53 protein-coding genes (1 of these 53 only partly in view) are annotated in these 56,979 nt (G+C 61.5%); 28 read left to right on the top strand and 25 right to left on the bottom strand.

Annotated elements, in window-relative coordinates:
* Both MLD24_RS08475 and MLD24_RS08470 read right to left on the bottom strand, forming a co-directional pair.
* Positions 1–312, bottom strand: partial view of a PAS domain-containing protein gene (locus tag MLD24_RS08475; protein ID WP_248166138.1) — the start only. 900 nt of this gene lie to the left of the window's left edge; 312 of the gene's 1,212 nt are visible here — the first part of the coding sequence; its start codon is at positions 310–312; the stop codon falls past the left edge of the window.
* Positions 313–653: 341 nt separating this feature from the next.
* Positions 654–848, bottom strand: a complete 195-nt coding sequence (locus MLD24_RS08470) for a hypothetical protein (protein WP_248166136.1) — start codon at positions 846–848, stop codon at positions 654–656.
* 204 nt (positions 849–1,052) lie between these two features.
* Here MLD24_RS08470 and MLD24_RS08465 point away from each other — a divergent pair, with 204 nt between their 5' ends.
* Positions 1,053–2,000 (top strand): LysR family transcriptional regulator, encoded by a 948-nt coding sequence (locus MLD24_RS08465; RefSeq protein WP_248166134.1) that lies wholly within the window; start codon positions 1,053–1,055, stop codon positions 1,998–2,000.
* Between the two features lie 8 nt (positions 2,001–2,008).
* On the opposite strand, the gene MLD24_RS08460 is transcribed toward MLD24_RS08465, so the two are convergent.
* Positions 2,009–2,656 (bottom strand): TetR/AcrR family transcriptional regulator, encoded by a 648-nt coding sequence (locus MLD24_RS08460; protein WP_248166132.1) that lies wholly within the window; start codon positions 2,654–2,656, stop codon positions 2,009–2,011.
* A 7-nt stretch (positions 2,657–2,663) separates the two neighbouring features.
* Positions 2,664–3,425, bottom strand: a complete 762-nt coding sequence (locus MLD24_RS08455; protein WP_227173899.1) for an SDR family NAD(P)-dependent oxidoreductase — start codon at positions 3,423–3,425, stop codon at positions 2,664–2,666.
* A gap of 173 nt (positions 3,426–3,598) precedes the next feature.
* Between MLD24_RS08455 and MLD24_RS08450 the strand changes: the two genes are divergently transcribed.
* From MLD24_RS08450 to MLD24_RS08420, 7 genes are all read left to right on the top strand, one after another.
* Positions 3,599–4,261, top strand: a complete 663-nt coding sequence (locus MLD24_RS08450) for an SDR family oxidoreductase (RefSeq protein WP_248166130.1) — start codon at positions 3,599–3,601, stop codon at positions 4,259–4,261.
* Between the two features lie 209 nt (positions 4,262–4,470).
* On the top strand, positions 4,471–4,839 hold the full coding sequence (locus MLD24_RS08445; RefSeq protein WP_248166128.1) for a VOC family protein: 369 nt from the start codon (positions 4,471–4,473) through the stop codon (positions 4,837–4,839).
* A gap of 45 nt (positions 4,840–4,884) precedes the next feature.
* The gene (locus MLD24_RS08440; RefSeq protein ID WP_248166126.1) at positions 4,885–6,132 is read left to right on the top strand and encodes an RNA polymerase sigma factor; all 1,248 of its coding nucleotides are present in this window, start codon (positions 4,885–4,887) and stop codon (positions 6,130–6,132) included.
* Positions 6,133–6,160: 28 nt separating this feature from the next.
* Positions 6,161–6,571, top strand: coding sequence for a YciI family protein (locus MLD24_RS08435; protein ID WP_227173903.1), 411 nt, complete (start codon positions 6,161–6,163; stop codon positions 6,569–6,571).
* Positions 6,568–7,005: a VOC family protein gene (locus tag MLD24_RS08430; protein ID WP_248166124.1), complete on the top strand. Its 438-nt coding sequence runs from the start codon at positions 6,568–6,570 to the stop codon at positions 7,003–7,005. The genes MLD24_RS08435 and MLD24_RS08430 overlap by 4 nt, the downstream gene beginning before the upstream one ends.
* Positions 7,002–8,069: a beta-N-acetylglucosaminidase domain-containing protein gene (locus MLD24_RS08425; protein WP_248166122.1), complete on the top strand. Its 1,068-nt coding sequence runs from the start codon at positions 7,002–7,004 to the stop codon at positions 8,067–8,069. Before MLD24_RS08430 ends, MLD24_RS08425 begins: the two co-directional genes overlap by 4 nt.
* A 53-nt stretch (positions 8,070–8,122) precedes the next feature.
* Positions 8,123–12,490: a CHASE domain-containing protein gene (locus tag MLD24_RS08420; protein WP_248166120.1), complete on the top strand. Its 4,368-nt coding sequence runs from the start codon at positions 8,123–8,125 to the stop codon at positions 12,488–12,490.
* A gap of 118 nt (positions 12,491–12,608) precedes the next feature.
* Here MLD24_RS08420 and MLD24_RS08415 read toward each other — a convergent pair whose 3' ends face one another.
* Positions 12,609–13,319 carry an SIMPL domain-containing protein gene (locus MLD24_RS08415; RefSeq protein WP_227173907.1) on the bottom strand — a complete coding sequence of 237 codons (711 nt, stop codon included), beginning with the start codon at positions 13,317–13,319 and terminating at the stop codon, positions 12,609–12,611.
* 214 nt (positions 13,320–13,533) lie between these two features.
* Between MLD24_RS08415 and MLD24_RS08410 the strand changes: the two genes are divergently transcribed.
* Together MLD24_RS08410 and MLD24_RS08405 are read left to right on the top strand one after the other, a co-directional pair.
* Positions 13,534–14,085, top strand: coding sequence for a macro domain-containing protein (locus MLD24_RS08410; protein ID WP_248166118.1), 552 nt, complete (start codon positions 13,534–13,536; stop codon positions 14,083–14,085).
* 77 nt (positions 14,086–14,162) lie between these two features.
* A complete protein-coding gene (locus MLD24_RS08405; protein ID WP_248166102.1) occupies positions 14,163–15,023 on the top strand; it encodes a DMT family transporter in 861 nt (286 codons plus the stop codon).
* 6 nt (positions 15,024–15,029) lie between these two features.
* On the opposite strand, the gene MLD24_RS08400 is transcribed toward MLD24_RS08405, so the two are convergent.
* The 3 genes from MLD24_RS08400 to MLD24_RS08390 all read right to left on the bottom strand — a co-directional run bounded on the left by MLD24_RS08400 (position 15,030) and on the right by MLD24_RS08390 (position 18,499).
* Positions 15,030–16,556 carry a flavin-containing monooxygenase gene (locus MLD24_RS08400; RefSeq protein WP_248166100.1) on the bottom strand — a complete coding sequence of 509 codons (1,527 nt, stop codon included), beginning with the start codon at positions 16,554–16,556 and terminating at the stop codon, positions 15,030–15,032.
* 163 nt (positions 16,557–16,719) lie between these two features.
* On the bottom strand, positions 16,720–17,514 hold the full coding sequence (locus tag MLD24_RS21655) for a PaaX family transcriptional regulator C-terminal domain-containing protein (protein WP_248166098.1): 795 nt from the start codon (positions 17,512–17,514) through the stop codon (positions 16,720–16,722).
* Positions 17,504–18,499, bottom strand: a complete 996-nt coding sequence (locus MLD24_RS08390; RefSeq protein ID WP_248166096.1) for a ChaN family lipoprotein — start codon at positions 18,497–18,499, stop codon at positions 17,504–17,506. Before MLD24_RS08390 ends, MLD24_RS21655 begins: the two co-directional genes overlap by 11 nt.
* 156 nt (positions 18,500–18,655) lie before the next feature.
* On the opposite strand from MLD24_RS08390, the gene MLD24_RS08385 reads away from it, so the two are divergent.
* From MLD24_RS08385 to MLD24_RS08370, 4 genes are all read left to right on the top strand, one after another.
* Positions 18,656–19,570, top strand: coding sequence for an LpxL/LpxP family acyltransferase (locus MLD24_RS08385; RefSeq protein WP_248166093.1), 915 nt, complete (start codon positions 18,656–18,658; stop codon positions 19,568–19,570).
* Positions 19,571–19,681: 111 nt separating this feature from the next.
* The gene (locus tag MLD24_RS08380; protein ID WP_248166091.1) at positions 19,682–21,646 is read left to right on the top strand and encodes a CASTOR/POLLUX-related putative ion channel; all 1,965 of its coding nucleotides are present in this window, start codon (positions 19,682–19,684) and stop codon (positions 21,644–21,646) included.
* A gap of 191 nt (positions 21,647–21,837) precedes the next feature.
* Positions 21,838–23,433, top strand: coding sequence for an isocitrate lyase (locus MLD24_RS08375; RefSeq protein ID WP_248166089.1), 1,596 nt, complete (start codon positions 21,838–21,840; stop codon positions 23,431–23,433).
* Between the two features lie 224 nt (positions 23,434–23,657).
* Positions 23,658–24,176 (top strand): DUF7691 family protein, encoded by a 519-nt coding sequence (locus MLD24_RS08370; RefSeq protein ID WP_248166087.1) that lies wholly within the window; start codon positions 23,658–23,660, stop codon positions 24,174–24,176.
* A 359-nt stretch (positions 24,177–24,535) separates the two neighbouring features.
* Here the strand turns inward: MLD24_RS08370 and MLD24_RS08365 are convergent, their stop codons facing one another.
* The 15 genes from MLD24_RS08365 to aroQ all read right to left on the bottom strand — a co-directional run bounded on the left by MLD24_RS08365 (position 24,536) and on the right by aroQ (position 40,333).
* The gene (locus MLD24_RS08365; protein ID WP_248166085.1) at positions 24,536–25,099 is read right to left on the bottom strand and encodes a hypothetical protein; all 564 of its coding nucleotides are present in this window, start codon (positions 25,097–25,099) and stop codon (positions 24,536–24,538) included.
* Between the two features lie 85 nt (positions 25,100–25,184).
* Complete coding sequence (locus MLD24_RS08360; protein WP_248166083.1) at positions 25,185–26,045, bottom strand: immunity 49 family protein; 861 nt, start codon at positions 26,043–26,045, stop codon at positions 25,185–25,187.
* Between the two features lie 196 nt (positions 26,046–26,241).
* Complete coding sequence (locus MLD24_RS08355) at positions 26,242–26,739, bottom strand: acyl-CoA thioesterase (protein WP_248166080.1); 498 nt, start codon at positions 26,737–26,739, stop codon at positions 26,242–26,244.
* Positions 26,740–26,861: 122 nt separating this feature from the next.
* Complete coding sequence (locus MLD24_RS08350) at positions 26,862–28,169, bottom strand: sigma-54 dependent transcriptional regulator (RefSeq protein WP_248166078.1); 1,308 nt, start codon at positions 28,167–28,169, stop codon at positions 26,862–26,864.
* 162 nt (positions 28,170–28,331) lie between these two features.
* Positions 28,332–29,903, bottom strand: a complete 1,572-nt coding sequence (locus MLD24_RS08345; protein ID WP_248166077.1) for a cation:proton antiporter family protein — start codon at positions 29,901–29,903, stop codon at positions 28,332–28,334.
* 28 nt (positions 29,904–29,931) lie between these two features.
* Positions 29,932–30,894, bottom strand: coding sequence for an alpha/beta fold hydrolase (locus tag MLD24_RS08340; RefSeq protein ID WP_248166075.1), 963 nt, complete (start codon positions 30,892–30,894; stop codon positions 29,932–29,934).
* A 116-nt stretch (positions 30,895–31,010) separates the two neighbouring features.
* On the bottom strand, positions 31,011–32,294 hold the full coding sequence (gene purD, locus MLD24_RS08335) for a phosphoribosylamine--glycine ligase (protein ID WP_248166073.1): 1,284 nt from the start codon (positions 32,292–32,294) through the stop codon (positions 31,011–31,013).
* A gap of 18 nt (positions 32,295–32,312) precedes the next feature.
* On the bottom strand, positions 32,313–33,893 hold the full coding sequence (gene purH / locus MLD24_RS08330) for a bifunctional phosphoribosylaminoimidazolecarboxamide formyltransferase/IMP cyclohydrolase (protein ID WP_248166071.1): 1,581 nt from the start codon (positions 33,891–33,893) through the stop codon (positions 32,313–32,315).
* An 83-nt stretch (positions 33,894–33,976) separates the two neighbouring features.
* Positions 33,977–34,294, bottom strand: coding sequence for a DNA-binding transcriptional regulator Fis (gene fis / locus MLD24_RS08325; RefSeq protein WP_227173926.1), 318 nt, complete (start codon positions 34,292–34,294; stop codon positions 33,977–33,979).
* Entirely contained in the window at positions 34,291–35,289 is a 999-nt protein-coding gene (dusB, locus tag MLD24_RS08320) for a tRNA dihydrouridine synthase DusB (protein WP_248166069.1), read from the bottom strand. The genes fis and dusB overlap by 4 nt, the downstream gene beginning before the upstream one ends.
* A gap of 225 nt (positions 35,290–35,514) precedes the next feature.
* Positions 35,515–36,747 (bottom strand): DUF3426 domain-containing protein, encoded by a 1,233-nt coding sequence (locus tag MLD24_RS08315; protein ID WP_248166067.1) that lies wholly within the window; start codon positions 36,745–36,747, stop codon positions 35,515–35,517.
* 63 nt (positions 36,748–36,810) lie between these two features.
* The gene (gene prmA / locus MLD24_RS08310; protein WP_248166065.1) at positions 36,811–37,707 is read right to left on the bottom strand and encodes a 50S ribosomal protein L11 methyltransferase; all 897 of its coding nucleotides are present in this window, start codon (positions 37,705–37,707) and stop codon (positions 36,811–36,813) included.
* Positions 37,708–38,022: 315 nt separating this feature from the next.
* Positions 38,023–39,369, bottom strand: coding sequence for an acetyl-CoA carboxylase biotin carboxylase subunit (accC, locus tag MLD24_RS08305; protein ID WP_248166063.1), 1,347 nt, complete (start codon positions 39,367–39,369; stop codon positions 38,023–38,025).
* Positions 39,370–39,388: 19 nt separating this feature from the next.
* Positions 39,389–39,841 (bottom strand): acetyl-CoA carboxylase biotin carboxyl carrier protein, encoded by a 453-nt coding sequence (accB, locus tag MLD24_RS08300; RefSeq protein WP_248166061.1) that lies wholly within the window; start codon positions 39,839–39,841, stop codon positions 39,389–39,391.
* A gap of 45 nt (positions 39,842–39,886) precedes the next feature.
* A complete protein-coding gene (gene aroQ, locus MLD24_RS08295; RefSeq protein WP_227173932.1) occupies positions 39,887–40,333 on the bottom strand; it encodes a type II 3-dehydroquinate dehydratase in 447 nt (148 codons plus the stop codon).
* A gap of 451 nt (positions 40,334–40,784) precedes the next feature.
* On the opposite strand from aroQ, the gene MLD24_RS08290 reads away from it, so the two are divergent.
* Together MLD24_RS08290 and MLD24_RS08285 are read left to right on the top strand one after the other, a co-directional pair.
* Positions 40,785–41,504, top strand: coding sequence for a hypothetical protein (locus tag MLD24_RS08290; protein ID WP_248166059.1), 720 nt, complete (start codon positions 40,785–40,787; stop codon positions 41,502–41,504).
* On the top strand, positions 41,501–42,484 hold the full coding sequence (locus MLD24_RS08285) for a DUF6976 family protein (RefSeq protein WP_248166057.1): 984 nt from the start codon (positions 41,501–41,503) through the stop codon (positions 42,482–42,484). The genes MLD24_RS08290 and MLD24_RS08285 overlap by 4 nt, the downstream gene beginning before the upstream one ends.
* A 66-nt stretch (positions 42,485–42,550) precedes the next feature.
* On the opposite strand, the gene MLD24_RS08280 is transcribed toward MLD24_RS08285, so the two are convergent.
* Positions 42,551–44,164: a diguanylate cyclase gene (locus tag MLD24_RS08280; protein WP_248166055.1), complete on the bottom strand. Its 1,614-nt coding sequence runs from the start codon at positions 44,162–44,164 to the stop codon at positions 42,551–42,553.
* A gap of 257 nt (positions 44,165–44,421) precedes the next feature.
* On the opposite strand from MLD24_RS08280, the gene MLD24_RS08275 reads away from it, so the two are divergent.
* The 8 genes from MLD24_RS08275 to MLD24_RS08240 all read left to right on the top strand — a co-directional run bounded on the left by MLD24_RS08275 (position 44,422) and on the right by MLD24_RS08240 (position 52,611).
* Positions 44,422–46,359, top strand: coding sequence for a bifunctional diguanylate cyclase/phosphodiesterase (locus tag MLD24_RS08275; RefSeq protein WP_248166053.1), 1,938 nt, complete (start codon positions 44,422–44,424; stop codon positions 46,357–46,359).
* A gap of 177 nt (positions 46,360–46,536) precedes the next feature.
* Positions 46,537–47,580, top strand: coding sequence for a DUF2333 family protein (locus MLD24_RS08270; RefSeq protein ID WP_227173937.1), 1,044 nt, complete (start codon positions 46,537–46,539; stop codon positions 47,578–47,580).
* A 268-nt stretch (positions 47,581–47,848) separates the two neighbouring features.
* A complete protein-coding gene (locus MLD24_RS08265) occupies positions 47,849–48,175 on the top strand; it encodes a hypothetical protein (protein ID WP_227173938.1) in 327 nt (108 codons plus the stop codon).
* Positions 48,176–48,424: 249 nt separating this feature from the next.
* Complete coding sequence (locus MLD24_RS08260) at positions 48,425–49,096, top strand: 2OG-Fe(II) oxygenase (RefSeq protein ID WP_248166051.1); 672 nt, start codon at positions 48,425–48,427, stop codon at positions 49,094–49,096.
* Between the two features lie 74 nt (positions 49,097–49,170).
* Complete coding sequence (locus MLD24_RS08255) at positions 49,171–49,863, top strand: Frag1/DRAM/Sfk1 family protein (RefSeq protein WP_248166049.1); 693 nt, start codon at positions 49,171–49,173, stop codon at positions 49,861–49,863.
* 96 nt (positions 49,864–49,959) lie between these two features.
* Positions 49,960–50,484, top strand: coding sequence for a MarR family winged helix-turn-helix transcriptional regulator (locus MLD24_RS08250; RefSeq protein WP_248166048.1), 525 nt, complete (start codon positions 49,960–49,962; stop codon positions 50,482–50,484).
* Positions 50,474–51,538, top strand: coding sequence for an HlyD family secretion protein (locus tag MLD24_RS08245; RefSeq protein ID WP_248166046.1), 1,065 nt, complete (start codon positions 50,474–50,476; stop codon positions 51,536–51,538). The genes MLD24_RS08250 and MLD24_RS08245 overlap by 11 nt, the downstream gene beginning before the upstream one ends.
* Before the next feature lie 8 nt (positions 51,539–51,546).
* A complete protein-coding gene (locus tag MLD24_RS08240; protein WP_248166044.1) occupies positions 51,547–52,611 on the top strand; it encodes a DUF2955 domain-containing protein in 1,065 nt (354 codons plus the stop codon).
* Positions 52,612–52,623: 12 nt separating this feature from the next.
* On the opposite strand, the gene MLD24_RS08235 is transcribed toward MLD24_RS08240, so the two are convergent.
* A complete protein-coding gene (locus MLD24_RS08235; RefSeq protein ID WP_248166042.1) occupies positions 52,624–53,571 on the bottom strand; it encodes an endonuclease in 948 nt (315 codons plus the stop codon).
* Positions 53,572–54,052: 481 nt separating this feature from the next.
* Here MLD24_RS08235 and MLD24_RS08230 point away from each other — a divergent pair, with 481 nt between their 5' ends.
* From MLD24_RS08230 to MLD24_RS08215, 4 genes are all read left to right on the top strand, one after another.
* On the top strand, positions 54,053–54,367 hold the full coding sequence (locus MLD24_RS08230) for a hypothetical protein (RefSeq protein ID WP_248166040.1): 315 nt from the start codon (positions 54,053–54,055) through the stop codon (positions 54,365–54,367).
* 80 nt (positions 54,368–54,447) lie between these two features.
* A complete protein-coding gene (locus MLD24_RS08225) occupies positions 54,448–54,822 on the top strand; it encodes a DUF4124 domain-containing protein (protein WP_248166038.1) in 375 nt (124 codons plus the stop codon).
* Between the two features lie 770 nt (positions 54,823–55,592).
* Positions 55,593–56,348: a DUF3427 domain-containing protein gene (locus MLD24_RS08220; RefSeq protein ID WP_248166036.1), complete on the top strand. Its 756-nt coding sequence runs from the start codon at positions 55,593–55,595 to the stop codon at positions 56,346–56,348.
* Positions 56,349–56,455: 107 nt separating this feature from the next.
* Positions 56,456–56,797, top strand: a complete 342-nt coding sequence (locus MLD24_RS08215) for a hypothetical protein (protein ID WP_248166034.1) — start codon at positions 56,456–56,458, stop codon at positions 56,795–56,797.
* Positions 56,798–56,979 lie beyond the last annotated feature (182 nt).

The following is a 56,979-nucleotide window of genomic DNA, read 5'->3' as shown; positions in this document are numbered from 1 at the left end:
GGCTTCGCCGCTGCGCTGGTAGCGTTTGAGGTAGCCGTCGTGCTGGCTCCGGTAAGGTTCCGGCATCAGCATGCGGACGTTCTGCCCCAGGCATTCGTCGGCAGGGTACTCGAACAGATCCTGGGCGGAGTCCGAAAAATGGCGGATGATGCCGTGCTCATCGATCACCACGATGGCGTCGGCGGCGGCATTCATCAGGGCATCGTAGAGGCTGTCCGCTTCCAGTGACTGAATCTCGCGGCCCATGGTTAACTGGTCCTTCAGCGCGGTCGCAGGGGCGGGCGGTAACGGCTGTCGGCCCTGCGAAGACATTCTCACCCCAGTATAGATGCCCTGTCGGATGACGCGAGGGGATCGGTGCGGGATTGTGGTTCCGTTAACGAATTCTGAACGCCCGCGTCAACGACAATTCGATGGCCGGCCAGGCGCCGGGGGCGGTGTAATGGGGCTCCATTCGTTGATTGGAGTGCCCATCATGAAACGCCATCAGCCACTGTCTCTTGATACCCTGATTCACACCTCCGGGACCCGCGATGATCTGGGCCGGGGTGCTCGGGCTCGCGTGTTGAAATCGGTTTGGCAGGCCGTGTGTCAGTTTATCGGTAAAGCGGGGAACTGGCGCCGCCGCGGCGGACGCCAGTCACTGTTGCAGGTCAACGTGTCCAGAACGGCTTGTGCATCTCGCGGGCCAGACCGCCCGGGGGCAGGCCGACGTCGCGCTCCATGCGTGCCAGCCATTGCGGACTGGCCTCGCCAAGCTCATTGCGAAGCTGGCGCCGGCGCCGGGCGCGACGGAACCAGGTGCTGACCAGGGAAAGGACATGTCTCGGGTGATGAGGGATGGCCATGGTGTCACCTCCTTTGCTGGCCCGGAACGGGCGATGGGTCAGGCTTCGATGTTAGGCCGGTGTCCGGGGCGGCGGAATCAAGCTTTTTTTGAGCCTGCGTTAACGATCCGTGAACGCAGGCCCGGTCTGAATCCGCTACCATTAGGGCTGTCTCCGACTTGCCTGGCAGGTCGTGACTCTCGTTCCCGCCCGGAGGAAACCGCCATGCACATCCAGCTGGAGAAGCTGAGATCCTTCGTCCTGATTGCCGAAGAGAAAAACCTGACCCGTGCCGCCTCCCGCCGTCATTCCACTCCCGCGGCGGTCAGCACCCAACTGAAACAGCTGGAAGACAGTCTGGGGCTGCAGCTGTTTGAACGCAGCAGCCGGGGCATGTTGCTGACCGAAGCGGGACTGACGTTGCTGCCCCTGGCGTACCGCATTCTGGGTAACCTGGCGGAACTGGAGACCACCGCGCGGGCGATTTCTGGCCAGCGCAAACGTCAGCTGCTGCTGGGACTGAATGCGCTGCCCGAGCTGCTGAGGATTGAAACGGTACTGGAGACCACGGCGCGGGAACTGCCGGATGTGTCGCTGGTGATCAAGTCCAGCAACTCCGCTGAGATTCAGCAACTGGTTCAGGCGGGGGATCTGGACGTGGGGTTTGTCTACGGCGGCAGCGACCATCGTGATCTGACCCGGATCGTGCTTGGCCAGATTCAGGTAGTCACCATCGCCCCAATGAACGGTGGTCCGGACTACCTGCCGGACAGTGCCAGTGAACTGGCGACACTGCCCTGGATCTCACCATCGCCGGCGTGTCCGTATATCGATCTGATGAAAGAAGCCATGGGGGGGCATTACCCTGCCGCCAATCTGGTGGCGACGTCGGACGACGAGTACTCCACCATAGCCATGGTCAAGGCAGGGCTCGGCCTGGGGCTGGTGGAAAGTCATCTGGCGGAGATGGCGGCCGCGCGCCATGAGATCCGACTGGTTCCGGACACTGCCCAGCCTGTGGCGCTGTATCTGGTGGTACGGCAGGATCGGTTGCAGCAGATCCAGGAACTGCAGGGCTTTGCCCGGCTGGTGGAAGCCCAGTGGCTTGGGGAGCAGCCGGCGCCTGCCGCAAGTGAATCACCGGTGGTGACCCCGTCCGGCGCGCCGGCGTGATGGGGCGATCATCCATTGCGGCCGTTGACCAGGGCGTCGGTCAACAGCGCCAGATGCTGGCGCAGGGTATCGGCGAAATCGAGTCGGAACGCCGACAGCGGTGGTTCCGCCATGGCGCGTGCCACGGTGTCGGAAGGGTGGCTCAGGTGCCAGCACCCGATTAGCGCCTGCTGGCACTGCATCAGGTAACGGAAGCAGGCTTCCGGTGGCTGCCTGCTGATGCTTTCGATACGGGCCTGAAGTCGACGGGTCTGGTGCAGCAGGTGGTGCTTGAAATCCTTCGCCTCCTGCTCGCTCAGACCGGACTCCAGGGCGACGTGGAGGATGGCGGTCAGCCGGCAGTAGCTGTCATGGGCCAGCAGGGTGTCGGTGAAGCCGCCGGGAAACGCCTGCGCCGGCAACGCCTCGATGGCTGCCACCAGCCGGTCAAGGGCTCGCCGATACACTGCCAGGAACAGCACTTCCTTGCTGCGGAAGTAACGATACAAGGCGGCCTTGGTGAGGCCTGTGTGGGCGGCGACTTCGGCCAGGGTCAGACGATCCAGCCCCCGTTCGCGGAACAGCGCGTCCGCAGCCGTCAGTATCTGCTGTTCTCGCTCTGCCTTGTCCGCCGCACTGCGGGCCCGGCGACGCCCACCACACAATCTGCCTGTCATGCTGTCCTCATGCCTGCAACCAGCCCGCGATCCGACGGGTCATCCAACGCGGCGAGAGTTTACCAGACCACACCATCAGCCGGTTAAGAAGACCGGGAATGACAATGGCACTGCGGCGACGGGCCAGGGCCTGTCGTACCACGGCTTCGGCAGACATGGCGCTGCTGCTGAACAGTTTGGTGTCGGCGACATTGGCCTCCTGGGCAAATTCGGTGGCGGTGGGCCCAGGGCAGAGGGTGCTGACACGAACGCCGCTGTGCTTGAGTTCCTCATGGAGAGCTTCACTGAAAGACAGCACAAACGCCTTGCTGGCGTAGTACACCGCCATTTTTGGTCCCCCCTGGAAGGCGGCGGTGGAGGCGACGTTGATCACAAAGCTGTCGCGCTGGCCGCGTAGTCGTGGCAGCAATTGCCAGGTGAGGGAAACCAGCGAGCTGATGTTCACCTGGATCATCGCCAGTTGCCGTGGCAGTGGCAGTTCATCGAAGCGGCCACGATCACCAAAACCGGCGTTGTTGATCAGTCCCGCCAGCGGCCAGTCCGCGGACTCGATCCGCCGCACCAGCTGATCGACCCCATCGGCAGTCGCCAGATCGGCGGCAATCACTTCCACTTTGATGCCATGCTGGCTGACCAGCGTGCTGGCAAGGGCCTGCAGCCGTTCTTCCCGGCGGGCTGTGAGGATCAGGTCCTGACCGTCGGCGGCCAGCTGGTGAGCGAACACTTCGCCGATGCCCGAGCTGGCACCGGTCAACAGGATGTAAGCCATGGGGGCTCCTTGATGTTTGTTTAAGTGACTCCTGGTAACTTAGTGCGAATTCGGTCGCCTGTAAATAAGTAACCCCTGGTCATTTAGGGCCTTGATGAATACGCCAGGCAGTCACGGTGGTATGGTTTCTGCTGTTTTCGGAATTCGGCAAAGTGCTTTATAAGGAGGCAACCATGTCAACCGTATTGATCACCGGTGCCAACCGCGGTATCGGTCTGGAACTGGCCAAGCATTATGCCCGTGAGGGCTGGCAGGTGATTGGTGTTTGCCGTCAGCTGTCGGAGGAGCTGGCTGAGGTAGCGGCCCGGGTGATCGACGATGTGGATGTCACCACTCAGGCGGGACTGGATCGCCTCAAGTCGGCCGTGGGGGATACCCCGCTGACGCTGCTGATCAACAACGCCGGTCTGCTTCAGGATGAGGTACTGGGGCAGATCGACTACGATTCCATTCGCCGGCAGATGGAAATCAATGCCTATGCGCCGTTGCGGGTTACCGAGACACTGCTGGATAACCTGCATGATGGCAGCAAGATTGCCAACATCACCAGTCGCATGGGCTCGATTGCCGATAACACCTCTGGGGGCCGTTACGGATACCGGGCTTCCAAGGCGGCGCTGAACGCCTTTGGCAAGTCCCTGGCGGTTGATCTCAAGCCCCGGGGCATTGCCGTGGCCCAGTTGCATCCCGGTTTCGTCCAGACCCGGATGGTGAACTTCGGCGGCCTGATCAGCCCGGAAGAATCCGCCGCCGGCCTGGCCCAGCGCATTGATGCCCTGACCCTGGAGAACAGTGGCGGCTTCTGGCACAGCAACGGCGAAGCACTGCCCTGGTAAGGCGGGCAGGCGAGCCGAAGCGAGAAACTGGAGCAGGCTGAGGTGAGATAGCTTGCCGCAAGCTGGGCTGCCGTAAGAGCGATCGCGTCAGAATGGAATGGATCGAACAGGCCGAATATCGAACCGGGCGCGTATCGGGTATTGAATAGGTCGAGTATTGAATCGCAAGTGTTAAATAGAGAGTGTTAAACAGAGAGAAGCGCGCAAGGATGTCAGACAACACCACCGCAGTGGAGATCAAGGCGTTTGTGCCCGCGAGGGACTTTGCGCTGTCGAAGCAGTTCTATCAGGACTTGGGATTTGAGCTGCGCAGCGACGGCGGTGGTGTCGCCTACTTCGCCCATGGCAATACCAGCTTCCTGCTGCAGGATTTCTACCAGTCGGAGCACGCCAGCAATTTCATGATGCACCTGCTGGTGGAGGATGTGGCGGCCTGGCACCGCCGGGTGCTTGCGTCCGGTGTGGCTGAACGCTTTGGGGTAACCGTTGGCGAGCTGGAAGAGCAACCCTGGGGCATGCGTGATTTTGTGCTTTACGACCCTTCCGGGGTACTTTGGCGTATCGGCCAGAATCTTTGAGATCACACCACCGCCGGGTGACCCGGAAACGGTCAGGGAGGGACCATGAAGGCTTGGCTGGATCGTTACTATCAGGAGGAATCGCGTCGCATCCTGGCGACCCTGATCCGCTTGCTGGGGGACTTCGACCTCGCCGAAGAGGCTCTGCACGAGGCGTTTGCCGCCGCCCTGGTACAGTGGCCCCGAGACGGTATTCCAGACAATCCCCGGGCGTGGCTGGTGTCCGCCGGTCGCTTCCGGGCCATAGACCAGCTGCGTCGCCGGGGCCGTCATCACGCCGCCATGGAGCAGTTGGCGCACCAGTTGGAATCGGAAGCCGACACCCCGGAGCCACCTGAAGAAATCGCTGACGACCGTCTGCGCCTGATCTTTACCTGCTGTCATCCGGCGCTTTCCAGCGAGGCTCAGCTCGCCCTGACCCTGCGGGAAATCTGTGATCTCACCACCGAAGAGGTGGCCCGGGCCTTTCTCGCCAAGCCCACCACCATTGCCCAGCGTATCGTCCGGGCCAAAGCCAAGATCCGCGATGCCGGCATTCCCTACGAGGTACCGGAAGGCAAAGCGCTGGCCGAACGCCTGCCCGTGGTGTTGCACACCCTGTACCTGATTTTCAACGAAGGCTACACCGCGTTCAGCGGTGCAGCACTGGTGCGCGGCGCTCTGGCCGTTGAGGCCATCCGCCTGACCCGGCTGTTGTGGCAGTTGTTGCCGGAACCGGAGGTGGCGGGTCTGCTGGCGTTGATGCTGCTGCATCATGCCCGACGCGATGCCCGTGTCGACGCCAGCGGGGAACTGGTGCCGCTGGAGCAGCAGGATCGCCAGCGCTGGCACCGCGACGACATTGCCCAGGGGCGGGCGCTGCTGGCGGAAGTGATGACTCGGCCAGGCTACGGCGCCTACACCCTGCAGGCGGCCATTGCCGCCGTTCACAGCGAGGCGCCCAGCTACGCGGCCACTGACTGGAAGCAGATTATCGGCCTCTATACCGTACTTCAGGGCATTGCTCCCTCGCCGGTTGTCGCCCTGAACCGGGCTGTCGCCGTGGCCATGCGGGATGGGCCGGCGGCCGGCCTGGCGGGCCTCGACCGGATTGCCGCGGAGCCTGCGCTGGCGGATTATCAGCCGCTTCATGCGGCCCGGGCCGATTTGCTGGCGCGGCTGGATCGCGTTGAGGAGGCTGCAGAGGCCTACCGCCGGGCCTTGACGCTTTGCCAACTGGAACCGGAGCGGCGCTTCCTGGAAAAACGGTTGACCGAGCTGAGGTGTCGATCTGTGGCTCCGTCGGGCGACTAGGATTGAATGGCAACCAAGGAGAACCCCCATGAACTACCTGGCGCTGGTGTACTACAACGAAGACCTGATCCGCTCCATGAGTCAGCAGGAGTGGGATGCGCTCAATCGCGAGTGTATGGCCTGCGGCGAGGGGCTGCGCGAGAGTGGCCACATGCTCGACGGCCACGCCCTGCAGTTGACCGATACCGCCACCACGGTGCGGCTGCGGGACGGTAAACTGACAGCCACTGACGGCCCCTTCGCCGAGACCAAGGAACAGTTGGCCGGGTTTTACCTGTTAACGGCCCGGGACCTGAACGAAGCCATCCAGTTGGCGGGCAAGATTCCGCCGCTGCGACTGGGGTCGGTGGAGATTCGGCCGGTCCGGGAGTTGGCGACCGAGGGCAACCTGGCCGGAAAAACACCGTTGATCGACCATACCGCAAGGAGTGATGGATGAACCCCCGTATCAGCATGATTACCCTTGGGGTCAGTGACTTGGATCGGGCCGTGCGGTTCTACCGCGATGGTCTGGGGCTGCCGCAGCTGGAATCGCCGCCAACGGTGGCGTTTTTCCCGCTTAACGGCACCTGGCTCGGACTCTATCCCTGGGACGCTCTGGCAGACGACGTGGGCGTGGCCGCCGCTGGCTCCGGGTTTCGCGGTGTCACCATTGCCCACAACCTGAAATCCGAGGCCGACGTTGACCGGATGATGGCGGAGGCCGTGGCTGCCGGCGCCACCGAGGTGAAAAAGCCCCAGCCGGTATTCTGGGGCGGTTACTCCGGTTACTTTGCGGATCTGGACGGCCACCTGTGGGAGCTGGCCTACAACCCCTTTGCCTGGGTTGGGCCGGAGGAAGACGCTGACGGTCCTGACGGGAAAACGTCATGACGCCACCTCTTGGCATTATTGAAGGTTTCTACGGCCCACTCTGGTCCTGGCAGGAGCGCCAGGATCTGGTAACCACCCTGGCGCCGGAAGGCTACCAGTTCTACCTCTACGCACCGAAAGCGGACCCTTACCTGCGCCGCCACTGGCAAAGCCCTCATCCGCCCGAGCAGGCCGGTGCGCTGCTGGCCTTTGCTGACCATTGTCACGGTCTGGGGGTGAGGTTTGGCATTGGCCTGAGCCCGTTTGAGATCTTCAACGACTTCAATGCACCGGCCCGGGAGGCGCTTGCCCGCAAGCTGACGGCGCTGGATGCCCTCGGTATCGACGATCTCGCCATCCTGTTTGACGACATGCACAGCCAGACCCCGCAACTGGCAAAAGTGCAGGCGGAGATTGTGCACTGGGTGGCGGAACGTTCCTCCGCGGAGCGTCTGCTGGTGTGCCCGACCTACTACTCCGATGATCCGGTGCTGGATCGGGTGTTTGGGCCGCGGCCACCGGATTACCTGGAGACCCTGGGGCAGGCGCTGGATGCTTCGATCGAGGTGTTCTGGACCGGGGAAGAGGTGTGTTCCAGGGAGATTTCCCCGGGCCATCTGCAGCGGGTGGCCGGGCAATTGGGGCGGCGCCCCTGGCTGTGGGACAACTACCCGGTCAACGATGGGGATCGGATGTCCCGCCACCTTCATCTGCGGGCCTTCAGCGGCCGGCCGGCGGCAAACGCCGACCACCTGGCCGGCCATGCCATCAATCCCGCGCTGCAGCCTACCCTGAGCTGCATCCCGGCGCTGACTCTGGCCCAGAGCTATCAGCAGGGCGGGCGTTACCAGTACGGTCACGCCTTTCGCCAGGCCGCCGAGGCGGTATTGGGGACCTCATTGGCCTGCCGGATTCACCAGGACCTGCTACTTTTAGAAGACGCGGGGCTATCCCGGCTATCTGCGGAGAAAAAGACCTCGCTACGCTCGGCGTACCAGCAGTTCGATCACCCGGCAGCTCGGGAGGTGGTTGCGTGGCTTGACGGCGACTACCAAGTGACCGACGAAATGGTACAGACCCAGTAACTGCTCTGGATCGCTGTCACCGGTTCAGACAGCGGACCTAAGGATGGCGGTTTATGGACGAACAGGCGGTCTGGCAATCCTCCGGCAAAGAGCGCGGCCATCACCCTGCCTGGGCCTGGCTGGTGGCGCTGCCGCTCTACTTCCTGGCAGGCTACTTCGGCCTGTCACTGGCTTTTGAAACCACCAATGTATCGCCGGTCTGGCCGGCGTCCGGTGTGGCTGTGGCGGCGCTGCTGGTGTACGGCGTGCGGCTGTGGCCGGTCATCGCGATTGGGGCTTTGCTGGTCAATTTTGTCAGCTTTGGCATTGATGCTGGTGACTGGCAGCGTCCCGGGGTGGGGTCACTGATGATCGCCACCGGAAATACCCTGGAAGCGCTGGCGGCGGCGGTGTTGCTGCGTCAGGCCCTGGGGGCCAACCTGCAGTTTGATTCCCTGGTGATGGTGTTCCGGTTCCTGGTTGTGGTGGCGGTGGCGGCCGCCATCAGCGCTGCCGTGGGGACCGGGACCCTGGTGGGGCTGGGATTCGCCGGTGCCGACGATGCTGGAAGCATTCTCTCGACCTGGTGGCTCGGGGACTGTGTCGGCATGCTGGTGGTGGCACCGCTGGTACTGACCTGGCGTAAGCGCCCGGATGTGCTGCCCCGTCAGCCGGTGCGGCATGCCCTGTTGCTGTCGGGAGCCACGGTGCTGCTGTCGGTCCTGGTGTTTGTGGACGCCCTGTCGGCTCCGGTTGACCACCGTCTGCTGAGCTTTCTTTTTCTGCCCCTGCTCGCCTACAGCGCCTATGTTTTCGGCCTTCACGGGGTCACCGCCTGCACCCTGGCGGTGACGTCTGTGGCCGTTGCGGCCACCATTTCCGGAGCCGGGCCTTTCGTCCTCAATAGTGTTAACGCCTCCCTGGTGGCGCTGGATGCCTTCATCGCATTGTGGGTGTGTTGTGGTCTGGTGCTGGCCGTCGATCTGAGAGAACGCAGTCAGTTGGGGGTGCTGCGCCGGCGGGAAACCCTGCTGCCCTGGCTGGTGCTGGTGGGAGCCCTGGGGGGCACCGTGCTGATGTGGCGGATGGCGGTGGCAACCGCCCAGGAAAAGGGAGCGGAACAGTTCGATTACCTTGCCGACACCATCCGTGCGCGAGTGGTTGACCGGATGAAGGATTACGAGCAGGTGCTGCGGGGCGGGGTGGGGCTGTTCAACGCGTCAACAAAAGTCTCTCATGAGGAATGGGCCCAGTTCGTTGAAGATCTTGATCTGTGGGAGAACTACCCGGGGATTCAGGGGGTCGGGTTCGCCCGCTACCTGGCCTCGGAATCGGAGCGACAGGCGTTTGTAAACGGCTTGCGGGAGGAGGGCTTTCAGTCCTTCGATGTGCGGCCCCAGGGCCGGCGTGATGCCTACGTGTCCATCGCTTATCTGGAACCGTTTGACTGGCGCAACCAGCGAGCCCACGGCTATGACATGTTCTCCGAGGCTCGCCGGCGTGAAGCGATTGAGGCGGCCCGGGATTCGGGCGAAACCTCCCTCTCCGCGCCAATCACGCTGGTGCAGGAAACGGCGGTTGGTGTCCAGGCCGGTTTCCTGATGTATCTGCCGCTGTATCAGGGCGGGCGAGTGCCGGAAGACCTGGAGATGCGCCGGGAGCGTATGTTTGGGGTGGTGTACAGCCCGTTCCGGATGGATGACCTGATGGCGGGCATCCTGGCGGACCAGTTTCCCCAAGTGGCGCTGTCGGTGTACGACGGCGATGCCGGTTCGTCCGAGAGCCTGCTGTATGAGGCGAACCGGGATCAGGCGGAAACCGATCAACTGATTGCGCCCTTTACCCGCACCGTGCCGGTGCAGGTGGCGGATCGGACCTGGACGCTTCAGGTTCAGTCCCTGCCACGATTCACCGACGCCCTGGACCAGCAGAAGGCCCAGATTGTGCTGATCAGCGGTGTGGTGATCAGCTTCCTGCTGTTCTCGTTCATTCGCGCGCTGGTGCTGACCCGCTCGCGGGCCCTGCGGCTGGCTGATGAACTGACCTCAGCGCTGAAACAGTCAGAACGCAAGTTCTCGGCGCTGGCGAGCAATGCCAGCGAGGCCATCTTCATTCTGGATGATCGCGGTCGAATTGCCTCCGCCAATCCGGCCGCCAGTGAATATTTTGGCTGGCCCGAAGAGCATCTGGAAAGTACCCGCATCGACAGCCTGTTTGCCGAAGGCGAGCGGGAGCGCCTGCAGGATGCTCTGGCCCGGCTACTGGTCGACGGTCGTGGGGTGGACCGCATCGAAAACCGCCAGACTGAGTGCGTGGCCCGCAGCGGGCGTGCGTTTCCGGCGGAGTATTCACTGTCCCACTGGCAAAGCGATGGTGAGGATTACGTGGGTCTGATCCTGCGGGACATCACCGAGCACCGCCAGGCCGAGGAGCGTTTGCAGCAGGCCCGGGCGGAAGCGGAGCAGGCCAGCCGGTTCAAGAGTGAGTTCGTTGCCAACATGAGCCATGAAATCCGCACGCCAATGAACGCGGTGCTGGGGATGACCCAGATCATGGCTCGCACCGCGCTGTCGGGTGATCAGCGACAGTATCTGGAAATGATCCAGTCGGCGGGCCGTTCGCTGATGGACATCATCAACGACATTCTCGATTTCTCCAAGATTGAAGCCGGGCGGTTGGAGATTGAACCGGTGCCGTTCAACCTCGATGAACTGGTCAATAGCCTGGCCAGTGTGATGATGATCGGTGCCAGCAAGAAGAGCCTGGAGCCTTCGATTGGGGTGGAGACCAATGTGCCGCGGTGGCTGATTGGCGATGAGTTGCGCATTCGTCAGGTGCTGCTCAACCTGCTGTCCAACGCCATCAAGTTCACCGAGGAGGGCGAGGTTGGGCTGTTGATTGAGCAGATGGATCGACAGCAGCAGCAGGTTCGTCTGCGCTTCAGTATCAATGACACCGGCATCGGGATGACGGAGGAACAGTGCCGACGGCTGTTTACGCCGTTTACCCAGGCTGATGCCTCCACCACCCGCCGGTTTGGCGGCACCGGACTGGGGCTGGCCATTTCCCGCCGTCTGGTCACTCTGATGGACGGCCAGGTTGATGTGGAGAGTCTCCCTGGCGAAGGCAGCTGTTTCCGCATGGAGCTGCCGTTGCAGGTGCAGGCGGAGCGGGAGACGCCGCGGGTACCGTCTTGCCTGGCGGATCGGCGGGTGCTGCTGATTGACAGCAACGACACCAGCCGGGATTACCTGGAGTGCAGCCTGCAGGGCTGGGGCTGGCAGTTGAAGGCCGTGGCCGATGCCGAGGAAGCGCCGGCACAGCAACAGGTGTTGGGATCCGTGGATATTCTGCTGGTGGATTGGTTACCCGACAACCCTGAGGGTCAGCAGCGGTTGCAACGCTTGCGTGATGCCATCAGTAACCCGGATCTGGTGGTGGTCGCGCTGATCTCACCCCACGAACAACCGGAGGATGGCAATGCCGAGTTGCCAGAGGGGCTGAGTGCCATGCTGGTCAAGCCGGTCACCAGCTCACGGTTGTTCGACAAACTTCACGAGATCATGAGTGGTGGGGTGGTGGAGCCTGCAGCGGTGTTGACGTCCGAGCCCTCGGCATTGCCTTTGGATGGGCGCCGCCTGCTGCTGGTGGAAGACAACGAGCTGAACCAGATCGTGGCCCGCAGCTTCCTGGAGAGTGCCGGCGCCGAGGTGATTCTGGCCGAGGATGGTGAACAGGCCCTGACCCGCCTGGGGGATGACAAGGTCCACTTTGATCTGGTGTTGATGGACGTACAGATGCCGGTGATGGATGGTCTGGAAGCAACCCGGCGTATACGGCAGCAGGGCCTCACCCTGCCGGTGCTGGCGATGACCGCCGGTGTGCTGTCAACCGAACGGGACAATTGCCTGCAGGCCGGTATGGATGACTTTATCGCCAAGCCGGTGGTGCAGGCCCAGATGCTGGCGACCATTGAGCGCTACCTGCAGGTGCCCCCGGAGGATGCCAGGCCAGAAGAGAAAACACCGGCCCCGGTCAAGGCGGAGGATGCCACGGATTGCGAGGAGATCACCGGCAAGCTGTTGGCGCAGCTCGACGATCTGGTGAGAGCGGTCGGGGCCTATGCCGATTCCCGTGAGGCGGTGCTGTTGATTGCCCGCAACCTGGTGGATCGGGGCATCGCACCGGTGGATCAGGCCATGCACCAGTGGCAGGCCGGTCAACGGGACAAGGCCGCCAAGGGACTGGAGAGCTTGCGGGGGCTGTTGGGCGGAGTGGACGCGCGGCAGTTGATCCGCTTGTGCGAGTCACTGGAAGATGAGCTTCGTGATGCCCCCGGCGCACAGCTGCAGGACAACTGGAATCGCCTGCAACGGCTGTACCGGGATTACCTCACGGCGCTGGCGGGTTGGCTGCGGGACCAGGCAACGGTATCGAGCTGAGCCCCGCCGGCAGCCTGTTTCAGACCGTGCGACTTAAGACAGAACTAATCAAGGCCGTACTGATCAAGCCGCACTAATCGAGAAAGCACTAATCATGATAGTACTAATCAAGACAGTACTAATCTAGATAGTACTGCACGGTGGACACCACCCGCACCGTCTTGATTGCCTGCTGGGCCTCGACGACGCCAGCGGCCTGGTCCCGTGCCAGGATCTGGAACACCCCCTGGTTGGCCCGTCGCAGGGTGCCCAGGGAGGCATTGGCGTCCTTGGCAAACTGACGGGCGGCCTCCCGGGCGGCGGCCGTGGCTTCTGCAATCATCGCCGGTTTGATGTCGTTGAGCCCATTGAACAGGTAGGTGGGGCCGCTGGGGCCGTAGTCCGCCGACAGCACCACACCGGAATCCACCAGCTCGCTGACCGCCTGGGCGGCCTGTCGCACCCGTTCAATATCCTCGCTGCGGACCATCAGGGTCTGATTGATGATGAAGCGTTGGTTATTGTTGTTGCCCTGGTAAGGGTTCGCCCGGTTGTCGGTTACGTCCAGTCGTTGCAGCTCCACGGCGTCGGTGTCAATGGCCTGCAGTTTGAGGAATGCCATGATGGCCTCGCGACTGGATCGGGCCTGCTCCTGCGCCGCCGCCAGGGTGTCACCTGCCGCCACGAACCGCAGTGGCCATAGCGCCAGGTCCGCTTCCACTTGGCGTTCCGCCACCCCCTTGACGGTGACGTAACGGTCGCTGGTGCGCAGGTGGGTAAGCCCCTCCTTCACCAGGAAGGCTGAGGCAACCAGCCCCAGGGCGACGATCAGACTGGTGATCACTTTCATGGTGCACTTCCTCTCAACACGTAAACCTCCACCATTGCGGCAGGCCCGCTTGGCGTCAAGTGACCGATTGCTAATCAGAGGCTCCTGAGGAAGCCGGATTGGGGCGTACCGGCGAAGATGTGCCATGCTTCAGCAGCTAGTGTCCCGAGCGGTTCATTCGCTGACCTACTGCGAACGAACCGCTCGGGACACCAGGGGCAATCAGGAGAATGTAATGATTCGAACTCGGGTAGAGTGTGTTCAGGGCGACATCAGCAATCAGCCCGACATGGATGCGGTGGTCAACGCCGCCAATGCTCAATTACAACCTGGCAGCGGTGTTGCTGGCGCCCTGCATCGTGGCGCCGGGCCAGGTCTGGCACGGGAGTGTCAGGCGTTGGCGCCGATCCGGCCGGGGCAGGCGGTGATTACCGGGGCCTACGACCTGCCCAACCGACGGGTGATTCACTGTCTTGGTCCGGTGTACGGACGCGACGAACCTTCGGAACAGCTATTGGCGGACTGCTATCGCCATGCCCTGACGCTGGCGGAGCGGGAATCGCTGGTCTCCGTTGCCTTCCCGGCCATCTCCACCGGAGTGTTTGGCTACCCGCTGGCCGAGGCGGCCGAGGTTGCGATCGCCACGGTGCTGGCTGCCCTGGCAGATTCATCGCTGACTCGGGTGCGCTTTGTGCTGTTCAGTCAGGCGGATCTGGTGGTCTTTCAGCGGGCCCTGGATGCCGCGCTGACGGCGGCACCGTTCGACGACGGCCGAAAGTTGCAGTGACATGCGGCCAAGGAGGCATGGCCGGTGACGGGTGATTCGGCTGTGATGGCATAAGTTACCTGGCTGGGGGATAGGACATGCAGTGGCGAGCCGTGGTGTTAACGGTGGTGGCGATGGTCGCATTCGCCGGTAATTCGCTGTTGTGTCGGGCTGCGTTACGGGACACCGACATCGATGCCGCCAGCTTCACGTCGTTGCGGCTTGCCTCTGGCGCGCTGGTGCTGGCGTTGTTGGTGTGGCTTCGGGGTGGCCGGGTGCGTGCTGGAGGTTCGTGGCTGTCGGCGCTGGCGCTGTTCATCTACGCCGCCGGTTTTTCTTTGGCGTATCTCGGGCTGGGTACGGCGATGGGCGCATTGCTGCTGTTTGGCGCGGTCCAGGCCACCATGATCGGGGTGGGTCTGGTGCGGGGCGATCGTCCCAATCGCTGGCAATGGCTGGGATTTGTGTTGGCGTTTGGGGGGCTGATTGGCTTGCTGTTACCGGGGCTGTCGGCGCCACCAATCGCCCAGGCAGCTCTGATGCTGGTGGCCGGGACCGCCTGGGGCGTGTACTCATTGAGGGCAAAAGGTGCGGGTGAACCCACCCTGGCAACGGCAGGAAACTTCCTCCGGGCGCTGCCGTTGACGGTGATCTTCAGCGTAGTGCTGTGGCCGCAGGCCCAGGTTGATGTTCCGGGGGTGGCACTGGCGCTGGCATCCGGAGCGCTGGCTTCGGGATTGGGCTATGCCGTCTGGTATGCGGCGTTGCCGCTGCTCCAGGCCACCACGGCCGCGACGGTACAGCTCAGTGTGCCGGTGATTGCTGCACTGGGCGGCGTGCTGCTGTTGGCGGAACCACTGACGCCGCGGCTGCTGGTGGCTGGCACTGCCATCCTTGGCGGTATCGCGCTGGTGATTCTGGCGAAGACCGTTACCCCAACTGCCAGATCACCGGGGTAGTGGGGATCAGGCGCCGAACAGCGCCGAACGCAGGGGCGCCATGAAACGTGTGGCGCGTCCCTGACCCTGCTTGCTGCGGCGGCCGTCAAACTCGATGTAGCCATCCTCGATGGGATCGAAGCGCAGGGTCTTCACGTCTTCCAGGTAGTTCTGCGAGCCTTTCCACGGACCCTGGCTGCCCTGACGGGGCAGACGGTCGTTGGCGCGTTTGATGTAGCCGGCACTGAGGGAGCCCAGGATGGTGTCCTCGGTGCGGCTGTTCTGGGTATCGTGGGTGACACACTCCTGATAGCCCTTACGGTCCATGTGATTGATCAGACGGCAGATGTATTCGCTGGCGATATCGGCCTTCAGGGTCCAGGAAATGTTGGTGTAGCCGAAAATCATCGCGGCGTTGGGCACGCCTTCCACCAGTACGTTCTTGTAGATCAGCGTATCCCGGATTGGCACCGCTTGACCGTCCACTTCCAGATCCATGCCCCCCATCATCTGAACATCCAGGCCGGTGGCGGTGATGATGATATCGGCCTCCAGTTCTTGACCGGATTGTAGCCGGATGCCGTTCTCGGTGAAGCGGTCGATGTGGTCTGTGGCCATGGAGGCCTTGCCGGCCTTGAGCGCCTTGAACAGATCACCATCGGCAACCACACACAGGCGTTGGTCCCAGGGGTTGTAGTCCGGCGAAAAGTGGCGCATGTCGACCTTGCCGCCCAACTGCCGCCGCACAATGCCGAGTATCAGGCGGCGTACGGCTTTCGGGTTCTTGCGTGAGCGTTCGAAGATGGTGCGGGCCAGGGTGACGTTGCGGGCACGGGTCAGTCGATAGGCCAACTGGTCCGGCAACAGTTTCTGCAGCGTCACCGAGATTGGATCTACTGAGGGCAGTGGCATCAGATAGGTGGGCGAGCGTTGCAGCATGGTGACGTGTGCAGCCTTGTCAGTGAGCGTCGGCACCAGCGTTACGGCGGTGGCGCCACTGCCGATGACCACCACTTTCTTGCCACTGTAATCCAGGTCCTCCGGCCAGTGCTGGGGGTGGATCACCTGGCCCTTGAAGTCGGCCTCGCCCGGAAAGTCGGGTTTGTAGCCGGCATCGTAGTTGTAGTATCCGGTGCAACCCACCAGGAAGTTGGCGGTGTAGGTTTCCGCTTCGCTACCATCTTCCCGTTCCACGTTGACGGTCCAGCGTTTGTCAGCACTGGACCAGTTGGTGCGTACCACCTTGCGGCCGAAACGGATGTTGTCGGTGACGCCATACTCGTCGGCGGTTTCGCAGACATAGCGTCGGATCGACGGGCCGTCCGCCAGCACCTTGCCACCGGTCCAGGGCCGGAAGTTGTAGCCGAAGGTGTACATGTCGGAATCGGAGCGAATGCCGGGGTAACGGAACAGGTCCCAGGTCCCGCCAATGGCGTCGCGGCGTTCCAGGACGGCGTAGCGTTTGTCAGGGCAGTTGCGGGTCAGGTGGCAGGCCATGCCGATGCCGGAAATACCGGCGCCCACGATCAGGACATCAAGGTGCTGTTGGCTCATGGTAAACCTCTTGTAGATGGCCAGCGTCTGGCGGCTGGCCTTTCATCAGGGTCGCCTTAATCTACGCCGTTCCCCGGTGGGGTGGAATTGGCCGAGGATTTCGCCAGCTCGGTTGGTGGGGCCAAGGGGGCGGTGTCTGGCCTGGTGGATGTGCGGAGGCTCCCTAGCCCTGGGATTGGGCCTCGTGGTAGAGACGCTGCCAGATGCTGTGGCCGACCTGATCGTGTTCCAGCAGGGCGTCGAAGAAGCACTGCCTGGCCTGCTGGTCTACCATCGCGTCCGGCAACAGCGGATCAAATACAATCTGGCGGATGGCCTCGTCGCCGATCTCGAACGACTCCCGGGCGGCAATTTCCGGTTCCAGGTCCTTGGCTTTGTCGAGCCAGCGGTGCAGCCGCTCGGTGGTGTGTTGGTAGCCGGTTTCCAGGGCGTCCCGATCCCACAGGGTACGAGCCACCTGCTGGCGACGTGAATCCAGCTCGCTGAGGGCGAACACCGGTGCTTCGGGCTCCAGGCCGAGGCGGTAGAGGCGCTGGCGGATGGCATCGGTGCTGCCGGCGAGATTGTCCGGTCGCACGAACAGATCCCGGGACAGTTCCTGAAAACCGTTCATCTGCAGGGCACGGGTCCGTCGTCGCAGTACCGGCTTGTCGCTGCGGCCAAGGTCGCCGCAGTGCACGGCCAGCCAGCGACCGCTCCAGGGCACCAGGCGCTCGAGGGCGGTACGCCAGCCCCGCAGGTCGTCGGCGAGTCGGTGCGCCTTGTCAGTCAGCTGATACTGACCGCGCCCGCAGGACTCGATCAGGCCGTCGGCGGACAGTCGCGCCAGCGCCACCCGGGTGCTGTTGCTGCTGACATCGAACAGCTCGCAGGCGTGGATGGCATCGCGCACGTGAACGATACGATCATCCACCGCCATCATCATGTTCATCAGCAGTCGTTGGGGTTTAGGTTTCACAGTTGTTCTCGCTGGCTTGCCGGAACCGTTTCATCATGGCCTGCAGTTCGCGGTCCCTGTCGAGATAGTCCTCCTGGAGTGGCCTCAGGTAGTAAAGATAGTCGCCCTTTTCTCGATCGTCTTGCGACACGTGTTCGGCAGGTACGTCGGTCACCACCGGTGAGATCACCCGCACCGTAAGCTCCGGTGCCCGTGCCTTGAGCGCAGCGACGGTGCCGAGGTGGTGCTCGCTGTGGAAAGTGCCGTTGGTGTGCACCACCTGTGCCCCCGGATGATCCGCCAGTGCCTGGACAATGCGGCTGGCCATGGTGTTGTCCCGCAGCAGTTGCGCGCGGTAGCTGTTCTCCAGGCGCTCGGGGTCGCCGGGGCCATGCTGGTGATCGGTCAGCGTCGCAAGGAATTTTTCCCGGTAAGGCGCGGTGCCGTAGAACGGGTCGCCTGGCAACAGCGCCTGCAGGTCTTTGGGGGCCCGTGTCAGGTAGTCCGGCCCCTGCCGACCGACGCAGCGCACCAGCTGGGCCGGGGCATTGCCGGCAATCACCGGCAGGTCGTGGGCAAGGGCGAAATCCACCAGCGGGCGGTAGGAAGCCTTGTAGTTGTCCCAGGCGTCTGCGTCTTCGATCATCTCCGCCTCGCCCAATTCCCCCGCCAGGTAGCGATCCAGTGTCGGCTGGTGCTCCACGGTAAACTGCTCCATCGACAGCACCTGAAGCGGCTGTTGTTGATACAGCGCCTGTTGCAGTCGGGCCTGCAACAGGTGCGCACCATTGTGGCCATGGAGCTCGCCGATAAAGACCACGTCGGCATTCTGTAGCGCACTGGCGAGCTGGGGCAGCGCCATGGCCTGGCCAGAGTTCGGGTCGACAATCCGATAGTCGTAGAGGCTGGTCAGCGGGGCTTCGGCGGGGGGCGACGGCGGGACAGTGGTGCAGGCGGTGGCCGCCAGTGCTGTGAAGGCTGCGAAGCTGAGAATTCGAGTCATCATGATTTCCGTTTCCAGTGCGAGGGTGTCATAAAACAGTGACTATCAAGCCCCTGTCAATTGTGTCACCCTCCCGGTCGCTCTGACGGTTGCCTCCCGGGATGCGGTTCCGGGACGACAGTTGGACTCCGATAACAAGACTTAAAGGAAGTACCGTCCGTGAGCAAACGCAAGACATCTCGCCCATTGTGGCACCCCGGTTTCTGGCCGTCCTGGGCCGTGGTTTTCGTGTTGTATCTGCTGGCCCAGCTGCCGATGGCCACCAAGCGCAGCTGGGGTCGAAAGCTGGGCGGCGTATTTAGCCGCAAGCTCCGTTCCCGCGCAAGGGTGGTGGACGCCAACCTGGCGGCCTGTATGCCGGAACTGACGGCGCAGCAGCGCCAGCAATTGATGACAGCCTCATTCGAGTCCTGCACCCAGGGCGTCTTCGAGAGCCTGCACAGCTGGTGGGGAGATACCCGACCCTGGCAACAGGCGGCGGAAGTGGTGGGGCTGGAGCACGTGCAGGAGGCGCAGGATCGTGGGCGAGGGGTGCTGCTAATCGGCGGCCACTACAGCATCCTCGATCTGGCGCTGCCGCTGGTGGCCTGCCACCTGCCCAATCCCGGTTACATGTATCGGCCGAACAATAATCCAGTGATCGACCGAATGATCGAACGGGGCCGCCGTCGTCATTTCGGTATCCAGCCGTTCACCAAGCGGGAACTGCGCGGCATGATGGATTTCCTCCGTGGCGGTGGTCAGGTGTGGTACGGCTGCGATCAGGACTTTGGTCGCCGTACCGATCTGTTTGCCCCGTTCTTCGGTGTCGACACCGGCTGCATCAGCACACCCACCCACATTGCCCGGGAGACCGGCGCAGCGGTGATCTGCGTCAGCCATTTGCGTAACGAGGATGGCAATTACCGCATTGAGTTTTCGGCCATTGAAGAGGGTTTTGGTGAGTGCCCGCAGCAGGATGCGGCCACCTGGAACAGCTTTATCGAAGACACCATTCGGCGTTACCCGGACCAGTACTGGTGGTTGCACAAACGCTTCAAAACCCGCCCCCCTGGGGCTGCGGCGGTTTACTAGCTGACCAGGGCGGGGTTCATGCTACATTGAGGCTACCCTGACCAACCCCGACCAACCCGGCTGGTTGGTCGTTGTCTGGAACCCTGTTCGCCAAGGGAGGTGGCCCCCGTCATGCTGCCATTGCGGTTCATTGATCGTGTGAAGTTCTTTGTTGAGCGCCAGTTCGTCCGTGGCGCGGCGTTTCAGCTGTTGGTTGTGGCGCTGGTGATTGGTTTGATCTCCCTGGTGGGGGGCTTGCTGGTGACGCCGCTGGGGGAGCCGTTTGACGGTCTGGCAGATGCGATCTGGTGGGCCTTCCTGCGATTGACGGACCCGGGGTACCTGGGAGACGACAGTGGCAGCTGGCAACGTTTTGTCTCCACGTTACTGACCATCAGCGGCTACGTGGTGTTTCTGGGTGCCCTGGTGGCGATCCTGACCCGTTGGTTGATCACGCTGATGAATGACCTGGAGCGGGGCCTGACTCCGGTGTCGCTGAAAAACCACGTGGTCGTACTGGGCTGGACACCGCTCACCCTGCCGCTGTTGTCGGAACTGCTGGGCGCCAGCCGGCGGGTGCGGCGCTTTCTGGAGCGCCACGACGCCCGGCGCCTGAATCTGGTGGTGTTGTCGGAGGAGGCATCGGCGGCCCAGGTGCTGGAACTTCGTAGCGAGCCCGGCATCGGCGGCAAGGCCCGACAGGTGATTCTGAGGGCCGGGCAGCCGATCCAGCCGGATGCCCTGCACCGGGTCGCGTGCCTTGAGGCGGCGGCGGTGATCATTCCCAGCGCGGTCCACCCCAGCAGCAGTCTGGTGAGTGCCGATGTGGAGACCGTCAAGGCGTTGCTGTCGATCACCGCCCAGGCCCGGCAATCGGGCCAGGCGCTGCCCTTTGTGGTGGCGGAGGTGCAGGATCTGCGCAAGCGTCCGGTCATCGAACGGGCTTACCCGGGCCCGGTGGAAGTGGTGGCGGGGGACGCCACCATCAGTCGGCTGCTGGCCCAGAACGTCTTCCATCCGGGGCTGTCGGCAATCTACAACGAACTGCTTACCTCCGGCGTTGGTAACGAGCTGTACATTCGCAGTGACGATGGCCTGGTGGGCATGACGCTGGATAGCCTGGCCTGTCAGCGGCCCCGGGCCCTGGTGCTGGGCCTGCTGAGAAAAGGCGACGATGGCCAGTGGCAGGTGCTGTTGGCGGTGGCGACAACGACGGAGATCGTGGCGGGGGATCGCATCGTGATGATGGCCCGCAGCTACGAAGACACCGAGCCGGACGGCCGCCAGTCGCCACTGAAGCCAGTGCCGCGGATGCCGGCGGTCGCACCCGTGGCGGTTGCCGCCCGGCAACGACGGGTGCTGGTGCTGGGTTGGAGCCGCAAGGTACCGGCGCTGCTGCAGGAGTTGGACAGCTATCCCCAGCAGCAATTGCAGGTGGATGTGGTGTCGGTGGTGCCGGAGGCCCAGCGGGTCAGTGCGGTGTCGGCCTACCTGGGCACGCCCCGGCGCCTGCGATGCCAGCATCTGGAAGCGGACTACATGGTGGAAGGCGAGTTGCGGCGATTGCGGCCGGACGGCTACGACACCATTCTGCTGTTGAGCAGCGATCGGCTGTCTTCCGGGGAAGAGGCTGATGCCCGGGCCATGGTGGGGTACCTGCAGCTTGAGGACATCCTGGCGGAAGCCGGTGGTCGACCGCAGCTGATTCTGGAGCTGAGTGATCCAGACAACCGGGATCTGCTGGGGGTGCATCAGGCCGAGATGCTGGTGAGCCCGATGGTGTTGAGTCATGTCCTGGCCCAGGTGGCACTACGGCCGGAACTGCGGGTCGTGCTGGACGAGCTGTTCTGTGCCGGCGGCGCCGAGTTTCAGTTCCGTGACCCGGCGGATTACCCGCTGCCGGCCAGCGCGGATTTTCGTGCCCTGGAACGGGTGCTGGCTCATCAGGGGGAATTGGCGGTCGGGGTCTGGCGTTGGCATGCCACAGGCCCACAGCTCGAGCTGAACCCCAGCCGCAGCGGCTACCTGGATCTCGGCCCCGGGGACCGGCTGGTGGTGCTGGCGGTCACCAACCCGGTGGCCTCGTCGGCGGACTGATCGGCATTCAGAAAAAAAATGCTGGAAATAGATAATATAAATTTCAATTATGAAATTGGGGCCATTACAGTATCCGCAACTCAGCACCCGATCGCCCGTAAAACACGTGACGGGATGTCTGAAACGGTGGCCGACTCCGGTCGGCCACCACCCTATGCAGTACCTCAAACCTACGAGACAGGACTGAGACCATGCCATACGCAAGCGACGTCGATGCCATCGCATCCCTGATCAAGCAAAACAACTGGGCCAACATTTCTCCTGAGCACGCAGCCCGCATGCGCGCCCAGAACAAATTCAAGACCGGCCTGGACATCGCCAAGTACACCGCCAAGATCATGCGCGAAGACATGGAAGCGTATGACAAGGACACTTCTCAGTACACCCAGTCCCTGGGTTGCTGGCACGGCTTCATCGGTCAGCAGAAGCTGATCTCCATCAAGAAGCACTTCGGTACCACCAAGCGTCGTTACCTGTACCTGTCTGGCTGGATGGTTGCCGCCCTGCGTTCACAGTTCGGTCCGCTGCCTGACCAGTCCATGCACGAGAAGACCTCTGTATCCGGTCTGATCGAAGAGCTGTACACCTTCCTGCGTCAGGCTGATGCCTGGGAACTGAACCACCTGTTCCGTGACCTGGAAGCGGCCCAGAAAGCCGGTGACGCTGCCAAGGCCAAAGAAGTTGAAGCCGCTATCGACAGCCACGAAACCCACGTTGTGCCGATCATCGCTGACATCGACGCTGGTTTCGGTAACGCCGAAGCGACATACCTGCTGGCCAAGCAGATGATCGAAGCCGGTGCTTGCTGCATCCAGATCGAGAACCAGGTGTCTGACGAGAAGCAGTGTGGTCACCAGGACGGCAAGGTTACCGTTCCTCACGCCGACTTCATCTCCAAGATCAACGCCGTACGTCTGGCGTTCCTGGAGCTGGGTGTGGACGACGGTGTTATCGTTGCCCGTACTGACTCCCTGGGCGCTGGCCTGACCAAGCAGATCGCCGTGACCAACGAGCCGGGCGACCTGGGCGACCAGTACAACAGCTTCATCGATGGCGACGTTATCGAAAGCGCTGACGACATTGCCAACGGCGACGTTGTAATCAAGCAGAACGGCAAGCTGGTTCGTCCGAAGCGTCTGGCTTCCGGCCTGTTCCAGTTCAAGGCTGGCTCTGGCGAAGACCGTGTTGTTCTTGACTGCATCACCAGCCTGCAGAACGGCGCTGACCTGCTGTGGATCGAAACCGAGAAGCCGCACGTTGGCCAGATCGCTGGCATGGTTAACCGCATCCGTGAAGTGGTGCCCAACGCCAAGCTGGTTTACAACAACAGCCCGTCCTTCAACTGGACCCTGAACTTCCGTCAGCAGGTATTCGATGCCTGGAAAGAAGAAGGCAAGGACGTATCTGCCTACGATCGCGACCGTCTGATGAGTGCCGACTACGACAGCACTGAGCTGGCGCAAGTGGCTGACGAGTGGACTGCGAACTTCCAGCGTGACGGATCTCGCGAAGCGGGTATCTTCCACCACCTGATCACTCTGCCGACTTACCACACCGCGGCCCTGTCTACCGACAACCTGGCCAAGGGCTACTTCGGCGACGAAGGCATGCTGGCCTACGTTGCAGGCGTACAGCGTAAGGAAATCCGTCAGGGTATCGCCACCGTTAAGCACCAGGATATGGCTGGTTCCAACATCGGTGACGACCACAAAGAGTTCTTCGCTGGCGAAGCAGCTCTGAAGGCTGGTGGTAAAGACAACACCATGGGTCAGTTCGAGAACATCTAATCTCGATCGACACCCTGTGTTGATAAAAAGGCGACCCTCGGGTCGCCTTTTTTGCTTTATCGGTGTAAAACAATTACCCGGTTGCCCTCAATTCCGGCTAACCATCTGGTAAAAACTCACGACGGCTCAAGGCGTTGGTCTCTTTCCGCCAAAACAGCCCGAATCTGAATCAAACTACCTGCTGCCGTTGAACGGCAAGTGCGAGTCATGGAGCGAACATCATTATGAGCTATGGACTGGTTCCCTACACCTGCAACCTCGATTACATCAATGAGCTGGGCCGTAACCTGAAGGAAGACGAACTGGCTGGCCTAAGAGAATCCCTGGCTCCGGCTCTGGCACAGATAGACAGTGATTTTATGGAGCCGGTGAAAGCCATTCAGGCGCTGGATGACTTTATCGCAGGCAAGGTCAACCATCCGTCTTATCCGCATCTTTACTGGTACGTCTTCGAAATTCTGTGCCACGTATTCGGTGGCCGCCTCCCCAACGAAAGCTGCTATCCATGTGATCCAGCGATCGTGGATAACCTGAGCAGTATCAAGCTTTACTGCCTGAGCCACCCGGTACTCCCCATGCCTGACGACTTTCCTTCGGTCTATGCCTGCCGCCCCAGCAGCCAGGCTCAGCTCCGCGAAGAGCTCAAAACCGCCCCGATGCCGGAAGAGTGCCGTAAAGAGATGAATGGCTGGTTAGACTTCGTTCAGCCCCATGAACAGGATTTGGTTGTCTTTTATTACTGAGAGGGGGTGGCGGGATCTCTGGTCAGTACTCCAGCCCAAGTGTATCCATTACGGCACGGTTGTTAGCTGCCACAACCGTGCCGGTCCTTGGGATTAAGCTGCGACGTCTTCAACGATGCTCTGAAGCTTCTGCTCACGCAGTCGTCGGCGCTCGGAAAGGTTGCCCCATCTGCGACGTACTCGTCGATAGCCACCGGCCTGACAGATTTCATCAAGCCGATGACGCTGGGCATCTCGCCATGCCAGATCGCATAACGCCTTGCCTCGGAAGACGAGTGTAGCCTGGGCGCTGACAGCACCGGACACTGGGTGCCCGGTCTCATCACCGCTATCGCGACCGCTGTCACCAGGTGCTAACGTCACCTGACGTGCACTGCCTCAGCCACCGCTTCGTAGTGACGGCCCACGATCTCCATGTCGTCAGGGTTTACACAGCGCTCCTGGCAAAACTCGTTCAGATCGTTGCGAATCTTCGCCCGCAGCTCCGGCGGGTTGCTGTCATCATTCACATAGGCGTAGGGATTCTGGGACAGCGCGGGATCGGGATTGGGTTCACCCAGGGTAGCGGCGGTCGCCACCATATCGCCGGTAATTGCGATCGAAAAGATGCGGTCGAAAACCTGGGCGTAGTCTGCAAATCCGTCATAACCCGATTTCCGGGCCACCTGGTCCAGCATTGCCATCGATGGCTTACTCGCCATGATCTCGGTCAACGTGGTATAGGGGCGCAGATCGAAAGTGGCATTTTGTACCTGCTTATTCTCGGCCTTGGACAAGTCCTGATTGGTCGACGCCAACACCGCCTCAATCGCCGGCGTCTTGTCCAGAAACAGGGTAACTTGCTCCTCGGTGAGACTTTCCGCCGCCACCGGCGCAGCCAACGCAGCGGTGAGAGCAACCGATACGGTCATTCGCTTGATCATCGGAGTTCCTTCTGTCATCCGTGAAAACATCGTGTGTTCCTTATTGCGGGTTATCAGTAGGTAGCGGCACAGGCAGCTCGCTGCTTCACTGCCCTTCCACCATCCAGTTGGGCACGAAGTCGCTGGCCTCGGCCACCCTATACCCGGCCCGGTCGTAGGCCACCGAGGCCATGGCGGTGAGGGGCAGCGAAAGCAGTCCGTCACTATGAGGGTCATTGGCTGACCACGCCATCCAGAAAGCCTGGTGCTGCTCCAGCGCGGATTGCAACAGCTCGTTATAACGAGCTTCGCCTTCCTCATTCAGCACGGCGGCCAACACCGCCAGCGAGGGCAGCAGAATCTGGCCCTCGTACTGGACGTCGTAAGCCCGGCAGCCTTCGGTTTCCAGCGTCTCCAGGGTGGCCTGCAATTTCCCCGTCAGGTTCGGCTCGGCTTTTGCCAAGGCCTTATAGAAATTACTCAGCGTCAGCTTGAAGGCAGTGTCAGGCCCCCCGTTATTATCTAGGAAGATATCCAGCCCGACTTGATCCAGAATCGCCAGCCCATCGGTATCCCGGTTGATCAACGCCAGCCAGAACGCCCGACACCAGTTTTTCACCCCCTTATCTGAGCTGGAGCCTTTCCCAACCATCTCCAGATCACCGCGCCGAAACCGCATCGTAAGCGGCTGCCCGTCGGCCATCAGGTTCTGAAAGTAACCAACGGTCAGTTGGCCGGCCTCAACCACTAGCTCTCTCGCCAGCTCGGTGCCACCATGCTTCAGGTTTTCAAAAATCAGAAACTCCCTCGTGGCCCTCACTCGCCTCGAGAAAGCAAATGTAGGATTTACGCGAAACATCTCCGGAACCTTATCTAACGGTCCAAAGTATGACTCGGAGTTATGCTGGTAGGCATGCTCAAGGCTGACATTGTACTGTTTGAGCATTCGCTCCATGTCATACTTCAAAATCGTACCCTCCCTGCTGTCTAGATAACCTGCGTTCCCGGCAGGCTTCGTTTTACCAGATACGTTGAAGGCCAGAGTCTTCCTGGCTATAAGGCAACGCTTCAAATCGTCGATGTTATCAGAACTATCCTTACCCCCGCCGCCATCTGATTGATGCGAATACGCGGAATGATCTCAGGGTCAGAGGCTCAAACACTCACGCCTTCGACGCCGCCAGCTTCTCCCGGGTGGCGAGGCGGCCCTGACGGCGGGTTTCCGCGTCCCGGTAACGGCGCTGCTGATCGGCTGTTTCCGGTTGTACGGCACGCACACGGATTGGCCGGCCGTTCTCATCGAGCGCAACGAAGGTGAAATAGGCCGACAGGATATGGCGCACCTCGCCGGTGTAGCTGTTCTCCGCCATGACCCTGGCACCGATTTCCATGGATGAGCCCCAGACCCGGTTCAGGGCCAGGTTGAACAGCAGGGTGTCGCCGCCCTTGGCGGGCGCCCGGAAATGGATGGAGTCCACGGCTGCGGTCACGCAGACAAACCCGGAGTGACGTTCCGCCACCACCAGCGCCAGCCGGTCGCACTTGGCCATGATCATGCCGCCGAAGACGGTTTCATGGGAGTTGAGGTCGTTTGGGAAAACCTTGTAGACGTGGCTGTCCACGGCGGAGGCCGACACCGGCCGGGCGTTGTCCTGCTGCATGACGTGTCCCTGTAATGGATGGCTGGGGTAAGCGTAACCGAAGCCACGTTGTCGGGCTACGTTGATGGGCTACGTTGATGGGCTGCGTTGATGGGCGACGTCGTCGGGCTGTGTTGGCGATCTCAGCCCCGGTAGGTGCGGTGCTTCTCCATCAACCGGTACATCGACACCCGGGAGATATCCAGCAGCCGGGCGGCGGCGGATACGTTGTTGTGGGTCAGCGCGAGGGAACAGGACACCGCCTGCTGTTCGGCGCGGGCGCGGAACTGGTCAAGGCTCAGGCCTTCGTACTGCCCGGGCGGATGTGGGGTGAGGCCAAGGTCGTTGGTGGTGATGGTGCGTCGGTCACTGAGCAATACCGCCTGACGCAAGCGGTTGCTCAGCTCCCGCAGGTTGCCCGGCCAGTCGTGCAGCAGCAGGGCCCGCATGGCGCTCTCATCCAGTCTCCGGGGCGGATGGCGGCGGGCGTCCGGAAGGGCGTCGAAGAACAGTTCCAGCAGGGTGGGAAGGTCCTCCAGCCGCTCGCTCAGCAGCGGTAGCTGGATTTCCAGACCTGCCAGGCGGTAATACACGTCGCTGCGGAAGCGGCCGGCGCGAACCAGCGCATCCAGTGGGTGGGTGCAGGTGGCGATGATGCGGATGTCCCGCTGATGGCCGGCGGCTCCGGGCTCATCCTGAAACAGTCCGAGCAGCGCCGGTTGCTGCTCCAGGGTCAGCTCGTCCACCGCCTGCAACAGCAGACTGCCGCCATGGGCGCTGTCCACGCTGCCCACGCCGGTACCGGGTTCATGCTCCAGCAGGGCATCGTCGCTGAGGCTGCTGGGCAGGGCGGCGCAGTTGATGGTGGCGAATGGTCCGTGGGAGACCGGTGAGTGATCGTGCAGGAAGCGGGCGGCGGCCTCCTTGCCGGTGCCGCTGGCACCGTGGATCAACACCGGTTCCAGAGTCTGGGCGAATCGCTGCAGCAGGGTCCGGGTCTGGTGAATCCGTGGCGAGTCGCCGGCGAGAGCGTGGCGTTGCAGGCTGGCCTTGTGACCCTCGGCCAGCCGTGCCTGCAGGTCCGCCATACCCCAGAGGTGGCCGAGCACGGTATCCAGCCGGGGCAGATCCAGGGGCAGAGTGTGGTAATCGGCGCAGTAGGTACCGATCAGCGTGCCCAGGCTCGGTTCGTCATAGGGAGACTGACTGGTCAGCCCGACCCAGGTTGTGGGCGACAGCGCAACCAGCCATTCCTCAAGCCAGGGAAGGCGCTCGCTGTCGTAGTTCTGCAGGTCGAGTACGCCAACCCGGGGCACCGGTGGCACGGAGCGGACATTGGGGGGCTGATTGAGGTCGATTGGCACCAAATGCCAGCGATCCGCCAGGGTCAGGGACGGCAGGGACTGCTCCGGGTCCGGTGATAACCATAACAGCGTTCTGTCTGCCCCCATTGCCTGTCCTCAGTGCCCATACGTGTCCGGAATTGTGCTCTGGATCTGTACAAGCAGAATACATGCCACGCTCCGTCAGGTCGCCAGTGGCGGTGTCAGGCGGCTGGGCGTCCGTTGCACGGCTGTTAAAAACTGTAAAATCCACTGACGTTCCCATGTCGCTCAGCCTCGAGTCCCGCCGGTGGTTGCGTCGGCCTGGAGGTAGTCATCGATGTGACTGGCCAGCGCTACCCCGGTTTCGTTCATGGTCAGGTAGGCCTCGTTGGCGCCGGCTTCCTTGATCTTCTCAGCCTCGTCGGCAAACATCGTGTGAGCAATGATGAAGCCGTCAAAACCCCGGTTTCGCAGCATCCGCGCGGCGATGATCTTGCTCTCGATGTCGCTCATCGCCAGCACCACCGCTTCCACCCTGGGCATGTGCAGGGCTTCCCAGAAGGTGGTGTCCTCGCCGTCGGCGAACACCACGTTGCGGCCGGCCTTGAGGTGCATGTGGGCCTTGGCGGGGTCCGAGTCCAGGCCCATGATCCGCGGCTCCGAGTCCATCAGCCGGTCGTAGGCCGCCGAGCCTGTGCGGCCCATGCCCATCACCAGGATGCGGGTGTCTCCCAGCGAGATGGGCTGCTCGTCCGGGTGGTGACGGTCGGCCTGGAATCGGCTCAGGGCCCCGGAGTAACGTTCGTAGAGGGTGTGGGCAACCCGGTTGATGGGGGCCGAAATCACGAACGACAGCGACACGGCGATCGCCAGCGGAACCAGCCACTCCGGCAGCGCCACGCTTGCCACGATCAGACCGAACTCGCTGTAGTTGGCCAGTGACAGCGACGTCAGAAAGCCGCTGCGGGCCCGCAGCCGGAAGGCCAGCAGCAGGAAGAAGAACAGCCCGCCCTTGAGTGGCAGCAGCAGGGCAACGGCGACAGCAAAGATCAGCGCCTGCTGGTCCGGCAGACCGCCGATGCCGATCTGTAGGAAAAAGCCCACCAGGAACATCTCCTTGACGCTCCAAAGCGACTTCGACAATTCCACCGCCCGTGGGTGGTTGGCCAGCATGGCACCGAATACCAGCGCCCCCAGTTCCGAGCTCAGGCCAACGGCTTCGAAACCAAGGCCGCCCAGCACCAGTGCCAGCAACAGGCCCAGCAGCACCAGCAGTTCGTCGTGGCCACTGGCATCCAGCAGCCGGTACAGCAGTGGGCGTAACAGTGGCAGCAGGAACACTCCCAGAGCCCAGATTGACGGAGTTTTGCCGGCGGCAATGCTCATCACCACCAGGGCGATCAGGTCCTGCATGATGAGAATGCCGATGGCGACACGGCCGTGAAATGCGCGCAGTTCCCGCTTGCTTTCCAGCACCTTGGCCGCCAGTACGGTACTGGAGAAGGACAGTGCAATGGCCAGCAACAGCGAGGTGGACCAGTCGGTATCGAGTAACAGGTAAATGCCCGGCGTAAACAGCGAGCAGCTGATGGTGAAATGCAGCAGGCCACCGCCAATCACCTCGGGACTGAGGATCGAGCGCAGCTTGAGCTTGAGGCCGACGGTAAACAGCAACAGCAGCACCCCGAGGTGGGCGAGGTGATCAAGTACATCGGTGTTCTCCACCGCCAGCGGAGTAACCGTCGCCAACCCGCTCAGGGCAAAGCCGGCGGCCAGGTAGCCCACCAGCGGGGGCAGGCCGACCGCCTTTACAATCAGGCCAAGGGTAAAGGCGAAGGAGATCCAGAGAGCTTCGGGCATGCGCGTGTTGCCTTAACGTGCGTGGGTGTTAACGGATAACGGTTGCGCCAGCAGCGGGTGGTGCGTTGATAAACGCTCTGACCAGCTCGGCGGAATGGTCCGGGGTCTCGATCATGGGCACATGGCCAATGTCGTCGAGCAGGTGCGTGACGGTGGTGTTGATCCGCTGCTGGAACACCTCGGCATTGCGGTAGTCAATCACCCGGTCTTGCCGGCCCCACACCAGCATCACCGGCGCCTGGATGTCGGCGAGCCGGTCCCGGAAGGCGTTATCGTAGCCGGAATCGCGAATCGCCAGGAAGATTTTCTCATACACCGGCCGGTTGGCGATGGCCTGCTGTTCCATCACGTCGTAGATGGGCCAGGGCACAAACGGCTGGTCGCTCATCACGAACGCCACCAGCCGCTCCATATCACCGGGCTGGCTCACAATCAGCGGGTTCTGGCCCTCCTCAATCCGGGTAACCAGTTCGCTGTCGTACTTGAACACCCCCGCGGGGCTGAACAGGCTGGCTGAGTGGACCTGGTCCGGATAGGTGGCGGCGTAAAGCGCGGTGATGGCACCCCCCATGGAGTTGCCGAGCAGATGCACCTTCGATTCGCCCAGCGCCGCCAGGGTGTCGTGGACGTAGCCGACCTGGTCTTCCAGGCGGTAACCCAGCGTCAGGGGCTTGCTGCTGTCACCGTGACCGGGCAGGTCGAGGGCGACAACGTTGAACTGGTCGGTCAGCTCGCCGGCCATCCGCACCCAGTTGTCCTTGTTGCCGCCAAAACCATGGAGCATCACCAGGGTGGGGCCGTCGTTGGCTTCCTGATTGTGCAGGTAGCTGATGCTGAGCTCGCCGACCTCGATCTGATCGACGGTGAGCCCGGCGGAGCTGCGTTCCCAGGCCATGGCCTTGTCAAACAGTTCCTGGCGACTGCAGCCATTGAGGGTCAGAATCAGCAAGAGACAGAGCAGCAGGCGGAGTTGGGGGGGAGGCTGAGCCATCATCGGGTCCTTGGGCGTGTCTGGGGTTGGCCGAAAAGCCTTGCGACAGAACCCCTTACACTAGCGCAAAAAAAAGCCCGGTCAATAACCGGGCTTCGGGATCACCACGTTGGGGCCTACTGCTCCCGGGCGATCGCGCGGTAAGCAATATCCTTGCGGTAGAAGGCGCCGTCCCAGTGGATCTGGCTGGCCAGGGCGTACGCCCGCTGCTGGGCTTCGGTAACCGAGTTGCCCAGGGCGGTGGCGCACAGTACCCGGCCGCCGCTGGTCACCACTTGCTCGCCATCAAGCTTGGTGCCGGCGTGGAAGACCTTCTCGCCATCGACCTCGGTCTGTGGCAGCCCGGAAATGGCGTCGCCCTTGTTGTAGCTGCCGGGATAGCCGCCGGCCGCAAGCACGATTCCGACGGAGGCGCGTTCGTCCCACTCGGAGTCGCACTGGTCCAGCTTGCCGTCAATGGCGGCGTCGCACAGCGCTACCAGATCGGATTTCATCCGCAGCATGATGGGCTGGGTTTCCGGATCACCAAAGCGGCAGTTGAACTCGATCACTTTGGGGGCGCCGGAGCCATCGATCATCAGGCCGGCGTACAGGAAGCCGGTGTAGGGGTGACCTTCGGCCGCCATGCCGCGCACGGTGGGGTAGATCACCTCGTCCATGATGCGCTGGTGGATCTCGTTGGTCACCACCGGCGCCGGGGAGTAAGCGCCCATACCGCCGGTGTTGGGGCCAGTGTCACCGTCGCCGACACGCTTATGGTCCTGAGACGTGGCCATCGGCAGCACGTGCTCGCCGTCTACCATCACGATGAAGCTGGCTTCCTCACCCTCGAGGAACTCCTCGATCACCACCCGGCTGCCGGCGTCGCCGAAGGCGTTGCCTGCCAGCATATCGCGGATGGCGGCTTCGGCCTCCTCCAGGGTCATGGCAACGATGACGCCCTTGCCGGCAGCCAGGCCATCGGCCTTGACCACAATCGGCGCGCCCTGTGCCCGTACATAGGTCAGGGCTTCATCGACATCGGTGAAGTTGGCGTAAGCGGCGGTGGGAATGGCGTGGCGGTCGAGAAAGTCCTTGGTGAAAGCCTTGGAGCCTTCCAGCTGCGCGGCGCCCTCGGTCGGGCCGAAGACACGCAGGCCGCGGCGGCTGAACAGATCCACAACGCCGGCCACCAGCGGTGCTTCCGGGCCGACGATGGTGAGCCCGACCTGGTTCTGCTCGGCAAAATCCGCCAGGCCGTCGAGATCCATAACGTCGATGTTGACGTTCTCCAGGCTCGGCTCGCCGGCGGTACCGGCGTTACCGGGGGCGACGAAGACCTTGTCGGCGTTGGGCGACTGGGCCGCTTTCCAGGCCAGGGCGTGTTCGCGTCCACCACTGCCAATTACAAGAATGTTCATAGTCTGAATCCTTAACGCTTAGTGGCGGAAATGGCGCATGCCGGTGAAGACCATGGCGATGCCGTGTTCGTTGGCGGCGTCGATCACCTCCTGGTCGCGCATGGAACCACCAGGCTGGATCACCGCGTGGATGCCGGCGGCGGCGGCGGCGTCAATGCCGTCCCGGAACGGGAAGAAGGCGTCGGAGGCCATCACCGATCCCTTCACTTCCAGATCCTCATCCGCGGCCTTGATGCCGGCGATCTTGGCGCTGTAGACCCGGCTCATCTGGCCGGCACCAATGCCGATGGTGCGGCCGGCTTTGGCGTAGACGATGGCATTGGATTTAACGTACTTGGCCACTTCCCAGGCGAACAGCAGGTCGTTCAGCTCGGTTTCGGTGGGTTGGCGCTCGGTGACGACTTTGACGTCGTCCATGGCAACCATGCCCAGGTCCCGGTCCTGCACCAGCAGGCCGCCGGTGACCCGTTTGTAGTCCATGGCCTTCTCACGCTCGGCGCTGAACTCGCCGCAGGCCAGCAGGCGCACGTTCTTTTTGGCGGCCACGATCTCAACCGCTTCCGCGGTGATGGTGGGCGCGATGATCACTTCCACGAACTGGCGGTCGATGATGGCCTTGGCGGTCTCGGCGTCCAGCTCGCGGTTGAAGGCGATGATGCCGCCAAATGCGGAGGTGGGGTCGGTGGCAAAGGCCAGGTCGTAGGCCTGGCGAATGTCGGCGCCAATGGCCACGCCACAGGGGTTGGCGTGCTTGACGATCACGCAGGCCGGATCGGCGAACGGTTTGACGCACTCCAAGGCGGCGTCGGTGTCAGCGACGTTGTTGTACGACAGTTCCTTGCCTTGCAACTGCTTGGCGGTGGCGACACTGGCTTCCCGCGGGTTGCGCTCGGCGTAGAAGGCGGCGCGCTGATGCGGGTTCTCGCCGTAGCGCATGTCCTGCACCTTGACGAACTGGCTGTTGAAGGTGCGGGGGAAGTCGGCGTTGTCGTTGTCGGTGGTGCGGCCGCCCAGGTAATTGGCAATGGCGCCGTCGTAACCGGCGGTGTGCTCGAACGCCTTGACCGCCAGATCAAACCGGGTGGCGTAGCTCAGTTCGCCGTTGTTGTCGGCGAGCTCGGCCAGCACCCGGTCGTAGTCGGAGGCGTTGACCACAATGGCAACGTCGTTGTGATTCTTGGCTGCGGCACGCACCATGGTGGGCCCGCCGATGTCGATGTTCTCAATGGCTGTCGCCAGGTCACAGTCGGGGTTGGCGACGGTGGCCTCAAACGGGTACAGGTTGACCACCACCATGTCAATCGGGTTGATCTGGTGCTGCGCCATGACGCTGTCGTCGGTGCCGCGCCGGCCCAGGATGCCGCCGTGGATCTTCGGATGCAGGGTCTTGACGCGACCGTCCATCATCTCCGGGAAGCCGGTGTAGTCGCTGACTTCGGTGACAGCGATCTGGTTTTCCTGCAGCAGGCGGAACGTGCCGCCAGTGGACAGCAGCTCAACGCCCTGAGCGGTGAGGGCGCGGGCGAACTCAACAATGCCGGTTTTGTCGGAAACGCTGATCAGCGCACGACGGACGGGGGTATTTACCTGATTAGCCATGGGTCACATTTTTCGTTGGGTCTGAACGAATGAAGGCCTCGCGAATGATGTCGGGAGGCCCTCGTAGGGATTGGATGCCAGGATTATAGCAGACCGTACTGCTTCAGTTTCTTGCGTAAGGTGCCGCGATTGAGCCCCAGCATGGTGGAGGCTTTGGTCTGGTTGTTGCGGGTGTACTTCATCACCTGCTCCAGCAACGGTGCTTCCACCTCGGACAGCACCAACTGGTAAACATCGGTGACCGGGGCACCGTCGAGCTGTGCGAAGTAGTTTTTCAGGGCTACTTCCACGCTGTCGCGCAGGGTAACGGAGTTACCACTGCCGTTGACCGTCTGCAGCTGGTGAATGTCATCACCAGTGGACGGAATCCGGTTTTCGTTTGCCAGAGTCTCAGCGGTCATGCTGCGAATACCTCTCCATTTCGTAAGGCTGCAAAATACTGTTGAATCACATCTCGTTGCTCCAACCCATCCTCGATGGCGTTGAAGCGCTTTCTGAAGGCTCTGCTCTCATCGTGAGCCTGCAGATACCAACCTACGTGTTTACGCGCGATACGGGGGCCCATGACCTCGCCGTAAAACTCGTGCAGTGCTCTCAGGTGTTCGGTCAGTATCTGCTCCACCTCGTTCAGATCCGGGGCGGGCAGTTGTTGTCCGGTTTCCAGGAAATGCAGGATTTCCCGGAAGATCCAGGGGCTTCCCTGGGCAGCACGGCCGATCAGCAGGCCATCGGCGCCGGTGTGTGCCAGCACCTGTCGGGCCTTCTGCGGTGACGTGATATCACCATTGGCGAACACCGGGATACTGACCCGGGATTTCACCTCGGCGATGGTGTCGTACTCGGCACACCCTTTATAGGCATCTGCCCGGGTCCGGCCATGGATGGCCAGTGCCTGAATACCTGCATCTTCCGCCATCCTGGCGATGATGGGGGCGTTGCGGTGTTCCTGGTCCCAGCCCGTGCGCATCTTCAGCGTCACTGGTACCTCGACGGCGGCGACCACCGCCTGGAGGATGTCCCGGACCAGGGCCTCATCTTTCATCAGTGCGGAGCCGGCGGCCTTGTTGCAGACTTTTTTGGCCGGACATCCCATGTTGATGTCGATGATCTGGGCGCCGTGCTCGGCGTTGAGTCGTGCGGCGTTGGCCAGCATTTCCGGATCACCGCCGGCGATCTGCACCGAACGGGGTTCGGGTTCGCCCTGATGGTCCAGGCGCAGCCTGGACTTGCGGGTGTGCCACAGCTTGCTGTCGGCGATCACCATCTCGGAAACCGCCAATCCGGCCCCCAGGCGCCGGCAGAGCAGCCGGAAAGGGCGATCGGTCACGCCCGCCATGGGCGCCACAATCAGCGGATTGGGCAATGTGTACGGCCCGATGTTTGCCGTTGGCAGCATAATCTCAGTCCGTTTCACCACGATACACCAGAGTTATTCGGCGGCACCGGCGTTCTACCTGTACAGGTATTAACCAGCCCGATTTCCGAAGGGCGACAATGATACCGCCGAGATTGGCGCTATTGAAGGGGCCTGAGCGCGAAAAAACTGATTATTTTTCGCGCTTGTTGGTTGACTTTTGGGCGTGTGGTTGCCAACGAGTGCTGGCCGGAAGTCAGCACTCGCTTACGGGGCGTAGCGCCGGAATGCGATGTTGTAGTTGACCGCGTCGCGGCCGGGGTCGCGAATGCGGATGGCGATCCGCACCGGTACGCCATTGGGCATGGCCGTGAGGTCGCTGGCATCCCCCGCCAGGTAGTCTTCCGGTGGGAAAACACTCTGGGCAACCACATCGCCATTAAGGTTGGAGAAGGTCAGGGCAATCGCCGGAAAGGGCTGGTCGAACGGCGCCCGGTTGATGATTTCCGCATCCACGACAAGCGCATCCCGCTGTTGCGGGTCGGTGCGGACCACCAGTTTGCGGCTCTTGATCTGGCTGACATCCACCAGGGGGTTCAGTTCGCACCCGGCGTACTGGCAGGCTGTTTCATAGTAGGGCCGGAGTTCGGGAATCGCCGCCAGCCGGTCAAACTGATAGTAGCCGACCTGAGCGCCCAGCAGGCCCAGCAGTCCCAGTACCAGCAGGGTCCAGACGGTGGTGCGCAGCCAACTGCGACCGCCGTTGTCCAACGAGATGGGATCGTGGCCGAGATCCTGATAGGGCGAGGCCGGTTTGTAGCTGGGCCGCTCGCGCTCGGCGCTGAACGACTCCAGCGCTGCTGACTCAGCGGCCGGTGGCGCGCTGGCCTGCAGCGGCTCGTGATCGGTGGGCTCCAGCGCCAGTTCCGGTCGAGGCTGTGGTGCTGGGGTCTGCTCGGGTTCGGGCTCCCGGGGCGGTTCCGGCCGGGCATCTGGCTCGCGGTTCCGAACCTCTTCGCGGGGCTGCTCCGGTTCGGTGGGCGCCTCCGTCGAGGTCTGCTTGGCTGTGTCCTTGCGGGGCTCTTCCAGCAGCATGGCTTCGGCCCAGCTTTCATCCACCTGGGACTGCTCTTCGTCCGCCTCTTCCGTGTCGAAGCTGGGACCTTCCTCATCAAAGCTGCGGAAGCTATCGCTCAGCTCGTCTTCGGAGAAGGTCAGCTTGTTGCCGGCGTAGCTGTGCTCGGTGGCGTCCTCTTCCGGGTCGTCCTGGAACACCAGGTCGTCCTCGGTCGCGGTGAAGCCGGCAGCGGCGCTTTGGCCTTCGCTGGCCGAACTTGCCGGCGGTGCTGTCTGGTGCTCAACGGCATTGAAGATCTTCATGCAGTTGCCGCAACGGACTTTGCCGTTGGCGATACCGAGCTGTTGGTCCGTTACCCGGAACTGGGTTTGGCAGTTGGGGCAGCGGGTGAGCAGACTGCTCTCGGGGCGACTCTCAGGCATCCTTCAATCCTGTCGGGGGCGGCGCGTTGACTCGGGGCAGTTTAGACGTTCGACCTGCGTTCGTCACCTGTTGGTGCGTCGACCTGTGAGGCGTATCCAGTCTTCCTGCTGCACCGGCTCGTCCATGATGAACCAGGGTTCGTAGGCTTCCATCACTTCCCGGGCCTGGTTGGCCAGAATGCCCGACAGCACCAGCAGACCGCCGTCCCGAACCCGGCTGGCCAGGTGGGGGGCCAGGCCGATCAGTGGCTGGGCAAGAATGTTGGCCAGCATGATGTCAGCGATGGTGTCCGGTTCCTGCTCCGGCAGGTACAGGTCCAGCTTGCGGTCCTCCACCTGGTTGCGCCGGGCGTTGTCGCGGCTGGCTTCCAGGGCCTGGGGGTCGGTGTCGACACCGATGACGTGGTCCGCTCCAAGCAACAGGGCAGCGAGCCCCAGAATGCCGGAGCCACAGCCGTAATCGATCACCTGGCAGCCTTCCACGGCCTGGCTGTCGAGCCACTCCAGACAAAGCGCTGTGGTGGGGTGGGTGCCGGTGCCAAAGGCCAGGCCCGGGTCCAGCATCAGGTTGGCGGCCTCCGGATCGGGGGGCTGGTGCCAGCTCGGTACGATCCACAGCCGATTGCCAAAACGCAGTGGCTGGAAGTCGTCCATCCAGGCGCGTTCCCAGTCTTTGTCTTCCACCAGGGTGACGTCGATTTCGGGCAGGGTTTGCTGGGTCTGCTGATGCCAGCCATCGCGGATGGCGTTGCACAACTGCTCGGTGTCGCGACCGGAGTCGAACAGCCCGGTGACCCGGGTCTGATGCCACAGCGGGGTGGTACCCGGATCGGGCTCGTAGAGGGGCTGGTCGGCGGCGTCTTCCATCGAGACGGCGTCGGCACCCATCTCCATCAACAGATCCTCCAGCTGATCCGCGGTGTCCGGATCAGCCGGAATCTGGAGTTGTATCCAGGGCATACTGAGGTCCTGTTTGTTAGGGAGCCTCTGATTAACTCCGAATCGCCTCTGCGCGATCTGAGGGCTGTAGCTGCAAGGCGCGGTTCGCAGTCAATGGCCGTCGTCCTTGGCAAGGGCCGCAATGCCGCAGGTACAGCCCTCAGAGCGCGCCCTTCGGGGCCTTCAGAGCGATCCACACTCGGCGTTGCGCCTTCTTGAAAGGCAACCAGCCTTCCTGCAAAGCCGCGCCTTGAGTGTGAACCGCTCTGAAGGCCAGAGGTGATCCAGAGTTAATCAGAGGCTCCTTGGCCGTATTTACCCTGGAGGTCGGCGGGGTCAGTCCCGAATCAGCTTCTCCAGGTAATGGATGGTGAAGTCTACCTGTTTAAAGCCGCCATCGCGTACCAGTTTTCGGTGCAATGGCTGATTGGTCTTGATGCCTTCCACCACCAGTTCGTCCAGCGCGTTCTTCATGCGCCGACGGGCGATGTCACGGTCATCCCCCCAGGTGATCAGCTTGCTGATGAGGGAATCGTAATAGGGCGGGACCGTGTAGCCACTGTAGAGGTGTGAGTCCACCCGCACGCCGTTGCCGCCAGGGGCATGGTAGTGCTTGACCTTGCCCGGGCTGGGTACGAAGGTCTGGGGGTCCTCGGCGTTAATGCGGCACTCCAGCGCATGGCCGGACACCTTGATGTCGTCCTGGCTGTACTGCAGCGGCAGACCGCTGGCGATCCGAAGCTGCTCACGGACGATATCCACACCCGTCACCATTTCCGAGACCGGATGCTCCACCTGGACCCGAGTGTTCATCTCGATGAAATAGAAACGGCCATCCTGGTACAGGAACTCGAAGGTGCCAGCGCCGACATAACCGATTTCCTTACAGGCCTGGACGCAGGCGTTCAGGGTCTGTTCCCGGGCTTCCGGGTCGATGTTGGGGGCGGGGGCTTCTTCCAGTACCTTCTGGTGACGGCGCTGCATGGAGCAGTCGCGGTCCCACAGGTGGATGACGTTGCCGTGGGTATCGGCCAGAACCTGCACCTCGACGTGGCGAGGCCGCTCCAGGTATTTCTCCAGGTACACCGTGGGATCGCCAAAGGCGGCCGCGGCTTCGGACTGGGTAATCTGGATGCTCTTCAGCAGCGAGGCTTCGGTGTGGACCACCTGCATACCGCGACCACCGCCGCCGGAAGCCGCCTTGATGATGACCGGGTAGCCGATCTCGCGGGCGATCTTGAGCGTGCGTGCGTCGTCATCGGTGATCGGACCATCAGAGCCCGGTACCGTGGGGACGCCGGCGCGGGTCATGGCGTTGATGGCAGACACCTTGTTGCCCATCAGGCGAATGGTGTCGGCGTTGGGGCCGATGAAGCGGAAACCGCTTTTCTCCACCTGTTCGGCAAAATCGGCGTTCTCCGCCAGGAAACCGTAACCGGGGTGGATGGCAACCGAATCGGTAACTTCCGCGGCGCTGATGATGGCCGGGATGTTCAGGTAACTGTCCACCGGGCTGTTGGGGCCGATGCAGACGGACTCGTCCGCCAGCCGGACGTGCATGAGGTCGCGATCCACCTGGGAGTGGATCGCCACCGTGCGAATGTTCAGTTCCTTGCAGGCGCGCAGGATACGCAGGGCGATTTCACCCCGGTTGGCGATCAGGACTTTCTCTATCATGGCCATGGCTCAGCTTCACCCGCTATCAGGAAATGACAATCAGGGGCTGGTCGAACTCGACCGGCTGACCGTTCTCGACCAGGATCTCGGTGACCGTGCCTGCTTTGTCGGCTTCGATCTGGTTCATCATCTTCATCGCTTCGACGATGCAGATGACGTCACCGGCATTGACCTGCTGGCCGACTTCCACGAATGCCTTGGCGGTGGGCGACGGCGCTCGGTAAAAGGTGCCCACCATCGGTGAGTTCACGGTATGGCCGGAAATTACCGGGGCAGCAGGCTCAGCGGCTTCGGCAGCCGGAGCGGCGGGCGCCGGGGCCGGTTGAGGTGCGGGCGCGGTGTACTGGGCGACCATACCGGCGGCCTGTTCACGGCGGCGGGAGATGCGGACGGAATCGTCGCCCTCATGAATCTCCAGTTCTTCGACGTCGGATTCCTCCAGCAGCTCAATCAGTTTCTTGATCTTGCGAATGTCCATAGTCAGTTCAATCCCGTTCTGTGTTCTGAATTCGTGAAGCGGTGGTCAACCGCGTTGTTGTAGCTGGTTCAGTGCGGCCTGTAGCGCCAGGTCGTAGCCCTGGCTGCCGAGGCCACAGATAACGCCGATGGCGATATCGGAAAAATAGGAATGATGGCGGAAGGCTTCCCGCGCATGCACGTTCGACAGATGCACCTCAATAAAGGGAATGTCGGACGCCAGAATGGCATCCCGCAGCGCCACGCTGGTGTGGGTGAACGCGGCGGGATTGATGATCACAAAGTCCACTCCTTCCCGACGGGCCTCGTGGAGGCGCTCGATCAGCTCGTATTCAGCGTTGGACTGCAGGTGCAGCAGGTGGTGACCGGCGTCGGCGGCCTGCTGTTGCAGGCGTTCGTCGATGTCGGCGAGCGTCTCCCTGCCGTACACCTCCGGTTCACGGGTGCCGAGCATGTTCAGGTTGGGGCCATGGAGAACCAGAATTGTTGCCATGAGTACCTTTGATGATAGCTGGGTTTTTTACAGGATCGCCGAAAATCGCGGCATTTTCCACCAATCCATGCTGTTAATCCCAGGGTTTTCTTACATTCTGGTTTTCTGGGTGTGACAGTTTTGCGACATCGTCGGGGTGGCAACCGAAACGGTCGCCTCGACGGTCCCTCCGTGGGGCGTCAGCGTGCCTATTGTGGGAAAGCCAATAAGAAGCGTCCATAAGACGTTGGTTTCATAACCGCGGTGGGAGGCATCGACGGAATTTGGGGGATCAGCAGTGATGGTGACGTGGCAGATGGCACTTTCGGGTCGGCACGCAAGTGCCAGGGCAATACTGCCAGAGTGCGGTGTTGGGCCGTGGGTGGCCGTGCCAACATCATTGCAATAACAACAATGTCGTGAGTGCGCGGTCAGTTCCGGGCGTTCGCAACAGGACGTGGAGGGAGCGGGAATGAAAGACCTCGAGCTGTGTCGCCACCTTTTGGGGCTACAGCCGCCGTGGGACGTCGGTCGGGTTCGTCTGGACGAACCCAGCGGTGAGCTGCACCTGTATCTTGGCCAGGGGCGTGCCTGGTTTGGTCGCTACCGCCCTGGCAGCGGCCAGTCGCGCTGGCGTCACACCAACATTGGCGACTGCGCGGTATACGTTCACGCGGCCCTGCCGGAGCAGGTTGACGCCGACCTACCGTTTCTGGGACCGGTGGATCAGGAGTTCACCCATGGTCTGGCCCAGCGGGTGGTCACATGCCTGCAGGCGGGGCTGAGCTATCGCCAGGTCTGTGAGTTGCTGCTGATCGATGTCCATCTGGCCTGGCAGATTCGTCACGCCCTCAGCGAAGGTACGCTGCCGGGCACCGCGCCAGAGCTGGCGCAGCGGGTCAGCCGGGAAACCGTTGGCGAGGCCGCTCCCGGGCGTATTCCCCCCAGTGCCGATCCAGTCTGGCGCCAGTTGCTTACTGACGATGAACCGATGCCGGTGCGTATGCTGAGTCTGAAACTGCTGTTGGCACGGGCTCGCCAGGAGTTTGCCCAGTTGCAGGGAGAAGAGGCTCGGCTGCTGAAGATCAACGACATCCGTCGTTTCTTCATCAAGCACGAAAGCCAGTTGGATGAAGAGATTGATCGGCTGGCGGCATTGCGTGGGTCACCCATGCAGGGGGATGGCTCATGACTGCGGTAGCGGGCGGGCTGATGTCGGTGGCCGAGGTGACGGCCCTGATTGGGACCGGTGAGCTGTTGGCGCTGGCCGCCGACCGTGCGGTGCTGACGCGGTTGCCCAGGGGAAACTGGATTGCCGGCTCAACGCCCTACTTCATGGCGGAACAGGGCGGCTGCCAGGATCGGGAGCGGGTCTTCGTCCAGCGCTTTGGTGACCTCCAGGGTCATATCCGGCGCTACCAGCCGGAGACCTTGCCGGAGGTTCTGGAAGAAGCACCAGAGCACGGGTTGTCGGTGCTGATCCTGCCGGCTGGCAGCGCGATACTGGAAGCCTTCGCCCGCGAGGCGCCGCTGTATCCGGAGATGTACCTGAAACCGCTGGTGGGCTGGGTGGCCGGTATTGCGATTGACGACGTGGGGAGCGATACGGCGGTAGTGGTGGACGGCCGGGATGGCTGCGTTGCGGTCAATGAAGCGGTGGTATTACACCTGCAACTGCCCGCGCAGCTGGTCGCCAATGTCCACGCCATCAACCTGTTTGAACCGGGGGACGGGCCAGAGATCCGCTTCCCGCGCACCGGGTTTGAGGTGAGCGATTGCCTGGTTGATGGTCAGCCTGCGAACTTTGCCCATTATCTGATCGAACAGGCTGGCGCAGGTTCGCTGCCATTGGTGGCGGATTATTGTGGCGCGATGATCAATGTCAGTGTGCAGGCGGTGGAGGCGAACGGGGTTCGGTTCTACGCCCCGGTGTTTGAGGGCGTGGGCTACCGCCTGGCGCGACCGGTGCAGGACTATCCGGTGGAATTCCTGGCGGCCATGCCGCCCCGGACCGGGCCGGTGGTGTTTGGCTGCAACTGCATTCTCAACTACCTGAACTGTGGCCTGGAAGGCCGTCGGACCGAGGGACTGGACGGCCCCATCACCTTTGGGGAAGTGGGCTATCAGTTGATGAACCAGACGGCGGTGATGGTGACGCTGGACGGAATCTGAGTCACTGGCGGTGTAGTGTGCTGGCGGTCAGGGCCGCCTCGCGGGCGAGCCCTGACCGCCAGTGCGTCAGTCGACGGCCGGCACCACACAGTTGCGGTCGTTGGCCTTGGCCTGATACAGCGCGCGGTCGGCACGTTCACACACCAGTTGCGCCGATTCGTTGTTCCAGCTGGCCACGCCGCAGCTGAAGGTGACGGAGAACTCGCGATCGCCCGCCGGTTGCACCAGCTCGGCAAAGCGTTCGCGGATTTCGTTCAGCACCCGCTCGGCATCCTCCGCCCGGGTATCGGGCAGGATGATGGCAAATTCCTCACCGCCATAACGGCCGATGTGATCGGTCTTGCGCAGGCGCTGTTTGAGGAACATCGACAGGCTTCGCAGCACCCGGTCGCCAATGGGGTGGCCGTAGGTGTCGTTGATCTTCTTGAAGTAATCGATGTCGATCATGGCAAAGCACAGCGGGTGTCGCTTCTGCCGCGCCTTGACGATTTCCTGATCCAGCAGGTGCAGGGTGTGGGTGTGGTTGAACAGCCCGGTTAGGCTGTCGCGGATCATCAGCGCCAGCAGCGAGCGCGCGCGCCGTCCACGGTTGTGGATGGTGGCCACCAGGTGCTTGGGATCAATGGGCTTGGTCAGGAAGTCGTCGCCGCCCAGGCTCATGGCGTGGAGCTGTTTGGTGACGTCTTCCTCCGCCGACAGGTAGATGATGGGCACGCTGTGGAAACGATCCTGCTGGCGGATCACCCGGGCGATTTCCATGCCGGTGCAGCCGGGCATGTACATGTCGAGAATGATGATCTCCGGCGAGAACTCCTCCAGGGCGTGAATGATCTGCATCGGGTCGGTGATGATGTGGGCTTTCATACCGGCCTTGCCCAACACCGTCTCCATGAACTTGGCCTGGGCACGGGAGTCGTCCAGCACCAATACCCGGTAAGGCTCCACGGTGTTGCCGTGGGTGTAGGTTTCGATCTTCTCTATCAACTGCCCCGGGTCCACCGCCGGATAGAAGTATTCTTCACCGCCGCAACGGGATGCCCGCAGACGGGTTTCGATGGTGCCGTCCTCATCGCTGATAAAGATGATGGGGATCGGGGTGTCATGGCGTTCCTGCAGCCGTTCGATGGCATCCAGGCCGCCATCGCTCTGGCCGCCGAAGCTGACGTCCATCAGGATGGTTTCCGGCTTGTGGAGCGCGCAGGCTTCCATCAGGTCTTCCGCCTTGTCGAAAGCCGAGGCACGAAAGCCGAAGAACTCCATCTGCTTGATCAGCCGCCCCGCCATCTCGCTGTTGTTGAGGGCAATGTAGACCGGGGTGCGACGATAGATCCGGGGCGATTCGTCCTGGTGCTGGTCAGCCCGTCGCAGGGTGGCGCGGGAAAGCTCGTCGACCCAGTGCTGGATCGGTGCGGTGAGTTCCTCAGGCAGGGCCTCACTGGCCGGCCACTCGGCTATCAGTGTCAGCAACTGCTGGCCGGCGCTGGCGTGTTTGTCCATTTCAAAGCGCTGGGCATACCGCACCAGTTTGTCGATGGCGGTGGCGAAGTCATGTTGGAAGGCGGCGGTATCGTTGCCGGCTTCGCGGATCTTTTGCCAGGTATCGAGGACAACCCGGGCCTGGGTGGTCACGCGGCGGGCAAAATGTTGCCTCAGCTTTTCCTTTTGGCTTTCTTCGTTCATCGTGGCTCCGGCCTGGAAATCTCATTCCAACAGGGGATCTTCCCCAAAATTCCAACACTAGTCGTTTTTCAGAGTCTATAGTGTTTAGTGTTGTCGGCGTAGGTCACGCTGTGTAAATGTTTGTCATTTAATTTTTATGCAACTGCTTGAAACAGCAGAAACTTGAGGGCCTCTGAGGCATTGTGATGGCGGGATCGCGGGCGCACACCAGAGCCGACACGGACGCGGGCAGGCAACGTGGGGCGGTGACCCTGCGGATGTTGTTGCTGGTATTCACCGGCGGCCTGATCCTGCTGCTGCTGTCTACCAGCCTGGTTCTGACCCTGGGCAGTTTTCGTGACTACATTTCCGGCCAGCTCGAGGATCACGCCCGCGACGGCGCCACGGCGCTGGGCATGTCTCTTTCTCACGCCATTGATGGCCGTGACCCGGTGGCGTCATCGTCGCTGATTGATGCGGCCTTTGATTCCAGTCGTTACCTCAGCGTGCAGTATCTGGATCACGCCGGCCAGCCAGTGGCGGCCCGCTCCGAACCGTTGGGTAATTTCGGTGTGCCCGACTGGTTCATTGCCCTGGCGGAGATCCCGCTGGTGGAGGGCAGGGCGGAAGTGACCCGGGGCTGGAATCTGTTGGGCACGGTGCGGGTGGTCAGCAACCCGCAGCAGGCCTACCGTGACCTGTGGAACATCAGTCTGGCCATGGTGGCGATCAACGCCACGGTTGGCGGCCTGGGGCTGGTGATCCTGTTTGCCATTCTCAGTCGTGCCCTGGGACCATTGCGACAGCTGGAAGCCCAGGCACAGGCGGTCAGTGGGCGGGATTTCAGTCAGCGGGTTACCCAATCTTCGACCCGTGAGCTGAACCGGGTGACCCGGGCGATGAATCAGATGTCGGACGACCTCGGTGTATTGTTTGAGGGCCAGGGCAAGCTGATTCAGCATCTGCGACAACTCAATAATGAAGACTCGGTGACTGGCCTTGCGAGCCGCACCGCGTTTGATCAGCGCCTGCGGGTGGAAGTGGAGTCGGAGGAACGGGCCGCCCCGGGCGCACTGTTGCTGTTTCAGTTGTCGGATTTTGCCAAGTTCAACCAGCAGTTCGGTCGTGATACCGCAGACCAGATGCTGGGCCGGGTGGCCGACCTGGTGAAGGCCTTTGTGCTCAAACATGCCGGAGGTTTCGCCGGTCGCCGCATGGGGGCGGAGATTGCGGTGTATCTGCCCGGTGCCGCCCAGGCCGATGCCCGGCTTTGGTTCAATGAACTGGTGCAGCAGGTCTACGCGCTGTATTCCGATGCGTCATTGCCACTGACGGTGGCGGTCTACGGTGGCATCGCTCAGGCGGAAGAAGGTCTGGGCCGGGGCGAACTGCTGGCGATGGCCGACGAAGCCATGCGCCAGGCCCATGCCGATGGCAAGACCGGCTGCCGTGGCGGCGATCCCGGCCAGGCGCCCCACTTTGGCGCCGAAAGCTGGCGACAGCGGTTGGAGGCGGCCCTGGCGGAAGAAGCCCTGGGTTTGTGGCAGCAGCCGATGGTCACCCGAACCGGCAAGGGGCCGGCTTTTTATCAGGTGTTCTCGCGCATTCGCTGTGACGACGAGTGGGTCCGTGCCGGTGTGTTTGTGCCCATTGCCGAGCGGTTTGGGCTGATGCCGGCGGTGGACCGGCTGGTGGTGATCAAGGCCATCGACTGGCTGCGTCAGGACCGGGATCGCCAGTTGGCGCTGTCGTTGGGACAGTCATCGCTGGCGGACAGCGATTTCCGGGAGCAACTGATCGAACTGCTGCGAGATGCAGTCGATGTTCGCCGGCGCTTGTGGATCGGGGTATCCGAGCAGGCCATGGGGCATCACCGCAAACCGGTGAAAGCCCTGGCGCAGGCATTGGGGAAACTCCGGGTGGGGATGGTGATCGACCATTTCGGGGTTGGCGGGGTGCCTTTCAGCTATCTGCAGGGGCTGCCGATCCGTGCGTTGCGGATTGATCACAGTTTCGTGCACGGCATTGAGGCCCACGAAGACAACCGCTTCTATCTGGAGTCTGTGGTCTCAATTGCCCATAGCCTGGGCGTGCAGGTTTATGCCACCGGGGTGGAAACCGCGAATGAATGGGAAACCCTGCAGGCGCTGGGGATTGATGGCGCCATGGGTTACCACCTCGGTCGTCCGGGACCGGCAAACGGCGAGGCTGAGTAGCCCTGCGTACCATTGCACAACGGTAGGGATTCCGTCATGGTAACTTCCGTCAGAACCACAGAATAAACCGGGGCTTGGGAATGCTCATTAACTCCGAATCGCCTTCGTGCGGTGATCTGAAGGCAGAGATTATCCGGAGTTAATCATAGGCTCCCCATTACAAGGAATAAGGACGGTATGCTGAGTCGAATGAAACAATACTTTCGCGATCGTCGGGACGATGTGAACGATTACGCTGGTGGCCTGGGTAAGTGGCTGCTGGGGTTGCTGATCATCTATTTGCTGGTGACGGTGGTCCTGGGCATGATCTGGAGCAGTGAGCCGGATGTGTATTCCGTGCGGGAGCATACCCGGACGGTGGCAGCAGAAATGAACCGTGAACCGGTGACTGGCTTTGCCACCACGGTCACCATGATCCGCATTGCCGAAACCCTGCTGGACAAGCCGGGTGGTTACATCAGCAACGATTATTTCCCGCCCGGTCTGTGGCTGGACAACATGCCGGCCTGGGAATACGGCGTGCTGGTGCAGTTGCGGGACCTGTCTCGCGCCATGCGCAAGGACATCAGTCGCTCGCAAAGCCAGTCTGCCGAGGACCAGGATCTGGTGGTGGTGGAGCCACAGTTCCACTTTGACAGTGGCAGTTGGGCGATTCCCTCCACCGAGTCAGAGTACCGCCGGGGCATCCGGGCGCTGTATCGCTACCTGGATCGCCTCTCCAATCCAGAGCAGCCGGACGCCCAGTTCTTTGCCCGGGCCGATAACCTGAGCAACTGGCTGGCGGATCTTGAGACCCGGCTCGGCAGCTTGTCCCGGGTGCTTGGGGAGAGCGTGGGTAAAGCGTCGGTGTCGGATTCCCTGGCCGAGAGTACCGCCAGCGACCCTCTGACCGACTCCGCCGATGGCGAGATGATCAAGACTCCCTGGACCGAGCTGGACGATGCCTTCTATGAGGCCCGCGGCAGTGCCTGGGCTCTGCTGCACATCTTCCGGGCCATTGAAGTCGATTTCCGCAGTGTGCTGCAGGACAAGAACGCTACCGCCAGTGTTCGCCAGATCATCATTGAGCTGGAAGGTTCCCAGGGCGAAATGTGGAGCCCGATGATCCTCAATGGCAGCGGCTTCGGGGTACTGGCCAACCACTCCCTGACCATGGCGGCCTACCTTTCACGGGCCAACGCGGCCATCATCGATCTGCGGGAGTTGCTCTCCCAGGGCTGATCCTGCCTACCCGCCACTGGCTGCCGCCGGTGGCGGGCCCCTCCTCGACGCCCCGCCTTCAACCGGGCTTTCGGCCCGGCGATGGAGGGGCTATTTTCGATCTGGCCTTGATTACCGGAAGTTCATCTTATTAAGATGCTTGCGGATCGCACTGGTTCGGACGTCCAGTGACACAGGCCTTCCTGCCCGCGATCAGATTCATGCTCCAAAGTGCCTGCGGGCACGGGGCGTCCATGAGAGGACCGGTCGCAGAAAGGAGACCTGTGTTATGACCCGGATTTTTGCCCTGTTTGTTGCCCTGATGATCGCGTCCACCAGTGCGTCAGCATTTGACGGCTATGTGGATGTGACCAACAACACCGGCTATGACATCTATTACCTGTACGTCAGCCATGCCAAGCGCAAGAGCTGGGGGGAAGACAAACTTGGAGAGGATGTGTTGCTGAACGGTGACACTGTGCGCATCGATGTCCGAAACGAAAAAACCTCGGTGTTCGACATTCGCGCCGAGGATGAGGATGGTGACACCTACACCATCTGGGATCTGGACATCGAGCACTATGACCTCGAGCTGACTCTGGATCATCTGGACTGATGGCGGATTTCCGAAAAAACACTTGCAACCCTCATTGATTCGGATTATCTAGTCCTTTGGATGTGCCTGCCCTGTCAGCGGGTGGGCACGCCACCCCTCCCGCTTCCGTCCCAACGACCAAGCCCGAGCTTTCCGTACCCGCGCCCGTCGACATGTTCTTGAGCGCAGGGAACGGGCGTGTGCCTGTGTCAGCCGCACTGGTAGCGGGATAAATCCGCTGTCCGCCCGGGCAGTTGCTGAGGACTTGCCGTGCTTGCCTTACCTGATTCCTATCGTGATTCTGGTCAGAACGAATCTGACCATCTGTTTGAAACCATTGCCCGGGATCTGGGCGAGCGCGGTTACAGCGTGAACCCAGGCGCCTTGCCCGCCGACCTGGCTAATGGCCTGGCGCAGCAGTGCCGGGACATGGGGATGACGCTGTTTGACCCCGCGGGCATTGGTCGTGAGCAGGATCACCATCTCAATGGGTTTGTGCGCAGTGATGAGATCTGCTGGATGACGGGTGAGTCAGACGTTGGCCAGGCCTGGTTGAGCTGGGCTGCGGACCTGCAGGCCTATCTCAATCGCCGGCTCTTTCTGGGGCTGTTTTCGTTTGAGAGTCATTACGCACACTACGCCCCCGGGGATTTTTACAAGCGGCACCTGGATGCGTTTCGGGGGCAGGCCAACCGGGTGCTGTCGCTGGTGGTCTATCTCAATCCGGGGTGGCAGCCGGACCAGGGCGGTGAATTGGTGCTGTACCGCGACGCACAGAATCGCGACGGCCTGAAAGTGACGCCTGCCCTGGGCACCGTAGTGGCGTTTCTGAGTGAGGAGTTTCCCCACGAGGTTCTGCCAGCGGCAAGACACCGTTACTCCATTGCCGGCTGGTTCCGGGTCAATGGGTCTGATTCCCAGCGGGTCGACCCACCCCGCTGAGAGATTTGTGTCTATGCTTTGAGGGCCTTTGATGCATATTGCGTCAGAGGCCTCTTGGTATTGGGGGCAGCGGCATGGGCACACCATCACTTTCCACCAGCACCACCGTGCAGTTGTGGTGGTTGGCGCTGTGTACGGCCTTGCTGCCCTTGCTTGCCCTGCATGGAACCTACCTGATGGCGGCCGTCGAAGGCCATGTGCCCTGGTGCCTGCCGTACTGGGACAGTTGCACCAGCATCAGCCGCACCGGACGCCACGGCACCGGCTATTTCCTGTTCAAGGCGCTGATGATCCCGGCGGCGGTGATGGGCGCGCTTTACTGGTGGTTCAATGGTCGTTGGTTGCGTCAGCAGGGGGCTGTTGGTGCCGGTGTCAGGGTGTTGGCATGGCTCGGCATCGGCGCTTGCCTGGGGTTGGTGCTGTATACCGTGGTGCTGGGGCATATTGGCGACACCTTTCACAGCCTGCGCCGCACCGGTGTGGTGCTCTACTTCTCATTGACCTTTCTGGCAGAGCTGCTGTTCAGTGCGGCGTTGATCAGGCTGCCCGGTCCCCGGGTGCGTGGGCGCCGTCTACTGGCGCTGTGTGGTCTGATGCTGGTGCTGGGGCTGCTGTCAGTGGTGCTGCAGTGGCTGGTTCATCCCTTGTACGACCGTATTGAAGACGCCTTTGAATGGTGGTTTGCGTTGCTGATCAACCTCCATGCCTTTGGCGTGGCGTACCTCTGGTGGCGAACCGAGTTTCGGGCGAGGTTGTGGGTTTCCTGATCGGGATATTCCGTATTTTTATTAGCTAACTAACTTAATATCATTGTTGTTAGCAAGCTAACAAAATAATTAGGCGATCGCCGACGGGAGCTCAACATGAATGAAAGTGGCCGCACTGGCATCGGTCCGTTTCCTGAATCCACCTCCTATTCCCTGCACGCAGACCTGCGCCCGTCGTTGGGGGGCTCGCTGGGGCGATTGCACCGGCTCTGGCGCCAGGCCATCAATCAGGCGACGGTGCCGCTGGGTCTGACGGAGTGTCGCTGGGCTGCTCTGGTTCATCTTGCCGATCTGGGGGATGGCTGCAGTCAGCAGGCTCTGGCTCACGCCCTGGCAATTGAAATGCCGTCACTCACCCGTACCCTCAATCAGCTCGAACGTCAGGGCATGGTGCAGCGCAGGCCCAGCACCGAAGACCGACGGATCCACCAACTATGGCTGACGCCGGCCGGTCGTGACGGCGTTCAGCAGCTGGAAGTGAGAATGCGCGAGGTCAGGGCGGCCATTTGTGCCGGCATGGACGACGATCAGCTCAACCAGCTGGCAGCGTTGTTGCAGTTGATGGAAGACAACGTCCGCAACCATCTGGCCAGCGTGGGGAGGGGGGATCATGACGCCTGATCAACGTTTTGCCCGTTGGGTCCATTGCGCCCTGGTGGTCTTTGCAGTGGTGTTTGTCTACTTCCTGGTGGCGGACTTGTGGATGCCGGTTTCCCCTCAGGCCCGGGTTCTGCATCCGGTGGTGCCGCTGGCGCCCCAGGTCAGCGGTCGGGTGGCCGACGTGGCTGTTGCCAACAACCAGCGGGTGGACGCCGGCCAGACGCTGTTCAGTCTGGATCGACGTCCATTTGAGCTGGCCCGGGAGAAAGCCGCCCTGGCGCTGGAAGTCGCCGTCAGGGAGAACCAACAGACGGATGCCGCCATCGCCTCGGCACAGGCTGAGTTGGTGGCCGCCAGGGTTCAGCGGGACGAGTTGGCCGATGAGGTTAGCCGGCTGCGGCGGATGTTTGAGCGCGGGGGTGTGGCGCAACAGCAACTGGATCAACGGGTAGCCCAGCATCGGGCTGCCGAAGCCAAGACCCATGCGGCCCAGGCCCGGGTCACCCAACTGACGGTGCAGCGCGGTGAAGGCGACGATGGCAACCTGTGCCTGCGTCAGGCCCGCAATGCTCTGGCCCAGGCGGAGTTGTCGCTGTCTTACAGTGATGTCCAGGCGACAGAGGCCGGCGTCGTCTCCAATCTCCAGGTCCAGCCTGGTGCCTATGCCAAGGCCGGCATGGCCATGGCCGCCCTGGTGACTGACCAAACCGATGTGGTGGCAGATTTCCGGGAGAAATCCCTGGCTCATGTAGAGCCCGGCACGGCTGCAGCCATCGTCTTTGACGCCCGGCCTGGCGAGGTGTTTGCGGCCCATGTGGCTGGCGTGGATGCCGGAACCCGGGCAGGGCAGATGGCCGCTGACGGTACCCTGGCGTCGCCCCAGGCGACCGATCGCTGGGTTCGGGATGCCCAGCGTCAGCGCTTGCACCTGAAGCTGGATAACCCACCGTCAATGCTCTCTGGTCTGCCGTCGGGCGCCCGGGCGACGGTTCAGTTGCTACCCGGTGGCGGCGTGGCGGATTGGTTGGGATGGTTGCAGATTCACGCCATCAGTTTGGTGCACTACATCTACTGAGGTGAATCATGCGGATCTTTCGGCCCATGCAGGCTGGCGGTAAAACGGCCTTCAACACCGCCGATCTGAACCAGTGCCTGCGAATCGCTTTTGGCGGCACCCTGGGGTTTCTGGTTGCCAAGCTCACCGGTGCCAGCTACGGCGCCTTCTATACGGTGTTCCCGATGCTGTTGCTGGGGATGGTGCCGCAGTTGAATGTGGCCGTTATGCGACAGTTCCTCGCCAACATTGGCCTGGTAAGCCTGGTGGTGTTGGTGGGGCAAGGGCTGCTGGGTGACAAGCCGGTGCCGATGACATTGCTGGTGATGGCGCTGTTTGCTCTGCTGTTCCGCGCCATGGCTCGTGGGCCATACTTTCTGTTTGGCGCTATGAGTGTGGTGAACCTTTCGATGCTGCTGCACTTTGCCAGTTATCCCCAGGCAGACGTTATCGGCATGGTGACCTCCAATCTGGGCGCTGCGGCGTCAACGCTGCTCATTACCCTGTTGATGCACACACTGTTTCCCGAGCCCGGTGCGCGGCCGGCCCGGCCGGTGATGAGCAAGTCCGCGGAAACCCGGCGCCATGAAGTGATTCTGGCGACAACGGTGGCCACGGGCTCGTTCATTGCATTCCAAGTGTTGGATCTGCAAGGGTCCCTGTCGGCCCAGGTGGCGACGGTCCTGGTGCTGTTTCCGCTGAACTGGCGTGGCGCCGTGCCAGCGGGCTGGAATCGGGCCATCGGTACCTTTGTTGGCTGCAACGTCGGGCTGGTGATTCAGCTTGTGCTGCTGGGGCATTTCGATGTCTTGCCGTTTATTGCGGTGGGTTTGTGGCTGAGCCTGATGCTGTTCGCCCGCATGCATCTGCTGGAGGGCGGCGGCTCCGGTGCCGGATTTGCCGCCCTGACCACCATGGCGATCCTGTTCGGGCAATACCTGTCACCCTCCCAGGATCTGGTCTATAGCGACCTCTACCGGTTCAGCTCACTGTTGGTGGCGGTGGTGCTGGCGCTGCTGGCGGTGTATCTGATGCACCTGCTGCTCAACCGGTTTGCGGCCACTCGCTGGGCTGAGCCCGTGCCGGTGGGCTAGTGTCCCATCAGATCAACTCCGACAGTTGCCGGCCTTGCGATAGCCCGCCGCTTCGGCGGCGGCCGGGCTGGCGAATTCCACCCGGTTGTCGGGGGATACCCGGTCGAAGCTCGGACAGCCTTCCGACAGATGGTAGACCTTGCTGCGCCGGTTACCGCGAACCTGACCGGTGGCGGACGCGGGCTGTTCCGCAAGGTTTGGCGCCTCGCCTTCCCGCAGTCCCTCTGCCAGATTGCGGTGGCCCAGCCGCCATTCCCGCTCACCCGTTACAAAGGGGTTGTGATGACCCATGACCCCGGCGATTCGACGATCCCGCTCCTGCTCCCACTCGGTGACCGGGAACTGGCGATGCCACGCCATCAGCAGTTGCTGCTGCTGGCGGCTCATGGTGAGGTCGTAGCGGTCGTGGATGTAGAAGTAGGTGCGGGCAATCATGCCCTTGACCTCGTCCCGCGGTTCCACGGTGCGCTCACCGAAGGCGACCTTGAACGTGCACTGGCCATGCTGGTACAGGGTCTGGGGCAGCACGCCGAAGCGGTAGTTACTGCGGTCCGCATTGACCTCGCCGATGGCGGGGGCCAGGTTGTGCATGTTGGCTTCCATGCGCTCGAACAGCGGGTCATTGGCGGCGCAGTTGCGGCGTCCGCCATCCTGCCAGCACTGGCGTTGGTGACCCATGACCCAGGCCGGGACCACATGTTCCCACTCGATGCGGGCGGCACGGTTGGCCTGCTTGCGTACCTGGTAACCGCAGGATGCCTGGTCAATACGGCCTCCGCTGGTTCCGGCCCATTGCCATTGGCAACCGCAGTAGAAGGAGCCGGTGTCGGAGGCATTCTGGTCGTGGTAGACCCGCTCCCGTAGTTCGGATTTGGCTTGTCGGAAGGACGACGGCTGGCTGACGGCCTGGCAGGCAATCACCAACAGCAAGAGAGCAATCAGAGGTCGAACTGCGCGCACTGATGATCCTTAAGGTGATGGAGTGGCGCGGAGATTCTGCCGCACACAGCAAGAGGGCTATGTTGCTGACGTGTATCGGTTATGTGTCGATCTGAAACTGGCTGCTGGTGTCTGGTGTCTTATGGGCGGGAGCGTCTGCGATGTCACAAAAGTGTCACCGTTCTTTCTTATTCTGAAGAAAGCGACGAGGGTGCATGAGCTCAGACGATCGTGTGTTTAACCGAAGGCGGCAACGTCTTCGGTTTTTTTCTGTGGGGCCCCAGAGACTTTGGCCCCGGTGTGTGCCCAAGCAGACGGACAGCGGTGCCGTGCGAGGCACTCCTGCTCGCAGGCGGTGCCAGTGACCAGTGAATGATCTCTTCAAACTGGCTAAAAATTGCCCGAAATCAATGTGGCCATTCGTCGAGGTGGCGACACTGGGCCGGGCACTGGCGGGCGTATTCCGGCAGCTTCAACCAGAGGCAACAGTGGAGGCACACTCATGAACATGCAGCGTTTACGGCAAATCCTGGCACTTGGGCCTGATGAGGCGCTGATGCCTTACTGTCGACAGGTGGGTGCGGATTGGCCGAAAGCCAGCGACACCCTGAGTTATCGGCAGGTGTCGGCAGATGGCGACACCGTGGCGGTGATCGATGCCTGGCAGGTCGACGGCATCTGCCTGGGCTTTGTGCGCTACGATGCCAGCGGTTTTGTGTTTCGGGATCGCGGATTTGTCAGCCTGGATGAGGAGGACGGTGATGCTGCTTATCCTGTCCCCAGGTCCGTCGTGCATCCTGTTGTACAAGCTACATAAAATCACAGAATGCGACGCGGGGATTCACACCTCGCGTCTGCGTTGGGTTATGCTGAGGTCTTCCAATGGAGGGCCTGATAATGCGACACATCCTGCTGCCTTGCGTGTTTCTCCTGGCGTACGGCGGCCACGCCTGCGCTGAGGTTTACACCTGGACAGACGAAAACGGCGTCACCCATTTCTCCGACCAGTCCGGCGACCAGAGTGCAACGCCCGTGGAGCTGCGCGCCCCCAGCATCATCCCGATGCGGGAAAACATTGAAGTCAAACAGCGGCTCCTGCAACAGCGCCAGAAACCCTCCGAAGACGCGCCCACCACAGCCGTTCAGCTTGGTGAAGACCTGGGCATCAACACCCTCGATCCCGGTACGCCTGAAGGCGAGGAAGGTCCGGCAGACCTGCGCAGCAAAGTGATGAAGATGCTGCAGCATATGAGTGGGTTTGTGGTGGATTAGCTAGGGGCGTGGACACTTGGTTGACACTTTTGGGGTAAAACGGTGAGGTCAGAAACAAAAAAGCCCCTGAAATCAGGGGCTTAATTGAGAGAGGTTTGGTGGAGACGGCGGGGATCGAACCCGATTAAGCCACCCACATACCACCACACAGAACCACAAAGCGCCATAAAACAGTAAGTTAGGTTTTTGCAGAACCACACAAAACCCCATAGAACCACAGTCCTGTAGACACTTTGTTGACACCTTTTGATTTACACAGGTGTATAGATTTATCTTGAAATTGAGGTCAAACTCTCCTGTAATGAGTTGCCACCGGGCTCCACCCCGGTGGCAAAAGGCTGTTAGCTATTAGCTTAGTCTGGGGTAGAGCGGTAGTGCTCACGAACCTTTACTGGCTTACCGTTCTTACCCTTTTTTGTGTGCTCCGGCACGTGTACCTTCTTTTTTCCGCTTTTCGTTTTAGCCATGGTTATCTCCTTAGAGCATCGGCTCTGTAGTGGCTAGTTCATCGTTGACGATTCCTTTCGCTTTCTCCTTCAACTGGACCTGACAGGTCAACAGCTTTTTAGACTATACAAAGAAATTTATAGGCTGTGGATAAAAGCGGAACTATGAGGGCGAGCTAGATTCAACCGAAAAATCAATGGATTTACCCTTGCAAGCTCAAAGGCTTATATTTTTCAGCATGTTGACGGCGTCAAGTGCTTTCCTTTGATGTGAGGGTGGTTTGAAATATTCTGAGTCATCTACTGTTTTAGAGTTGTCGACTTATGCATAGTTTGTTCACCATTGGCTCAACCTACACCAGGAAAGATATCTACGATCTTTTACAGCTTCCTGAGAATCGCAGGGGTGGTGATTGGCTCAACGGATACCATCGCCACGGATCGGACTACTACATTTTTTGCAATGTGGGTGTTCCTGGACGAACTGGACACGATTACGAGAACTACTGGGAAGGCGAGCGCCTCGTATGGCATGGCAAACGGCAATCCCATTTTGGCCAGGAAGCAATACAGAACCTATTTTCCGGGGATTACCGGGCTTTGATTTTCTATCGGGAACAGGATCGAGCCCCGTTCACCTATGCGGGCGTTGGCGTACCTGTCCCCCATCAGGCTGTTGAGCGCCCGGCTAGAATCGACTGGATTTTTGGTTCTGAGGGGCAGAGCGATATGCCGGTCTTTACGGATGAGTATTCTCCGTCGGCGAGCTACAAGGAAGGCCAGAGAACCCAGGTGTTGGTAAATCGCTACGAGCGTGATCGAAGTGCCAGGGATGCCTGCATACAACACCACGGCGCACGGTGTCAGGCGTGTGGGTTAGATTTCGGTGAAAAGTATGGCGAGCTGGGAGAAGGCTTCATCCATGTCCATCACACCACACCGGTTAGCGAAGTCGGTGAAGGCTACAGCGTTGACCCGGTTAAAGATCTCGTCCCGGTATGTCCGAACTGCCATGCCATGCTACATCGTAGGAACCCTCCCTACTCGGTCGAGGAGCTGAGGGCCTCAATGGGACGTTAGAGATGCAGGGCCCGGTTTTAGGTGTCCTCGGGGGTGTATTATTTAGGTTAATGGGACGTGGGTATATTCCACTTGCTCAGTTTTCACCCCACATGAGGAGCGATTAAGTGAATTTCGCTGAAAGTTGTTTTGTGCCAATCTTTAACGAGTATCCGGACCTGGAGGACAAGTATTATTTGCCTCAGGACTTTGATTTAGCTGGCGCGGTATTGGTATTTTGTGGCGCTTATTTTCTAGGAGTATTTGAGAGTGAGCGACAGGGCAGGGGATTTTTGAAGTACCTAGCTGAGAGGTCTGCGCAGGAAGAGCGCGCACGCGAGTTTTATGAGATTTACCTAGAGAACGTCATGTCCGGCAATGAGGATACGCGCGCTTGCTTAATTACACTAACTGACGACGTTGAAGATCTCATTGAGCGAGGGCCGAGTTCAGGGCCATCTCTAGGCTAAAAACTGATTGTCAGTTCGACTATTAAACTCCAAAACTGCGAATTACGCCCTGCTAATTGCAATAGCTAACAATAGAATGATTCTCGAGTCAGATGGGAAGTAAATTGAAGTGGACCCCAAATTTTGGACAGGTGCCTAAGCTCTGATTCATCATCTCCACAAGGAGGAGAATCATGAGCAAG

The organism is Marinobacter xestospongiae (assembly GCF_023156385.1).
GTDB lineage: Bacteria > Pseudomonadota > Gammaproteobacteria > Pseudomonadales > Oleiphilaceae > Marinobacter > Marinobacter xestospongiae.
This window is presented reverse-complemented; position numbering and strand designations above follow the sequence as displayed.

Bases quoted from the DNA above. Each gene is read 5' to 3' on its own strand.
- MLD24_RS08470 (WP_248166136.1), bottom strand. From the start codon at position 848: ATGGCCATCCCTCATCACCCGAGACATGTCCTTTCCCTGGTCAGCACC.
- MLD24_RS08465 (WP_248166134.1), top strand. From the start codon at position 1,053: ATGCACATCCAGCTGGAGAAGCTGAGATCCTTCGTCCTGATTGCCGAA.
- MLD24_RS08460 (WP_248166132.1), bottom strand. From the start codon at position 2,656: ATGACAGGCAGATTGTGTGGTGGGCGTCGCCGGGCCCGCAGTGCGGCG.
- MLD24_RS08455 (WP_227173899.1), bottom strand. From the start codon at position 3,425: ATGGCTTACATCCTGTTGACCGGTGCCAGCTCGGGCATCGGCGAAGTG.
- MLD24_RS08450 (WP_248166130.1), top strand. From the start codon at position 3,599: ATGTCAACCGTATTGATCACCGGTGCCAACCGCGGTATCGGTCTGGAA.
- MLD24_RS08445 (WP_248166128.1), top strand. From the start codon at position 4,471: ATGTCAGACAACACCACCGCAGTGGAGATCAAGGCGTTTGTGCCCGCG.
- MLD24_RS08440 (WP_248166126.1), top strand. From the start codon at position 4,885: ATGAAGGCTTGGCTGGATCGTTACTATCAGGAGGAATCGCGTCGCATC.
- MLD24_RS08435 (WP_227173903.1), top strand. From the start codon at position 6,161: ATGAACTACCTGGCGCTGGTGTACTACAACGAAGACCTGATCCGCTCC.
- MLD24_RS08430 (WP_248166124.1), top strand. From the start codon at position 6,568: ATGAACCCCCGTATCAGCATGATTACCCTTGGGGTCAGTGACTTGGAT.
- MLD24_RS08425 (WP_248166122.1), top strand. From the start codon at position 7,002: ATGACGCCACCTCTTGGCATTATTGAAGGTTTCTACGGCCCACTCTGG.
- MLD24_RS08420 (WP_248166120.1), top strand. From the start codon at position 8,123: ATGGACGAACAGGCGGTCTGGCAATCCTCCGGCAAAGAGCGCGGCCAT.
- MLD24_RS08415 (WP_227173907.1), bottom strand. From the start codon at position 13,319: ATGAAAGTGATCACCAGTCTGATCGTCGCCCTGGGGCTGGTTGCCTCA.
- MLD24_RS08410 (WP_248166118.1), top strand. From the start codon at position 13,534: ATGATTCGAACTCGGGTAGAGTGTGTTCAGGGCGACATCAGCAATCAG.
- MLD24_RS08405 (WP_248166102.1), top strand. From the start codon at position 14,163: ATGCAGTGGCGAGCCGTGGTGTTAACGGTGGTGGCGATGGTCGCATTC.
- MLD24_RS08400 (WP_248166100.1), bottom strand. From the start codon at position 16,556: ATGAGCCAACAGCACCTTGATGTCCTGATCGTGGGCGCCGGTATTTCC.
- MLD24_RS08390 (WP_248166096.1), bottom strand. From the start codon at position 18,499: ATGATGACTCGAATTCTCAGCTTCGCAGCCTTCACAGCACTGGCGGCC.
- MLD24_RS08380 (WP_248166091.1), top strand. From the start codon at position 19,682: ATGCTGCCATTGCGGTTCATTGATCGTGTGAAGTTCTTTGTTGAGCGC.
- MLD24_RS08375 (WP_248166089.1), top strand. From the start codon at position 21,838: ATGCCATACGCAAGCGACGTCGATGCCATCGCATCCCTGATCAAGCAA.
- MLD24_RS08370 (WP_248166087.1), top strand. From the start codon at position 23,658: ATGAGCTATGGACTGGTTCCCTACACCTGCAACCTCGATTACATCAAT.
- MLD24_RS08365 (WP_248166085.1), bottom strand. From the start codon at position 25,099: ATGATCAAGCGAATGACCGTATCGGTTGCTCTCACCGCTGCGTTGGCT.
- MLD24_RS08355 (WP_248166080.1), bottom strand. From the start codon at position 26,739: ATGCAGCAGGACAACGCCCGGCCGGTGTCGGCCTCCGCCGTGGACAGC.
- MLD24_RS08350 (WP_248166078.1), bottom strand. From the start codon at position 28,169: ATGGGGGCAGACAGAACGCTGTTATGGTTATCACCGGACCCGGAGCAG.
- MLD24_RS08345 (WP_248166077.1), bottom strand. From the start codon at position 29,903: ATGCCCGAAGCTCTCTGGATCTCCTTCGCCTTTACCCTTGGCCTGATT.
- MLD24_RS08340 (WP_248166075.1), bottom strand. From the start codon at position 30,894: ATGGCTCAGCCTCCCCCCCAACTCCGCCTGCTGCTCTGTCTCTTGCTG.
- purD (WP_248166073.1), bottom strand. From the start codon at position 32,294: ATGAACATTCTTGTAATTGGCAGTGGTGGACGCGAACACGCCCTGGCC.
- purH (WP_248166071.1), bottom strand. From the start codon at position 33,893: ATGGCTAATCAGGTAAATACCCCCGTCCGTCGTGCGCTGATCAGCGTT.
- fis (WP_227173926.1), bottom strand. From the start codon at position 34,294: ATGACCGCTGAGACTCTGGCAAACGAAAACCGGATTCCGTCCACTGGT.
- dusB (WP_248166069.1), bottom strand. From the start codon at position 35,289: ATGCTGCCAACGGCAAACATCGGGCCGTACACATTGCCCAATCCGCTG.
- MLD24_RS08315 (WP_248166067.1), bottom strand. From the start codon at position 36,747: ATGCCTGAGAGTCGCCCCGAGAGCAGTCTGCTCACCCGCTGCCCCAAC.
- prmA (WP_248166065.1), bottom strand. From the start codon at position 37,707: ATGCCCTGGATACAACTCCAGATTCCGGCTGATCCGGACACCGCGGAT.
- accC (WP_248166063.1), bottom strand. From the start codon at position 39,369: ATGGCCATGATAGAGAAAGTCCTGATCGCCAACCGGGGTGAAATCGCC.
- accB (WP_248166061.1), bottom strand. From the start codon at position 39,841: ATGGACATTCGCAAGATCAAGAAACTGATTGAGCTGCTGGAGGAATCC.
- aroQ (WP_227173932.1), bottom strand. From the start codon at position 40,333: ATGGCAACAATTCTGGTTCTCCATGGCCCCAACCTGAACATGCTCGGC.
- MLD24_RS08290 (WP_248166059.1), top strand. From the start codon at position 40,785: ATGAAAGACCTCGAGCTGTGTCGCCACCTTTTGGGGCTACAGCCGCCG.
- MLD24_RS08285 (WP_248166057.1), top strand. From the start codon at position 41,501: ATGACTGCGGTAGCGGGCGGGCTGATGTCGGTGGCCGAGGTGACGGCC.
- MLD24_RS08280 (WP_248166055.1), bottom strand. From the start codon at position 44,164: ATGAACGAAGAAAGCCAAAAGGAAAAGCTGAGGCAACATTTTGCCCGC.
- MLD24_RS08275 (WP_248166053.1), top strand. From the start codon at position 44,422: ATGTTGTTGCTGGTATTCACCGGCGGCCTGATCCTGCTGCTGCTGTCT.
- MLD24_RS08270 (WP_227173937.1), top strand. From the start codon at position 46,537: ATGCTGAGTCGAATGAAACAATACTTTCGCGATCGTCGGGACGATGTG.
- MLD24_RS08265 (WP_227173938.1), top strand. From the start codon at position 47,849: ATGACCCGGATTTTTGCCCTGTTTGTTGCCCTGATGATCGCGTCCACC.
- MLD24_RS08255 (WP_248166049.1), top strand. From the start codon at position 49,171: ATGGGCACACCATCACTTTCCACCAGCACCACCGTGCAGTTGTGGTGG.
- MLD24_RS08250 (WP_248166048.1), top strand. From the start codon at position 49,960: ATGAATGAAAGTGGCCGCACTGGCATCGGTCCGTTTCCTGAATCCACC.
- MLD24_RS08245 (WP_248166046.1), top strand. From the start codon at position 50,474: ATGACGCCTGATCAACGTTTTGCCCGTTGGGTCCATTGCGCCCTGGTG.
- MLD24_RS08240 (WP_248166044.1), top strand. From the start codon at position 51,547: ATGCGGATCTTTCGGCCCATGCAGGCTGGCGGTAAAACGGCCTTCAAC.
- MLD24_RS08230 (WP_248166040.1), top strand. From the start codon at position 54,053: ATGAACATGCAGCGTTTACGGCAAATCCTGGCACTTGGGCCTGATGAG.
- MLD24_RS08225 (WP_248166038.1), top strand. From the start codon at position 54,448: ATGCGACACATCCTGCTGCCTTGCGTGTTTCTCCTGGCGTACGGCGGC.
- MLD24_RS08220 (WP_248166036.1), top strand. From the start codon at position 55,593: ATGCATAGTTTGTTCACCATTGGCTCAACCTACACCAGGAAAGATATC.